The organism is Streptococcus cristatus (genome assembly GCF_008369405.1).
Lineage (GTDB): Bacteria > Bacillota > Bacilli > Lactobacillales > Streptococcaceae > Streptococcus > Streptococcus cristatus_G.
This window is the reverse complement of the sequence record NZ_VSJJ01000006.1, coordinates 57,672-115,342: the sequence shown is the minus strand read 5'-3', so window position 1 is coordinate 115,342 and position 57,671 is coordinate 57,672. Positions and strand designations below refer to the sequence as shown.

At 41.6% G+C, this 57,671-nt stretch carries 52 protein-coding genes, 1 tRNA gene and 1 CRISPR repeat array (2 of these 54 cut by a window edge); of the genes, 6 read left to right on the top strand and 47 right to left on the bottom strand.

Annotated elements, in window-relative coordinates; genetic code table 11:
- The 13 genes from FXF62_RS06775 to pcrA form a co-directional block, all read right to left on the bottom strand.
- A protein-coding gene (locus FXF62_RS06775; protein WP_149518166.1) for a rhamnan synthesis F family protein crosses the window boundary here: on the bottom strand, positions 1-536 show its 5' end (the start). 2,398 nt of this gene lie to the left of the window's left edge; 536 of the gene's 2,934 nt are visible here — the first part of the coding sequence; the start codon lies at positions 534-536; its stop codon lies beyond the left edge, outside the window.
- A 24-nt stretch (positions 537-560) separates the two neighbouring features.
- Positions 561-1,340, bottom strand: coding sequence for a glycosyltransferase family 2 protein (locus tag FXF62_RS06770; RefSeq protein ID WP_149518165.1), 780 nt, complete (start codon positions 1,338-1,340; stop codon positions 561-563).
- Positions 1,330-1,689 (bottom strand): DUF2304 domain-containing protein, encoded by a 360-nt coding sequence (locus tag FXF62_RS06765; protein WP_037616351.1) that lies wholly within the window; start codon positions 1,687-1,689, stop codon positions 1,330-1,332. The genes FXF62_RS06770 and FXF62_RS06765 overlap by 11 nt, the downstream gene beginning before the upstream one ends.
- Positions 1,689-2,405: a glycosyltransferase family 2 protein gene (locus FXF62_RS06760; protein WP_187984251.1), complete on the bottom strand. Its 717-nt coding sequence runs from the start codon at positions 2,403-2,405 to the stop codon at positions 1,689-1,691. The genes FXF62_RS06765 and FXF62_RS06760 overlap by 1 nt, the downstream gene beginning before the upstream one ends.
- Complete coding sequence (locus FXF62_RS06755; RefSeq protein ID WP_149518164.1) at positions 2,402-3,373, bottom strand: glycosyltransferase family 2 protein; 972 nt, start codon at positions 3,371-3,373, stop codon at positions 2,402-2,404. Before FXF62_RS06755 ends, FXF62_RS06760 begins: the two co-directional genes overlap by 4 nt.
- A gap of 26 nt (positions 3,374-3,399) precedes the next feature.
- A complete protein-coding gene (locus FXF62_RS06750; RefSeq protein WP_149518163.1) occupies positions 3,400-4,347 on the bottom strand; it encodes a glycosyltransferase family 2 protein in 948 nt (315 codons plus the stop codon).
- Positions 4,348-4,354: 7 nt separating this feature from the next.
- Positions 4,355-5,629, bottom strand: coding sequence for an oligosaccharide flippase family protein (locus FXF62_RS06745; RefSeq protein ID WP_149518180.1), 1,275 nt, complete (start codon positions 5,627-5,629; stop codon positions 4,355-4,357).
- Between the two features lie 71 nt (positions 5,630-5,700).
- The gene (gene rfbD, locus FXF62_RS06740; protein ID WP_148887587.1) at positions 5,701-6,555 is read right to left on the bottom strand and encodes a dTDP-4-dehydrorhamnose reductase; all 855 of its coding nucleotides are present in this window, start codon (positions 6,553-6,555) and stop codon (positions 5,701-5,703) included.
- 123 nt (positions 6,556-6,678) lie between these two features.
- Complete coding sequence (locus FXF62_RS06735; RefSeq protein ID WP_149518162.1) at positions 6,679-7,887, bottom strand: beta-carotene 15,15'-monooxygenase; 1,209 nt, start codon at positions 7,885-7,887, stop codon at positions 6,679-6,681.
- Between the two features lie 55 nt (positions 7,888-7,942).
- Complete coding sequence (locus FXF62_RS06730) at positions 7,943-8,869, bottom strand: glycosyltransferase family 2 protein (protein ID WP_149518161.1); 927 nt, start codon at positions 8,867-8,869, stop codon at positions 7,943-7,945.
- Between the two features lie 98 nt (positions 8,870-8,967).
- Positions 8,968-10,248, bottom strand: coding sequence for an O-acetylhomoserine aminocarboxypropyltransferase/cysteine synthase family protein (locus FXF62_RS06725; protein ID WP_149518160.1), 1,281 nt, complete (start codon positions 10,246-10,248; stop codon positions 8,968-8,970).
- 98 nt (positions 10,249-10,346) lie between these two features.
- The gene (locus tag FXF62_RS06720; protein ID WP_149518159.1) at positions 10,347-10,745 is read right to left on the bottom strand and encodes an NUDIX hydrolase; all 399 of its coding nucleotides are present in this window, start codon (positions 10,743-10,745) and stop codon (positions 10,347-10,349) included.
- Positions 10,742-13,030, bottom strand: coding sequence for a DNA helicase PcrA (pcrA, locus tag FXF62_RS06715; RefSeq protein ID WP_149518158.1), 2,289 nt, complete (start codon positions 13,028-13,030; stop codon positions 10,742-10,744). The genes FXF62_RS06720 and pcrA overlap by 4 nt, the downstream gene beginning before the upstream one ends.
- A 147-nt stretch (positions 13,031-13,177) precedes the next feature.
- Between pcrA and FXF62_RS06710 the strand changes: the two genes are divergently transcribed.
- Positions 13,178-14,368, top strand: coding sequence for a cation diffusion facilitator family transporter (locus tag FXF62_RS06710; protein ID WP_149518157.1), 1,191 nt, complete (start codon positions 13,178-13,180; stop codon positions 14,366-14,368).
- Between the two features lie 7 nt (positions 14,369-14,375).
- Here the strand turns inward: FXF62_RS06710 and FXF62_RS06705 are convergent, their stop codons facing one another.
- The 14 genes from FXF62_RS06705 to FXF62_RS06640 form a co-directional block, all read right to left on the bottom strand.
- On the bottom strand, positions 14,376-15,224 hold the full coding sequence (locus tag FXF62_RS06705) for an amino acid ABC transporter substrate-binding protein (protein ID WP_149518156.1): 849 nt from the start codon (positions 15,222-15,224) through the stop codon (positions 14,376-14,378).
- Between the two features lie 11 nt (positions 15,225-15,235).
- Entirely contained in the window at positions 15,236-15,865 is a 630-nt protein-coding gene (locus tag FXF62_RS06700; RefSeq protein ID WP_149518155.1) for an amino acid ABC transporter ATP-binding protein, read from the bottom strand.
- An 8-nt stretch (positions 15,866-15,873) separates the two neighbouring features.
- On the bottom strand, positions 15,874-16,515 hold the full coding sequence (locus tag FXF62_RS06695) for an amino acid ABC transporter permease (RefSeq protein WP_149518154.1): 642 nt from the start codon (positions 16,513-16,515) through the stop codon (positions 15,874-15,876).
- 163 nt (positions 16,516-16,678) lie between these two features.
- A CRISPR array of direct repeats spans positions 16,679-17,902; the repeat unit is 36 nt; unit sequence GTTTTGGAACCATTCGAAACAACACAGCTCTAAAAC.
- Positions 17,903-17,992: 90 nt separating this feature from the next.
- The gene (gene csn2, locus FXF62_RS06690; RefSeq protein WP_149518153.1) at positions 17,993-18,655 is read right to left on the bottom strand and encodes a type II-A CRISPR-associated protein Csn2; all 663 of its coding nucleotides are present in this window, start codon (positions 18,653-18,655) and stop codon (positions 17,993-17,995) included.
- Entirely contained in the window at positions 18,645-18,989 is a 345-nt protein-coding gene (gene cas2, locus FXF62_RS06685; protein WP_149518152.1) for a CRISPR-associated endonuclease Cas2, read from the bottom strand. The genes csn2 and cas2 overlap by 11 nt, the downstream gene beginning before the upstream one ends.
- Positions 18,986-19,852 carry a type II CRISPR-associated endonuclease Cas1 gene (cas1, locus tag FXF62_RS06680; protein ID WP_149518151.1) on the bottom strand — a complete coding sequence of 289 codons (867 nt, stop codon included), beginning with the start codon at positions 19,850-19,852 and terminating at the stop codon, positions 18,986-18,988. The genes cas2 and cas1 overlap by 4 nt, the downstream gene beginning before the upstream one ends.
- Positions 19,852-23,979 (bottom strand): type II CRISPR RNA-guided endonuclease Cas9, encoded by a 4,128-nt coding sequence (gene cas9 / locus FXF62_RS06675; RefSeq protein WP_149518150.1) that lies wholly within the window; start codon positions 23,977-23,979, stop codon positions 19,852-19,854. The genes cas1 and cas9 overlap by 1 nt, the downstream gene beginning before the upstream one ends.
- Before the next feature lie 633 nt (positions 23,980-24,612).
- A tRNA-Arg gene (locus FXF62_RS06670) sits at positions 24,613-24,684 on the bottom strand.
- Between the two features lie 40 nt (positions 24,685-24,724).
- Positions 24,725-25,072 carry a 50S ribosomal protein L19 gene (rplS, locus tag FXF62_RS06665; RefSeq protein ID WP_005590628.1) on the bottom strand — a complete coding sequence of 116 codons (348 nt, stop codon included), beginning with the start codon at positions 25,070-25,072 and terminating at the stop codon, positions 24,725-24,727.
- Positions 25,073-25,190: 118 nt separating this feature from the next.
- Positions 25,191-25,517 carry a fluoride efflux transporter CrcB gene (gene crcB / locus FXF62_RS06660; RefSeq protein ID WP_187984250.1) on the bottom strand — a complete coding sequence of 109 codons (327 nt, stop codon included), beginning with the start codon at positions 25,515-25,517 and terminating at the stop codon, positions 25,191-25,193.
- A complete protein-coding gene (crcB, locus tag FXF62_RS06655; protein WP_148880448.1) occupies positions 25,514-25,888 on the bottom strand; it encodes a fluoride efflux transporter CrcB in 375 nt (124 codons plus the stop codon). The genes crcB (FXF62_RS06660) and crcB (FXF62_RS06655) overlap by 4 nt, the downstream gene beginning before the upstream one ends.
- Positions 25,885-26,151 (bottom strand): chorismate mutase, encoded by a 267-nt coding sequence (locus tag FXF62_RS06650; RefSeq protein WP_149518148.1) that lies wholly within the window; start codon positions 26,149-26,151, stop codon positions 25,885-25,887. Before FXF62_RS06650 ends, crcB (FXF62_RS06655) begins: the two co-directional genes overlap by 4 nt.
- Positions 26,152-26,434: 283 nt before the next feature.
- A complete protein-coding gene (gene sufB / locus FXF62_RS06645; protein WP_002918936.1) occupies positions 26,435-27,817 on the bottom strand; it encodes a Fe-S cluster assembly protein SufB in 1,383 nt (460 codons plus the stop codon).
- Positions 27,818-27,940: 123 nt separating this feature from the next.
- Positions 27,941-28,381 carry a flavodoxin gene (locus tag FXF62_RS06640; RefSeq protein WP_149518147.1) on the bottom strand — a complete coding sequence of 147 codons (441 nt, stop codon included), beginning with the start codon at positions 28,379-28,381 and terminating at the stop codon, positions 27,941-27,943.
- A gap of 105 nt (positions 28,382-28,486) precedes the next feature.
- Between FXF62_RS06640 and FXF62_RS06635 the strand changes: the two genes are divergently transcribed.
- Positions 28,487-29,422, top strand: coding sequence for a DHH family phosphoesterase (locus FXF62_RS06635; protein WP_149518146.1), 936 nt, complete (start codon positions 28,487-28,489; stop codon positions 29,420-29,422).
- Between the two features lie 105 nt (positions 29,423-29,527).
- On the top strand, positions 29,528-29,770 hold the full coding sequence (locus FXF62_RS06630; protein WP_048763695.1) for a type B 50S ribosomal protein L31: 243 nt from the start codon (positions 29,528-29,530) through the stop codon (positions 29,768-29,770).
- 158 nt (positions 29,771-29,928) lie between these two features.
- Here the strand turns inward: FXF62_RS06630 and FXF62_RS06625 are convergent, their stop codons facing one another.
- The 6 genes from FXF62_RS06625 to cdaA all read right to left on the bottom strand — a co-directional run bounded on the left by FXF62_RS06625 (position 29,929) and on the right by cdaA (position 34,772).
- Positions 29,929-30,084 carry a hypothetical protein gene (locus tag FXF62_RS06625; protein WP_005590636.1) on the bottom strand — a complete coding sequence of 52 codons (156 nt, stop codon included), beginning with the start codon at positions 30,082-30,084 and terminating at the stop codon, positions 29,929-29,931.
- 11 nt (positions 30,085-30,095) lie between these two features.
- Positions 30,096-31,406, bottom strand: coding sequence for a GTPase ObgE (gene obgE, locus FXF62_RS06620; protein WP_149518145.1), 1,311 nt, complete (start codon positions 31,404-31,406; stop codon positions 30,096-30,098).
- A gap of 52 nt (positions 31,407-31,458) precedes the next feature.
- Positions 31,459-31,587 carry a DUF4044 domain-containing protein gene (locus FXF62_RS06615; protein WP_082757320.1) on the bottom strand — a complete coding sequence of 43 codons (129 nt, stop codon included), beginning with the start codon at positions 31,585-31,587 and terminating at the stop codon, positions 31,459-31,461.
- Between the two features lie 209 nt (positions 31,588-31,796).
- Positions 31,797-33,149, bottom strand: coding sequence for a phosphoglucosamine mutase (gene glmM, locus FXF62_RS06610; RefSeq protein ID WP_149518144.1), 1,353 nt, complete (start codon positions 33,147-33,149; stop codon positions 31,797-31,799).
- Positions 33,150-33,178: 29 nt separating this feature from the next.
- Positions 33,179-33,928 carry a CdaR family protein gene (locus tag FXF62_RS06605; RefSeq protein ID WP_149518143.1) on the bottom strand — a complete coding sequence of 250 codons (750 nt, stop codon included), beginning with the start codon at positions 33,926-33,928 and terminating at the stop codon, positions 33,179-33,181.
- Positions 33,915-34,772, bottom strand: coding sequence for a diadenylate cyclase CdaA (gene cdaA / locus FXF62_RS06600; RefSeq protein WP_149518142.1), 858 nt, complete (start codon positions 34,770-34,772; stop codon positions 33,915-33,917). The genes FXF62_RS06605 and cdaA overlap by 14 nt, the downstream gene beginning before the upstream one ends.
- A 107-nt stretch (positions 34,773-34,879) precedes the next feature.
- Here cdaA and murT point away from each other — a divergent pair, with 107 nt between their 5' ends.
- From murT to FXF62_RS06585, 3 genes are read left to right on the top strand one after another with little or no spacing between them, the layout of a single operon-like run.
- Positions 34,880-36,223, top strand: a complete 1,344-nt coding sequence (gene murT, locus FXF62_RS06595) for a lipid II isoglutaminyl synthase subunit MurT (RefSeq protein WP_149518141.1) — start codon at positions 34,880-34,882, stop codon at positions 36,221-36,223.
- Positions 36,223-37,008, top strand: coding sequence for a lipid II isoglutaminyl synthase subunit GatD (gene gatD / locus FXF62_RS06590; protein WP_149518140.1), 786 nt, complete (start codon positions 36,223-36,225; stop codon positions 37,006-37,008). Before murT ends, gatD begins: the two co-directional genes overlap by 1 nt.
- 13 nt (positions 37,009-37,021) lie before the next feature.
- Positions 37,022-37,279, top strand: coding sequence for a LapA family protein (locus FXF62_RS06585; protein ID WP_149518139.1), 258 nt, complete (start codon positions 37,022-37,024; stop codon positions 37,277-37,279).
- Between the two features lie 26 nt (positions 37,280-37,305).
- Here the strand turns inward: FXF62_RS06585 and lepB are convergent, their stop codons facing one another.
- From lepB to FXF62_RS06510, 14 genes are all read right to left on the bottom strand, one after another.
- Complete coding sequence (gene lepB / locus FXF62_RS06580; protein WP_149518138.1) at positions 37,306-37,863, bottom strand: signal peptidase I; 558 nt, start codon at positions 37,861-37,863, stop codon at positions 37,306-37,308.
- Positions 37,864-38,010: 147 nt separating this feature from the next.
- Entirely contained in the window at positions 38,011-39,960 is a 1,950-nt protein-coding gene (gene thrS / locus FXF62_RS06575) for a threonine--tRNA ligase (protein ID WP_149518137.1), read from the bottom strand.
- A gap of 103 nt (positions 39,961-40,063) precedes the next feature.
- The gene (locus tag FXF62_RS10890; protein ID WP_149518179.1) at positions 40,064-40,420 is read right to left on the bottom strand and encodes a hypothetical protein; all 357 of its coding nucleotides are present in this window, start codon (positions 40,418-40,420) and stop codon (positions 40,064-40,066) included.
- A 332-nt stretch (positions 40,421-40,752) separates the two neighbouring features.
- A complete protein-coding gene (locus tag FXF62_RS10885; protein WP_149518136.1) occupies positions 40,753-41,118 on the bottom strand; it encodes a hypothetical protein in 366 nt (121 codons plus the stop codon).
- Positions 41,119-41,154: 36 nt separating this feature from the next.
- Positions 41,155-42,468: a glycosyltransferase family 4 protein gene (locus tag FXF62_RS06555; protein WP_149518135.1), complete on the bottom strand. Its 1,314-nt coding sequence runs from the start codon at positions 42,466-42,468 to the stop codon at positions 41,155-41,157.
- Between the two features lies 1 nt (position 42,469).
- Entirely contained in the window at positions 42,470-43,468 is a 999-nt protein-coding gene (locus FXF62_RS06550; protein ID WP_149518134.1) for a glycosyltransferase family 4 protein, read from the bottom strand.
- A 140-nt stretch (positions 43,469-43,608) separates the two neighbouring features.
- Positions 43,609-47,280 carry a helicase-exonuclease AddAB subunit AddA gene (gene addA, locus FXF62_RS06545; protein WP_149518133.1) on the bottom strand — a complete coding sequence of 1,224 codons (3,672 nt, stop codon included), beginning with the start codon at positions 47,278-47,280 and terminating at the stop codon, positions 43,609-43,611.
- Positions 47,277-50,564 (bottom strand): ATP-dependent nuclease subunit B, encoded by a 3,288-nt coding sequence (gene rexB / locus FXF62_RS06540; RefSeq protein ID WP_149518132.1) that lies wholly within the window; start codon positions 50,562-50,564, stop codon positions 47,277-47,279. The genes addA and rexB overlap by 4 nt, the downstream gene beginning before the upstream one ends.
- 139 nt (positions 50,565-50,703) lie before the next feature.
- Positions 50,704-51,900, bottom strand: a complete 1,197-nt coding sequence (tuf, locus tag FXF62_RS06535) for an elongation factor Tu (protein ID WP_015605396.1) — start codon at positions 51,898-51,900, stop codon at positions 50,704-50,706.
- A 122-nt stretch (positions 51,901-52,022) separates the two neighbouring features.
- Complete coding sequence (locus tag FXF62_RS06530) at positions 52,023-53,021, bottom strand: anti sigma factor C-terminal domain-containing protein (RefSeq protein ID WP_149518131.1); 999 nt, start codon at positions 53,019-53,021, stop codon at positions 52,023-52,025.
- Complete coding sequence (locus FXF62_RS06525) at positions 53,008-53,478, bottom strand: RNA polymerase sigma factor (protein ID WP_187984253.1); 471 nt, start codon at positions 53,476-53,478, stop codon at positions 53,008-53,010. The genes FXF62_RS06530 and FXF62_RS06525 overlap by 14 nt, the downstream gene beginning before the upstream one ends.
- Before the next feature lie 360 nt (positions 53,479-53,838).
- Positions 53,839-54,765: a DUF805 domain-containing protein gene (locus tag FXF62_RS06520; protein WP_149518129.1), complete on the bottom strand. Its 927-nt coding sequence runs from the start codon at positions 54,763-54,765 to the stop codon at positions 53,839-53,841.
- 106 nt (positions 54,766-54,871) lie between these two features.
- The gene (locus FXF62_RS06515; RefSeq protein ID WP_149518128.1) at positions 54,872-57,112 is read right to left on the bottom strand and encodes a DNA internalization-related competence protein ComEC/Rec2; all 2,241 of its coding nucleotides are present in this window, start codon (positions 57,110-57,112) and stop codon (positions 54,872-54,874) included.
- Positions 57,093-57,671 carry the 3' portion of a helix-hairpin-helix domain-containing protein gene (locus tag FXF62_RS06510; RefSeq protein WP_149518127.1) on the bottom strand. The gene runs 117 nt beyond the window's last position, so the window shows 579 of its 696 coding nt (coding positions 118-696); its start codon lies beyond the right edge, outside the window — the gene reads right to left on this strand; its stop codon occupies positions 57,093-57,095. Before FXF62_RS06510 ends, FXF62_RS06515 begins: the two co-directional genes overlap by 20 nt.

Here is a 57,671-nt window from a genome sequence, read left to right as displayed (position 1 = left end):
TTTAAAAGAAAATCATAGTCTTCCAATTTTTCACGATTCAGCGCTTCGTCATAATAAATACCATCAGCAACTGAACGACGAATGAGGGAACAGTTGGAAATATAATTCTCCGTTAAGAAAGCCTGCTTGTCAAATGGTCGGGATTCAAGGTAAACTTCCTTTTTATCAGGATCATACAAATCCCCATAGACAATATCTGCTTCCTCTTGCATCATGGTTGTGTAGAAGCTCTCAATATAGTCTGAATCCAGAAAATCGTCACTATCCACAAAAATAAAATAAGTTCCTTGAATTTGCTGCAAAGCCTTATTTCTTGTCTTGACGACCCCCATATTTTCATGACTTTCAAACCTCGTCGGGAAAGGGGAATCTTGCAAAGTTTCTTGGATAATCTGGGCGGACTTGTCTGTGGAACCATCATCCAATACCAGTAACTCGATATTTTGATAGGTCTGCCCAAAAATACTGCGCAAACACTGTTCAATGTAGTCTTGATGGTTGTAACATGTTACAACAACAGATATTAAATCTTTCATATACTTTCCTTGTAAATAACTATATTAGTTCGAGTTAGCATCTTGACTCTTCATGTATGCTTTATTTATCAGATGAGCAACCCACTTAGGCCAGAAAAGCTGATACATGAACAAGTCTTCTTTGGTCCTCGTATTATCTGAAATAGTTTTGGTTGTTTCAGACTCTCCATGAATCCGGTGGCACATAAGCTTCTCAGAAATATAAGCAAAGCGACCCTTATAGGCGCTAATCTTGTACCAAGCGTACCAATCCAGACTCACGCGCATTTCCTCATCAAATCGGAAATCCCTTAATGCCTCTAAATTGTAAGTCACCGCCGGACAGGAAATGGGATTGCCGAAAGCCAGCACCCGATTTCTCCAAAAATGGCTAGATGGCATCAGGTTCAGTGTTTTGAGCATGAAAGTCTTGATTTTCAGATTGGTGTTAGCTGGAATTTTGACCCCATTTTTCTCTTCAAAATAGTCCGTATAGGCAATGAGAACGTCCTTAGACTGCTCTATCTTCTGCATTACAGCCTCTAAGTAAGCAGGCTCATAGTAATCGTCCTGGTGGGCAATAGTAGCATAAGGAGTCTCAACAAAGTAAAGGGCATTGTTCCAGTCCCTGCCAATACCACCGCCTTCTTTCGTATAAAAAGGAATACCATACTTCTGGCACAGCTGTTTGATTGAATCCAGCGGTGTTGAGCTATAGCAGATAATCTTTGATGACAAAGTTTGAGCTTGCAGAGACAAGATACAATCTTCTAAGAATTCACTTTCGCCATAGGCGCAAATCACCCAGGTATGGTTATTTTTCATCTTTTTCACTCTCTAACTTAGACATTCTTTGTTTCATGATGGACAGTTCTTGCACCAACTGCTTGATTTGCTCCTTTTGCTTGGAAATGGCAATAGTATGCAAAAACACGATAATCAGCAGGAAAAAGATAGCCAAGGACATGACAAAGTTTGAGGTCAGTTCAAAACCTAACAATTTGGCAATCGAAACTGGAATCCAATCAAAAATAGAGATAACAATCAGTACAAAGCCAATAATAATCCACATAAAGGCTTGCTCAAACAAAATATTGTTTTGATTGATATTCCGAAAGACAAAATACAGGAATAGAACTGAAGCCACTAGCATAACAATAGACAAAATGGACATTATTCACTCTCTTTCATAAAAGCAGCAATCAAGATCGAAGAGCAAACCTCAATCATGTAGCGAATGGACTTAATCGGAGTAATCGAAGATACTCCTCCTGCGCGTTCAAACATATTGGCCGGTGCTTCCACCACTGTATATTTTCGCTTCAAGAGATGGACGATTGATTCTGGCTCAGGATATTTGATAGGATAGCGCGCAGCGAATTGTCGAATAATGTCTCGATTGGCCAAACGATAGCCTGATGTGGCATCCAGAATCCTTTTGCCTGTTGTTAATTTAATAAAAGCCGAGATAATAGTAATGCCAAAACGACGCATAAAAGTGGTCTGAAATTCTGAAGCCTTGTCACCAATAAAACGAGAACCAACAACCAAATCTGCCTGCTGACGACGAATAGGCTCCAGCAAAGCATCCAGCGACTCAATATCATGCTGGCCATCTCCGTCAAACTGTACGGCCACATCATAATTCTTCTCAAGTGCATACTTATAACCGGTCTGAACAGCTCCGCCAATCCCTAAATTCATCACTAAATGAATAGCATTCAGATTATGACTGTCCAAAATCTCCTTAGTTCTGTCAACTGACCCATCATTGATGACCACATAGTCTAAGTCAAAATCAACTTTCTTCCGATATTCTATAATGCTCAAAACCGTATTTAAAATACTTTCCTCCTCATTATAAGCAGGAATTATCATTAAAACTTTCAATTATCTTTCTTCCCTTTACAATAAATTTTAGCAAATAATGGAACTAACCTTAACTTCTCTAAGCTCAAAAAAACAATAAGTGAAATTTTAGTCTGAAACCTTTCACCCTGAACCTTCTTAGACAAGGGAGAAATCGTACTGATGAGTTTATTCTCTTTTAACCATTTTTTAATCCTAATATACTGATGAATAAACTCCTGATCTGATGAGGCTCTCCCTGAAAAAAGTAAGTACCAAACGTAATACCTTTTCAAGTAATATACTACTAACTCAGATGGCTGACCCAACTCTAATATTTTTGCAAAAAGAACTAAAATATCAATTTCAGGAGAAAAACCTCTCTGAGAAGTATTAGAAATACTCTGACTATTGTAATACCAATTATATCCTTTATAGTCCAACAATCCTATTTTATCCGTTGTCTTATAGGCAGTTAGATTAAAAATAATATCTTCTCCTATACCATAGTCAAAAAATTCTAGATTGTTTTTTCTCAAGAACTCAGTCCGGTAAATTTTGGCCCAAGGAGCCATTATAATATATTTGGACCACTCTGATTGTTGTATGTCTTGACTAAAGATGATTTGGTTATCCTGATTAACGCGCTTGTAGCCACCAATAACTAAGTCTAGCCTTTTCCCATGGATAGCCTGATAAAAAGTTTCAATATAATCGCTATCAACAAAATCATCATTATCCATGAACATAATATATTCTCCCTCAGCTAGAAGAATTCCTTTATTTCTAGTTAATGCCACTCCTTCGTTTTGTTTATCAATTACTCTTATAAAACTATACTTCACTTCATAGTCTTTTAAAATATTTAAAGAGTTATCTTTCGAACCATCGTTTAGAAAAATAATTTCAAAATTCTTAAATGATTGATTCAAAAGAGAATCTACACAGCGTTTAATTCCATCTTGTGCATTATAAACTGGAACAATAACTGAAATAGCTGGTTTAGACATATTTCCCCTTTCGTAACTGGACTAATCTATTTATAAAACTTCAATAAAACAGGAAATAGTTTTATCGAAAACTTTATCCCAAATAACTTGGCTACTAGGCCTGTTAACTTAAATGCTCGGTTCTCTATATAATTTGCATACTTTAGCAAATATTTATACTGGTAAAGCAACTCCTTAATTTTCAAATTATCAATGTATTGATTTACATAAGGTAATATAGAGATATATGAGATTGCAAAATAGATATTTAAAGCTTTTTGAATTTCAACTGAATAGTTTTTCAAGTCAGAAAGTCCCGTCCTGATTCCTTCAAGAGTATCTTGAACATTTTTTTCTTTCACGACATTAGTCAAACTTCCTTTGCGGTTCTGTTGATACATGTATTGAGTACTATTAAGAATTGAAAATTTCTTTGTCATTTTTAAGATCCGAGAACAATATAAACTATCCTCAGATACCATTCCCTCTGGAAATTTTAAGCCGTTTTGAAATAATTTTTTCGATACACACTTATTCCAATTTGGACCATTAAATATTCCAAAGCAAGTAGCTTTTAAAATATTTTCCTCAAACATAGATATAGGGAAATCTATAATTCTATCATCATAAAAATAACTGTAACCAAAAACGATAACATCATCAATGCATTCTGTAGTTATTTCGTCAAGTTGATTCAAAAAGTGTTGATCACTCCAAAAGTCATCACCATCTAAAAACAATAAGTACTCTCCCCGAGCAGACTCAATACCTGTATTTCTTGCTTTTGAAGCTCCGCCGTTTGTTTGATTTAACACCCTTACTTTATTGGTATTCTCCACAGACAATTTATCAGCGACTATTGCAGTAGCGTCAGTTGACCCATCATTTATGATTAAAATTTCATAATCTTTAAATTCTTGAATTAAGACACTCTTAACACATTTTTCTAAATAATCCGCTACATTATAGGCAGGTATAATAATTGAAAATTTCATAAGTTTCTTATTTTTTCCTTCTCAAAAAAGTATATGGATTCGTCATAAAATAAATAATTAGCGAGACACTCAACCAAGCAATCATAGAGATAAGGAAAGACAAAGAGGCTCCAAAAATTCCGTATTGGGATACTAGTGGTTCAGCTGTAAGAATGGATACAAGATACCCCGCTAAGAATGAAATGACTAAATAATGATGTTTTCTAAAAACAGTTAAAATATTATCACATACTGTAGAAAACGTACTAGCAATACCACCTAACAAAAGAATGACGAAACTAATTTGATATTGATCCAACCTTGTTCCATAAATGATATTTAAAATAGGTATAGCAGCAATCGCCCCGCCAAGACAAATCAAAACACTTGTTCCCCATAAAATCTTAAACAAATTATTTTTATACGTAATAAAATGAGAAATTTTATTCTCTTCCTTGAAAATTGCTAGTTGTGTAACCATAGGGCGTAAAAAAACAATCATTAGATTCATTGCAAAAATTGGAGTGAATAAAATACTAAAGTCTCTCTGTACTCCCGCTTCAATCAATCCCCTATTAAAAATATCGTTTAATGCATACTTAGGTTGGTTATAGATTGAAACTAATAAAAAAGCATTTATAAATAAAGGTAAGCAGTCCTTTAAAATACTATAAATATCTTTGAGCTTTACTGTAGAGATATTAATACGATGAAACAACTTAGATTTTGGAAAATCAAACAAAAGAACTACTGTAAAAGAGGCTAGTGTTTGAAACACAACAGATAAAAGGAGATTTTTAGAAAACAGTAACGAAAAAGCAAATATTACAGTTGCAATTATATTTCTAAAAAATAGTGATTGACCGGCTATATCTAATCGCTCCTTCTGTTGGAACAAGCCTTGAAACACATCCGAAAGCGCCTCACTCACTCTAAAAAATGATACCCAAAATATAATCCAAAAATTTGCATGAGTAGAAGAATTTAAAATTAAATAACCTAATAAAATTAGTGTCATTAAAATATTAGTTAGAAACCTCGTAGTTAAATAGGCATCAAATGAATATTTTTCTTTAATATCTGTCGCTTGAAAATCCCTTACCTGAAACCCTGCAACAATAACTAGTAAATTCGCAATTGCATAAGCAAAACTATATAGATCGGCTGACTCACTAGATAAAGTACGAGTCACTATAAATAATAAAATAACAGATACAGCTGCTGAAGACAGGCTACCAAGAATATTCCAAAAGAAAATCTTTTGTGGCGATACCACTTTCAATATAATCAAACTCTCTTTCATTGTAAATAAAACTTTATCCAATTATACCATAAATTCCCCTTAAAAAAAGCAACCACAAGGTTGCTCGATGTTTATTTCCTTACTTCCTGCTTGTAAAACTCTTTCAAAGCATCTTGCCAAGTCGGAATGACAAAGCCTGTAGCCTTAGCCTTGGCCAGGCTCATAGTGGAGTTGAAAGGTCGCTTAGCCTTAGCCGGGAATTTGCTGGAATCAACAGGCTGGACTTCCACATCTGTATCTTTGAGAATTTCCACTGCAAAGTCATACCAAGTGGTGTCCTCAGCCGCATCATTAGACAAATGGTAATAACCAAATTCCTTTTGATTTTCAGCCAGATAGGTCATAAATTCAGCCAGCGTACGAGTCCAAGTCGGACGGCCATGCTGGTCATTAACTACGGTCAGAGTTTTGTGCGTCTTAGCAAGATTTTGCATGGTAAAGACAAAGTTTTTACCGTAGTTACCAAAGACCCAAGCAGTACGGATAATATAGAAACGGCTGGAATATTTCTCAACCAGCTCCTCACCCATGCGCTTGGTACGACCATACTCGGTCTGTGGATCTGGTCGATCGTCTACTTCCCATTCCTCGCCGACAGGCTTTTGTCCGTCAAAAACATAGTCTGTTGAGATGTAGACCATGGTCGCCCCATGTGCTTCTGCTGCTTTTGCCACATTTTCGGTACCGGTCACGTTGATGGCATAGTCCAGCTCTTTACCTTCATCTTCAGCTGCATCAACTGCAGTATAGGCTGCGCAGTGATAGACCAAGCTTGGCTTGACTTCCGCAAAGACCTTGTCCACCATTTGGGCATTGGTAATATCCATTTCAGCTACATCAACAGCCACATACTCTTCATTGCGCTCATCCAAAAGATAGCGGAGCTCTGTTCCCAGCTGTCCATTCGCACCTGTGATTAAAATCATTTGTTTGTCCTTTCAGATCATAAAAATTCGATGATTTTATTATATCAAAAAAAGCAGAAAAAATCTGCTCAATCGAATCATTATCGGAAAATCTATCCAGTAGGAGCACAAAAGAATAGTTTCTTATTCCTTTTGATACTCCGTATATAAGTAATACAACAATCTGCAAGTAATAATGAATAGACTTATCATCAGAGGCAAAAAGGTTCGAGTGCTTGAAGCGTAGAGAGTCGGAGATAATGAAATGACCATGCGGCCAATAAAGCCAATTACAAATAAATAGGTCAGCCATATTTTTTCTTTACAGTCAGAAACTACAAGCCACAAAGCGTAAAGAATCATTAATAGCAGCAAGCCATAAAAGGCTACTGCGCTCATATACGTGATATTAAAAGAAAATGTCCCTGATTCTCTGGCTGCTTTACTGATACCTGTTAAGGTACCAAAAATAGTATTCCAGCCCATTTTTTGCGAAAAAGTATTGAACATAACAAAACCGCTCAGAGCTATGGCTGTTACATTTTTCTTATGAAGAGCATAGACAAAGAGCACAAGCAAGAAGAACATCACAAAAGGAAAGGCAGTGGAAAGCAGATTATCACCCGTCTCCAGAAAGCCAAGCCCAAGCTTTTGGAAGATATTCAAGTTCGGAAAGTTAGGGAACCAACTGACAATATTCTTTTCCAAACGCAGAGCATTCCCCGGGGATAGCTTAGCTGATAATATTCCTAAAGCGCTCAGTGCCAAATAGCATAGATTACCCATTAAATGTTTTTTCTCTTTCTTCGCAAGGACAATTTCAAACAGAAGCCACAAAAAAGCGTAGACAGCTAATTGTTCTTGCATGATAGCAACTAAAAAGCACAAAAGGCTAGCCATATTAATCCAAATATTTTTAGATTCTCTGAAAAAAAGTGCGAAAAGCAACAAGGAAGCAGGGAAAATGTAATTGACATAGGTCGGAATAGAACCCGCACTTAAAAATTCCGTTGCTGGAAGGAATATAAAAATTAGTAAAGCTGGTAGCCAGGGCAAGGAAGGGGTAAGCTTCCTTAAAGCATAAATCAAAAGCAACGTTGCCAGAAAGGCTGCTGCTATAAACAGCTTTGCGTGAACGGAAAATAATAAGGTGGCTGACTCAATGAGCAGCCTACTGCTCCAAGTGAAATAACGATCAATCCCAAAGAATAAATAATTGTAATGAAATTCCTTAGCATATTCTAAAAATGCTGTTTGGTCTCCTACTGGGGTGATTTTATTATTGATGTAAAACTGTATCGCATAAATAAACGAAGTTAAGCACAAGACAATATTAATTTTTTTATTTTCCACAATCTCTCCTCAGCTAAATAAGAGTCATTTAAGCCCTAAAAACTCTCTCAAAGACTCACTTACTCTTCTCTTTAATCACATAGATTGGGCGATGCTTGGTTTCCATAAAGATTTTGCCGATGTATTTGCCCAGGATACCGATGGTCAGCAGCTGGAAGCCTCCGATAAGGAGAATGACGGTCATAAGGGACGGCCAGCCAGATGTCGGATCACCAAAAACCAAGGTACGAATAATAATCACCGCCATCAGGATAAAAGCTAAAATCCAAGACAGAATACCCCCAAAAAAGGCAATGTTGAGAGGCGCATCAGAGAAATTGACAATACCTTCCAAAGAATAGTTGAAAAGAGACCAGAAATTCCATGAAGTCTTGCCAGCCACTCGTTCAACATTTTTGTATTCCAAGTATTCGATATTGAATCCCACCCAGGCAAAAATCCCCTTAGAAAAGCGATTGTACTCTGAAACCTCCAGAATGGCTTCTACCATCTGACGGCGCATCAGTCGGAAGTCGCGCGCACCATCTACCATTTCTACTTGGCTAATCTTGTTAATCAGCTTGTAGAACAAATTAGCAAAAAAGCTTCGGATTGGAGGCTCTCCCTCGCGAGTAGTACGACGAGTTCCTACACAGTCCAGCTCAGGATTCGAGTCCAGCATGGTCTTCATCTCAATCAGGAGCTCGGGCGGATCCTGCAAATCCACATCCATGACCGTCACAAATTCCCCGCTCGCCTCTTGCAAACCAGCATAGAGGGCAGCTTCTTTTCCGAAATTACGAGAAAAGGACAGATAGTGCACGTCAGGACAGCGACTGCTGAGCTCACGCAAAACAGCCAAGGTCCGGTCCGTTGATCCGTCATTGACAAAAATATATTCAAACTGGTCACGGATTTGATATTTCACCGCTTCCATGGCTTCATGAAACAGAGGAATAGACTCTTCTTCATTGAAGCACGGAACAATCACTGAAATTGTCATTTTGATTACCTGCTATTTTTTAATATCTCTCATTATAACAAAAAACTAGGCGAAAACCTAGTTTTATTCTTATTTACTCTGTCTAGAGGTCTTGAAAATTAGATAGATTTCAAGGCGATTCTCAAATCCTCTATCAAGTCATCCACATTTTCCAGGCCGATAGAGAGACGTATTTGATTTGGTGTAATGCCTGCTGCCAGCTGATCTTCTGGCGACATCTGACCATGAGTCGTCGTAGCTGGATGAACGACCAAGGACTTAGCATCTGCTACATTAGCTAAGTCAGAAAAAATCTCCAGGCTGTCAATAACCTTACGAGCTTCTTTCTCCCCGCCATTGACATTGAAGGTGAAAATTGAGCCCACGCCTTTAGGGAAATATTTTTCTGCCAAAGCATGATAAGGACTGTCAGCAAGTTTGGGATAATTGACCTGCTCGACCTTAGGATGCCCCGCTAAAAATTCTACAATCTTCTCTGCGTTGGACACATGGCGCTCTACGCGCAAAGAGAGAGTTTCCAACCCCTGCAGGAAGAGAAAGGCATTGAAGGGGGACATGGCTGCGCCCGTATCGCGCAAGAGCTGGGTCCGGACTGCAGTGACAAAGGCTGCTGCACCAACATCGCGCGTATAACTGATATCATGATAGCTCGGGTCTGGGTCAACGAACTGCGGAAACTTGCCAGAAGCTTCCCAGTCAAATTGACCACTGTCCACAATCACACCTCCGATGCTGGTTCCGTGACCGCCGATAAACTTGGTCGCAGAATGTACTGCGATGTCCACTCCATGAGAAAAGACATTGATCAGATAAGGAGTGGCAAAGGTATTGTCGGAAATCAACGGAATTTTATGAGCATGAACCAGCTCTGCTAAAGCATCAAAGTCAGGAATATTAATCAGCGGATTGCCCAAACTTTCAATCAGAACCAACTTGGTATTGTCCTGAATGGCTGCTTCTACTTCAGCCAGATTTTCAATATCCACAAAAGTCGTGGTAATGCCATAGCGAGGCAGGGTTTCTTTGAGCAGATTAAAGGTACCACCGTAGATGGTGGAAGCTGCTACTACATGGTCGCCAGCATGGGCCAAAGCTAGAATGGTGTAGGTAACAGCTGCCATACCAGAAGCTGTTGCTAGTGCTCCGACTCCACCCTCCAAAGCCGCAATCCGATCCTCAAAAGCTGACAGGGTCGGATTGGTAATCCGAGTGTAGATATTGCCAGGCTTGCGTAGGGCAAAGAGATCTTCTCCCTCCTGAGTATCGTCAAACACATAGGAAGTTGTCTGGTAAATAGGCAGAGCCCGCGACTTAGTTGTCGGGTCAACTGTCTGTCCAGCATGAAGCTGCAGGGTTTCAAATTTAAATTCACGTGTCATAAGGTCACCTCACTATAGTTATGTGATAAGTCTACCATTAAACGCCCTGCTTGACCAATAGAATTTCTTTATCAAAAGAAATAAAGAGAAGCTATATCTTATAGCTTCTCAGTTATAATCTCAAAAGTCGCTTGATTGCTGGGCCAGTACAACTGCGACGAAACTTTTTCTAAAGCTACCCACTGAGCTCCTACATGCTCATCAGAAATCTGGATTTCCTTCTGTTCTGTCAGAACTAGAAAGAGATTTTTGTGAATGGACAAATTTTCATCAATCTTTACCGTAAAATCTCCAAGACCCGTCAGGTTTGAACAAGCTAAGACCAAGCCAGTCTCCTCTTTTATTTCACGAAGGCAGGCCTCTTCTGGACTCTCGCCACTCTCAATCCCACCAGTAATGGGTTGCCAAAAGGAAACTTTCTCAGCTTCCACTTTCAATAGCAAGATTTCTCGATCCTCTGGATGGTAGATCCAGGCTTCAATCGACTGCCTCATCATGATTTTTTCTCAATCGGTGCTATGCTGGCCAGCACTTTCTTCAAACCGACTTCTGGGAAATTAATCTTGAGCTCTTGACTATTTCCGCTGCCAGATACTGCCAGAACTGTCCCATCGCCCCATTTCTTATGGTGGGCGATATCTCCGATAGCCCAAGCAACTTCTGGCTTAGATGACTGGTTTTGACCGCTCTTTCCAAAAGGGAGACTGCCTGTAGAAATGGAACTTGGTGCCGCCTGACGCTTCCGTTCTTGCAGGGCCTGGGCCAGACTCATGCCTTGACCGAATTGACTGGTATCACTATTGGTATAACTAACCTTAAAGGAGCTATTTGACGGTCGAGCCAGTCCCTGATAGTCTAGCAAGTCTGAGCTGATTTCTCTCAAAAAGCGTGTAGGATGATTATAGTTGGTTTTACCATAAAGCATACGGGAATTAGCATTGGTCAGATAGAGAATCTTCTCTGCTCGGGTGATGCCGACGTAGGCCAGGCGCCGCTCTTCTTCTAGCTCATCCTCATCTTCAGAAGCCCGGCTCAGAGGAAAGACATTTTCCTCCATACCAACCAGAAAGACGACTGGAAATTCCAATCCCTTGGCCGCGTGGAGGGTCATCAAAGTCACTTCAGAACTCTCCGTATCTCCGTCATCTGTATCTGCGATCAAGGCTAAGTCATTGAGAAAACGGCTGAGTTTATCAAGACCGGATTCATCAGCAGGATTATCTGGACTTTCATCAAAGTTCTTGGTTACAGACAGGAATTCTTCAATATTTTCAATCCGTGCTTGGCTTTCCAAGGTTGACTGGGCAGCCAAGGATGCAGTATAACCTGTCTTTTCTAAAACTGCTTCTACCAGCTCCGTCACTGTAAAGTCGTCCAAGCGCTCCCTCAAATCGAGAAGCATATTAACAAAATCATAGACCGCCTGAGCCGCCTTGCCTTTAACTGAGGACAACATGATATTGGCCGATGCATCTAACATGGAGATTTCCTGACTGGACGCAAAATTCCGAATTTTCTCCACCGTTCCTGGTCCAACACCACGCTTGGGCTCATTGACCACGCGCTCATAGCTGATATTGTCGCTAGGATTGGCGATGAGATTGAGGTAAGAAATAACATCACGGATTTCTTTACGGCTGTAGAACTTAGTGCCGCCCACCATAGTATAAGGAATATTGGCCTTGAGTAGGGCTTCTTCCACCGTCCGTGACTGGGCATTGGTTCGGTAAAGAACTGCAAAATCCTTATGACTGTATCCTTCTCGGCCCAGCTGATCAATAGTTCGGGCGACAAAGAGAGCCTCGTCCTGCTCGTCATTAGCCCGATAGTAGACAATTTCCTCACCGTCTTCGTTTTGAGTCCAGAGATTTTTAGGGCGACGGTTGCGGTTGTTTCGGATGACTTCATTAGCCGCCTGAAGAATGGTCTTAGTCGAGCGATAATTTTCCTCAAGCAGAACTACCTTAGCTTCTGGATAATCCTTTTCAAAGTCTAGGATATTCTGCATATCGGCTCCTCGCCAGCCATAGATAGACTGGTCAGCGTCTCCGACTACGCAGATATTCTTGAAGCGAGAAGCCAAGAGTTTGACCAGCTGGTACTGAGCATGGTTGGTATCCTGATACTCGTCTACATGGATGTACTGGTAACGTTGCTGATAGTAGGTCAGGACATCAGGATTTTGGTCAAAAAGCCGCAGGGTCAGCATAATCAAATCGTCAAAATCCATGGCCTCAGACTGACGCAGTTCTTTTTGATAGGCTGTGTAGCACTTAGCCACAATCTCCGTGTACATATCACCAGCTAGATTGGCATAGGCCACCTCGTCAATCAGGTCGTTCTTAGCATTGGAAATCGTACCCAGAATGGCGCGCTCATTCCACTTTTTAGGATCCAGATTGAGATTTTTAAGAATTCGTTTCATCAGAGTCCGCTGTTCGCCCGGATCAACGATGGTGAAGTTACGGTTATAGCCAATATGATCTGCTTCTCGCCGCAGGATGCGCACGCACATGGAGTGGAAGGTAGCGATTAAGCAATCTTGGGTAGCTGGGTTGAGTGCTGCTGCCCGTTCCTTCATCTCCCGCGCTGCCTTATTGGTAAAGGTAATGGCTAGGATATTCCATGGATTGACCATCTTCTCGTCAATCAAATAGGCAATGCGGTGGGTCAAGACACGAGTCTTTCCCGAACCAGCCCCCGCCATAATCAACAAGGGACCTTCTGTCGTCTGGACCGCTTCGGCCTGACGGTCATTCATACCGTTTAATAAGGGATTCATCTTCTATCCTTTCAATGTAAAATCAAACTGAAAATCAATGCTTCCATTATATCAAAATTCGAGTGAATTTGTTATCGAAAAGGCAACTGTCCTCAATTGAAATTCAAGTGTGAAAAAGCTATAATAGTAGTCTAGAAAGGAGCAGCCATGAACAATCATCCAAGTGACAATCTCAAACTTGCCGAACGAGGTGCCCTCCTAGCCATTGCCACCTACATTGGCCTATCCGTTACAAAAATCATTGCAGGTGCGGCACTGACATCCTCCAGTTTGACGGCGGATGGTTTCAACAACGTCTCCGATATCGTTGCCAATATAGCAGTCTTAATCGGCCTGCGTATGGCAAGAAAACCAGCGGATAAGGACCACCGCTTCGGCCATTGGAAGATTGAAGATCTGGCCAGCCTGATTACTTCTTTCATCATGTTTTTTGTCGGTTTCAATGTCCTTATTGATACGGCTCAAAAAATCATTAACAAGGAAGAAACCTTGATTGATCCTGTGGGTGCTGTTGTTGGAATTGTATCGGCCATCATCATGTTTGGTGTTTATCTTTACAATAAAAACCTAGCCAAAAGGGTAAAATCCAAAGCTCTGGATGCGGCTGCCAAGGACAATCTCTCGGATGCCATCACTTCTCTGGGCACATCGGTTGCTATTATTGCCAGCTCCCTGAAGTTTCCTATCGTTGATAAGCTAGCAGCCATTATTATTACTTTTTTCATTCTGAAAACAGCCTATGATATTTTTATGGAATCCTCCTTCAGCCTGTCAGATGGCTTTGATCAGGACCTTTTAGACGATTACAAGCGTGCTATTCTGGAAATCTCTAAAATCACACGCGTCAAGTCCCAGCGTGGTCGAACCTATGGTAGTAATATCTATCTGGATATTATACTGGAAATGAACCCTGACCTCTCTGTCTTTGAAAGCCACGAAATCGCTGACCAGGTAGAGGATATGCTCAAGGAAGACTTTGGCGTCTTCGACATTGATATTCATATTGAGCCAGCACCTATTCCTGAAGATGAGATTCTGGATAATGTCTATCAAAAACTCCTGATGCGCGAGCAATTAGTCGACCAAGGCAGTCAATTGGATGCACTCTTATCTTCCGATTTTGTCTACATTTCCCAAGATGGTCACCAGCTGAACAAAGAGGAATTTCAACTAGAGAGAGCCCAAACTTCTCCTATCAAAAATTTAGAAATTACATCCGTCAGCCAAAAAACCAAGCTGATTCGCTATCAAATCGGAGATGTCATCCATACTAGCCTCTGGCGCCGCCACGAAGTCTGGCAAAACATCTTCCACCAAGAAACACGAAAAAACAACTAGCAGAAAACTAGTTGTTTTTATATGCTTTCACTTGTTCTGTTGCAATATCTTCTCCAAACCACTTTTCAGCAATTTTCTGGAATTCTCCCTCTTGGTATAATTTACCGAAAGCAGCATTTACTTTTTCCACTAAAGTACGGTCCGCCTTTCTAGCCCCGGCCGCAAAGGCCTCGCTCTCAAATCCAACTGAAAAGACTGAATATTGATCTAAAATTCCTTCTTCTGTCAGATAATAATTGGCATAAACGCGGTCAATCAAGAGACCATCAATTCGGTCGTTTTGCAAGTCAATCAAAGCCTCGTTGAAGCTTTGGTACTGAGTCGCTGTATGATTTTTGACAAAGGTTTTCAATATTTCAGGATTGCTTTCAAATGCTACATAGCCAGAAGATCCCGTTTGGGCACCCAATACTTTTCCTGCCATATCACTGGCCTGTGAGATATGAGAGGACTTTTTGCTGACCAAAACCTGCTCATTTTTCATATAAGGAATGGTAAATTGTACCTTTTCCATTCGCTCATCCGTCGCGGAATAGCCATTCCAGATAAGGTCAATCGTGCCGTTGGTCAACTCTGTTTCTTTCATATCCCAATCAATCGGCTGCCACTTCACCTCAATCCCATATTCCTTAAAGACAGCATTGGCCAAATCAATGTCAAACCCTGCATAAGTGCCATCTTTTTGCTCAAATCCCATGGGGACAAAGGTATTATCAAAGCCGATTGTAATCTGTTTTTTCTCCTCGTACTTGCTCCAGTTATCCAAGCTGGGATCACTGACATTGGAACTACAAGCACTGAGCAGGAAGGTTAGGATCAGGGTCAGACAGGTCAAAAGAATATTCTTTACTTTCATTCGGACCTCCCTTATTTTGGTATGACTTTGAGAATAGAATCCGCAATGTTTTCCGCAAATTGCAAATCATGTGTGACCACAATCTGCGTCATTCCCATTTCACGATTTTGAAGGATGAGTTTTTCTACTTCCAAGCGTAAGGCAGGATCCAAGGCAGAAGTTGGCTCATCATATCCGATAATCTCTGGATTGATCATCATAGCACGAGCAAAAGCGACCCGCTGTTTTTGCCCACCTGACAGCGAATAAGGGTAGGCCTTGGCATGCTCGGACAAGCCTAAGCGAGCCAATAGATCCTGCGCCTTCTCTTCAGCTTCTTCTTTGGAAACATTCATTGTATGTATTGGTGATAAGGTCAAATTTTCCAAAACAGACAAATGAGGAAAGAGCTGAAAATCTTGAAAGACAAAGCCTAGAAGATTACGCTTTTCAAGCTCTGCGACATCCAAAATCTCTCCATTATAAATTACTTGTCCCGAATCAATTGTCTCCAAACCTGCCAGCATACGCAGAAGGGTCGTCTTCCCTCCGCCAGAAGGTCCAACAATGGCCAATACTTGTTTTTCAGGCACAATCAAATTAAAATCCTTTAGAATCTGCTTATCACCAAATTTTTTACTAATATTTCGTAATTCTAACATAATAGCACCTACTTATAATAACTAAATTTCTTTTCGACCTGTTTTGCAACCAGCGTAGCCAGACCGATTAAGAGTAAATAAATCAAGCCTGCAACAAACATCGGTGCCAGACTTGCATCTCGGTTGGCCGCTGTACGACTGGCCAAAATCAAGTCTGAAATGCCTAAAGCATACACCAAAGAGGTATCTTTCACCAAAGTCATGACTTCATTAAATACGCTTGGTAGCACAATTTTTACGACCTGCGGCAAAATAATCAAGCGAATCGTCTGAACAGGAGTAAATTTCAAAACCTTCGCAGCTTCGTACTGTCCAGTCGGAATGGAAGAAATACCGCCACGGAAGATCTCCGCAAAATAAGCCGCGTAGTTTAGTGTAAAGGCAATAATCGCTGCAGGAATCCGATCCAGCCGAATGCCGATACTTGGCAAAACATAGTAAATAAAGATTAACTGCAATAAAAGCGGCGTCCCGCGCATGATCCAAATGTAAATATTAAGCAGCCATTGCAGGGGCTTCAAGCGAATTTGCATCGAAAAAGCCAGCATAATTCCCAAAGGAATCGAAAAAACCAAGACCAAAGCAAACACCTGCAAGGTAGTTGCCGCTCCACTTAGAAGACTAGGTAAAATTTCCAAAATATAGTTCATTCTCTTCCTCCTAAATAAATATTTTACCATTATAACAGAATCTCAGGAAAATACAAGCAGATGTTGCAAAAAAGTTATAGTAAGAAAATCGAAATCAAACAAAACTAAAATCCGACCCTCTTTTTAAGAATCGGATTTATTTGACTATGGGGAGCTTCGTGTCGTTTTGGAACCATTCGAAACAACACAGCTCTAAAACTTTGCATATCTTGTTAATGGTCAGACCTAGGTTTTGGAACCATTCGAAACAACACAGCTCTAAAACTGCTTCTGCAGAGGTCATTTCCGCAATGATGTTTTGGAACCATTCGAAACAACACAGCTCTAAAACTACCGTTAGTTGTGGATGTAAAAAAAGTATGTTTTGGAACCATTCGAAACAACACAGCTCTAAAACGAGATGTGTAAATGATTTCTTGATGATTGAGTTTTGGAACCATTCGAAACAACACAGCTCTAAAACTTATACCATGGCTGAATTTGCCAGAAAAATGTTTTGGAACCATTCGAAACAACACAGCTCTAAAACTTTAGCCCCTTACCCTTGTCAGCTTTTACTGTTTTGGAACCATTCGAAACAACACAGCTCTAAAACGCTCTTTGTTTTAGGCACGTGACAAATTCAGTTTTGGAACCATTCGAAACAACACAGCTCTAAAACTGGCTTCTAGCAGTCTTCTCACTATATCCAGTTTTGGAACCATTCGAAACAACACAGCTCTAAAACTGTTGCTTTAAGTAATATTCTAAAGCATTGGTTTTGGAACCATTCGAAACAACACAGCTCTAAAACAAGTAATGAGGGTGTAAATGATCTACTCTCGTTTTGGAACCATTCGAAACAACACAGCTCTAAAACTTTTGTAGTACCTCATAGCTTGTCTGAAATGTTTTGGAACCATTCGAAACAACACAGCTCTAAAACCATTGACACAATGGTTCAAACTGGAATAAGGTTTTGGAACCATTCGAAACAACACAGCTCTAAAACGGAAGGTAGTTCTTCCAATTGTTTCAAATCGTTTTGGAACCATTCGAAACAACACAGCTCTAAAACTTTACGAAGCTAGACAAGGCATATCCTGCAGTTTTGGAACCATTCGAAACAACACAGCTCTAAAACAGCATATAACTATGGTGAGTGGTTAGCAGAGTTTTGGAACCATTCGAAACAACACAGCTCTAAAACATTAGTGAAGAGCGTGCTAGTCTCAGTGCGGTTTTGGAACCATTCGAAACAACACAGCTCTAAAACTTATGCGGCAGAAACATCCACGCGCCAAGTGTTTTGGAACCATTCGAAACAACACAGCTCTAAAACCCGTAACCGCTCCAAGCGCTGAGTACATACGTTTTGGAACCATTCGAAACAACACAGCTCTAAAACCTCGTAGAAAAATTTTTCTCACGAAATTTCGTAATCGCGCCATTCGTCTCAGCCAGACTTCAGCTCGTCCGATTCCAATTGTTACTCTTATTATACCATATTTTCAGGATTCAAGAAATAGTCTTGATCCAGCACATACTGCGGAAAATCATAGACTTTTCGAGGTTCGACAAACAAGACTCTTAGTTGATTGAGTTGGATATATTCTATCAGATTTACTAACTCATCCTTTGATAGATAAGCGGTCGCATTGATGAAGATAAGGAGTTTCTTTTTGGAAAGATATTTAAAAACTTGGATAATTTCTAGCATCTTTTCAAAAGGTGTATCGCTCAGAGTTTCAACTTTGACCCCTAGCGCATCGATTAACTCTAGAATGGTGATTTCATCGTATTCCAAGTCCAATTCGTTTTCCAAACACTCAAATGCCAATAATTCTGTAATCGTAGCAACCAGTTTTTCAATCATGGATTTGACTTCGGGTTTGTCATTGAGTTGATTTTCAAGATCCGCATGTATCAGCTTGAGCATGGCGGGTGAGTTGAGATTATATCCTAAGACATCCGTTATCAGTAATAACTCGGACTCTTTTAGAGCTTTTAAATTTCTATCAAATAACTTCAACTCACCTTCATCAGTGTACTGGTAGAACTGCTTCACGATAGTCGAAAAGATAATTTGGTCTTCCAGCACTAAAAAGGTCGCATTTTCAATAGCTAATGGTTCATCCAATAGCGGAAAGTTAATCTTCATCACCAGGCTCCTCTCCCAGAAAGACCAAACGAGCGTCGGAGTTTGCTACACTGGTATTTCGCTCACCATTTAAGTAAATCATGCGAGAAAACTGCTTTTCCGTGACGGTTAAGAGAGTAATGTTTCCTTTTTTAGGATTATGAGTCTTGAGTCGCTCAATCATGGCGTTATTAGCAGAGTTATTGAGCAAGAGCTTGCTATAGATGGAGAATTGGTGCATGATAAATCCTTCATCTATGAGGAACTTCCGAAACTTCCGATAGGCCTTGCGTTCCTCTACGGTATCAATCGGCATATCAAACATTAAAATCATACGCATATATCGATAACTCATATCCTAAACTCAGGAACTCCTTTCTCAGGGTGATTGAGAGCTTGAATGACCTTCTTAGTATAGTCACTGACGATATTGGACAGGTACATATCTTTGCCATTGTAGTGGAAGGTATCTGAGAAAATAGTGAAAAGTTCTCGTTTGATTTTGACAAAAGAACTGTTCCGATTTTCATAGACAATTCTGTCAATAATCGGACGAAAAGGTTCCATAATATCGCTAGCGAGGTTGAATTGATTGAACTGATTGGCATGTTTCAAGCCAAACTGAGTCATGCAGCCAGACAACACAATCTCACGCGCAAACATACTCAAAATCAAGGTGTAACCGTAGTCCAAGGCGGCATTGACATCATTATCCTGCTCACGACTAAAATCATTTCCAAACAAGGTGTTGAAATAAATGCGAGCTGCATGCCCCTCACGGTTACTAGGATCAAATAAATCCAACCCATGATAGAGATCGATGACGGACTGAGATTTTTCTAGAAAACCACAACTCCCCAGATAAAAAGCCTGATTGAGAATTTTTTGTGCAATAATAGTCGTCCAAACTTGAGCTTGAGTCTCCTCGCCCCATGTGATTTGCCGAGAGAGTTGCAGACTGGAATCGTGCCGACCGTAGTAAGGCATTAAGCATGCAGTTGGCAAGCGTTTATCATCACAAAAAATGACCAGAATATTTTCATCCACCAAGCGTTTAATCAGCATGGTGGAGAGAACAATATCCGTCGTCTCCAAAAGTAAGATATCCACCTCGGACAGGTGAATCAACTCTGTCCGAGAGGCATCTTTAAAAATTAAGTGATTGTTCTTGTAGGAAAGTTTAGAGTGCGTATTGACAACAACGGTTCTCCATCCCATTAGTCTTCTCCTAGTTTGCTTAAATCAATTCGAGTCTCGTAGAGACCAGTGATGGACTGGTGGATGAGGGTGGCGTTGAGGATTTCAGAGACAGTTGTGTATCGTTTCCGATCAATATCTTTGCCAAAAAATTTAAAGGTAGCAGGAGCACCTAAAGCAGTAAAGGTCAACAAATTGATAAATGAATTTGCTAGGATTTCTATATCCGCCTGCTCATTATCTGTATATAAATTCTTGATTTTCTCTAGATTTGCATCTGCGAGGACATATTTTTGAGAGAACTCAGATACAAGATTTAATAAATCTTTAAATTTATTTTGGTGTTTTTGAATATATTCCAAATGTTCTGGTTCGTCTAGTTTATGGACGTTTTTAGAATGGTAGAGCAAGGTTGTTAAACATACTGGAAGCACTATTTCATTGCCTTTTTGAAGTTCTTTCGCACTTGCAAGTAGTCGTCTGCGACCATTTTCTAGTTCAAACAAACTATACTTAGGTAGGCAGAGGATGTTTTCTTTACGGACATTATGATAGCCTTTATTTTCAAGGAAGGCTATTGGATTCTTCTCAAAAGCGGCTTTTTCCATAATCGTGATACCAACTAAAGTTTTGACAGTCTTCAGTTTTTTCGCTTTTCCTTTTTCGATATCGGCAATGAGCAAGATCGAATAGGCGATAACAGGGCTATCAAATCCCCCGTATTTAGTAGTTTCCCAAAGAATATCCTTTGTTTTTCGAGGGATTAACTTATCAGAATTTCCTTTAGGAAGAATGGATTCTTTAGAGAAGCCGCCTGTTTGCACCTCTCTCTTCTTCACAATATTCACCTGCGGAAGTGATAGAACTTTTTTGATTGTAGCAAAATCTTTTTCCTTATTCCAAGCGATTTCTCCGGTATCCTTAGAGTATTCGATATTTTCTCTTTTTACGATGGTTCCGTCTGCGTAATGCACCTCTTCTTTAAAGAAATTCAACAAGTTTGAGTAGAAGAAATACTTTTCAGTTGCTTTTTCGATGTCTTTAGGATCTTTGGATCTGGAGATGTATCTCTTAAGATCGTACTTTTGATAGTCACCATAGACGAATTCAGGCTCTAGTTTAGGATATTTCTTAAGAATAGCCTTAGCAACCACTGCATTTAAATAGGCGTCATGCGCGTGGTGGTAGTCATTGATTTCCCGCACCTTGTATAACCTAAATTCTTTACGGAAATTGGAAACTAGATTGGATTTCAAAGTAATAATTTTGACGCTACGAATCTTTTGGTTTTTCTCATTCACTTCTGTATTAAAGCGGGCATCCAAAATTTGTGCGACATGTTTTGTAATTTGCCGTGTTTCAACTAGTTGGCGTTTGATAAAACCAACTTTATCCCGCTCATCTAGTCCGCCGCGTTCAGCTTTGGTTAAATTATTAAATTTACGGTAAGAAATCAATTTGGAATCCAACAATTGTTGCCAAAAAGTTTTCATCTTTTCAACTACTTCAAGACTTGGGACATTATCAGATTTGCCACGATTATCCTTTAAACTCGTCAAGACACGATTATCAAGAGAATCATCCTTGATAAAGGTTTGTGGGATTATGTGGTCAATGTCATAGCTGCTCAGTTGGTTGATATCAAGAGGTTTCCCAGTATACATATCCTTTCCATTTTGGAGATAGTAGAGATAAAGTCGGTCGTTTTGGAGATCAGCGTTATCTGTTGGATGTTCTTTTAGAATGTTACTTCCGAGTTCAGAAATAGCATTTGAAAGTCTCTTGAAACGTTGTTGTGAATTACTGTTTCCCCTAGCAGTTGTCTGATTTTCTCGTGCCATCTCAATCACAATGGACTCGGGAACATGGCCCATAACCTTGACAAGTTCATCAATAATCTTGATACTTTGTAAAATTCCCTTTTTAATGGCAGGGCTTCCTGGGAGTTCTTGGACGACTTGCTTCACATCATCTGTCTTGCCAACTACTTGTGCTTTTTGAATAATTTCTTTGAAGAAAAGTCCGTCATCGTTGATTAACTGCATAAAGTTGCGATTGATCTTACCGTCATCAATCAAGTAGTCAAGAATCGTATTCCCTGTTTGCTTATCACAGATACCGTTAATCAGCTTGGCAGAGAGTTTTCCCCAACCAGTATAATGTCGACGAGTTAGTGCCTTGATTACTTTTTCATCAAAGAGAGAGTCATACTGAGCAAGGCGTTGCTTAATCATCTCACGATCTTCAAAGATCGTTAAAGTGTGGACGATATTTTCAAGAACCTCTTCATTTTTAGGATCATCCATAAACTCTTTATCTTTGATAATCTTGAGCAAATCATGATAAGTAGAAAGACTTGCGTTAAATTGCTTTTCAATTCCTTTTAGTTCGATTCCATCGTAGCCATCAACATTATGTAGATAATGAATGATATCTTTTTCAGTTACTTTTCTTTTCTCTTTGAATAATTGTTTGACAATTTGCTTCTTCTGCCCACTATCAAGGAATTGATAGTCTCTCAATCCTTCTGCAATAAATTTTACTTTTGTTAATTCATTATAGACAGCAAATGTTTCATACAACAGGCTGTGCTTAGGCAAAACTTTTTCCTCTGGCAGATACAAGTCATAGTTAGTCATCTTATTGATGAAGTCTTCCGCAGAGCTTGCTTTATCAACAATTTCTTCAAAATTCCAAGGTCGGATTGCTTGGTCAGAATTTCGAGTCAGCCAAGCAAAATCACGATTGCCACGAGCCAATGGGCCGACGTAGTAAGGGATACGGAAAGTTAACAGCTGTTGAATTTTTTCAGAATCTTCTTTTAAGAATGGATAATAATCACCTTGACGATGTAGAATTGCCCTCATTTCAGTCAGATGAACTTGGTATGGAATTGTACCATTATCAAAAGTACGTTGTTTTCTTAGAAAATCCTCGCGCTTAATTTTCTCAAGGAAATAATCTGCCCCTTTAACATTATTTAAAATATTCTTGAGATATTTATAAAATTCTTCCTCAGTTGCTAATTTACCATTTCTTTTTCGTACTTTTGAATCAACTCCTACATATCCTGCATAACCATTTTTGCTATCGTCAGAAAAAACTTCAACATATTTTTCTGGAAGATTGGCCTTAATGAAGTGTTTTAAGGCAGCTAAGTCTTCTTCATGTTCTTTGAATCGTATGACCATTTTTGTTGATAAAGGCGCATGTGGTGATTCGTCTGAAACGATACCTGCTAATAAGATACCATCGCTTAGATTTTTCACTACAGAAAAGAGTTCGATGAAACTTTCTCCGATTAGTGCGAGGAGATTTCCAAGATCTTCTTCATAGCTCTCCGATGATATTTGTAATTTAGCATCGTTTTCTAAACTAAAGTTTGTTTTAAAATTAGGTGTCAATCCTAGAGCTAGTCCGATTAAATTCCCGAATAAGGTATTCTTCTTTTCACTTGGGTATTTCTTAAGAAGTTGTTCCTGTTTTTCAGACTTAGGGATTTTAGCGGTTAAGATTTCTGTGACATTCAGTTTGATTTTGGAAAGGGAAGTTTCTTGAACATTATCGTATTCTTCAACGAATTTTTCAAACAGTCCTTGGATGTCATTATTTTGAACTTTAAACTTGGGATCGTCAATCAAAAAATGCCCGCGGTATTTAATCATGTGAGCAAGAGCTAGATAAATCAAACGCAAATCTGCTTTTTCATTTGACTCTGCTAGTTGCTTTCTCAAATGATAAATTGTTGGAAATTGCTTATGGTATTCCTTCTCTTCTTGTAGGGTAGCAAAAATAGGATATTTACTTCCTCTTTTATCCTCAGGAACTAAAAAGGAGTCATCTAATCGATGAAAGAAACTACTATCCACATTGCTCATTTCCTCGGCAAAGATTTCTTGAAGATAACGAAGACGATTTTTCCGACGAGTATAGCGACGGCGTGCTGTCCGTTTTAGACGTCTATCTTCAGCAGTAGTCCCTTCATCAAATAATAAAGCTCCAATTAGATTTTTCTTGATAAAGTTTTTATCAGTATTGCCCAGAACTTTCATCTTTTTCGATGGCACCTTATAGTCATCCGTAATGACGGCCCATCCGACACTGTTAGTTCCGATATCGAGTCCGATAGAGTAATTTTTGTTTTCCATGTATAAAAACCTCCTTTGTATTAAGTTATAATTTACAAATTAAGAAATGAGAGTTTTGATTAAGTCAATGCACTCCTTCATAAACTTTATTAACTCAGTTAGAATAGCTAAATGATCTTTAGTAAATTTAAACTTTCTCAAAACTATTTCCTTAAAATACAACTATATTTAAATTGTAACATTTCTAATGAAAATTTCAATAAAATGAATGCTATATTTGTAGAAATCTGTTAGAATTAGTAATGAGTTGTATTTTAGTTTTAGAACTGTATTGTTTCGAATAATACTAAACTAGATTTTTTCAAAAATTTCCAGCAAGGTTTTAGAGCTGTGTTGTTTACAGCTTTAAAATAGCTTTTTATCGTATCTGTAAAATAATTTACATTTCACTTGATAATCTTTGATAAGTATAGTACAATAAAGTTGTTGGAACTATTCGAAACAACACAGCAAGTTAAAATAAGGCTTTTGTCCGTACACAACTTGAAAAAGTGCGCACCGATTCGGTGCTTTTTTATTTACTATAATAACTATATTTTACTCTTATTTCTATAAAAAGGCAACGAAATTCAAAGCGTTTTCAACAAATTCACTAAAAAAACTACGTTCAAATGAACGTAGTTTTAATATTTATGTCCCCTGCCGGAATCGAACCAGCAACTACTCCTTAGGAGGGAGTTGTTATATCCATTGAACTAAGGGGACTAGAGAAAAACTCTGCCAAGTGACAGAGTCATTTCTGATATTAACGACGGATTTCTTTGATACGCGCTGCCTTACCTTGCAATGCACGAAGGTAGTACAATTTAGCACGACGAACTTTACCGTAACGAACGACTTCAATCTTGTCAACACGTGGAGTGTGGATTGGGAAAGTACGTTCAACACCTACACCGTTAGAGATTTTACGAACTGTGTAGTTTTCTGAAATTCCAGCACCTTTGCGAGCGATAACGACACCTTCAAAGATCTGGATACGTTCGCGAGTTCCTTCGACAACTTTCGCGTGAACGCGGACAGTGTCACCAGGACGGAATGCAGGGATATCTGAGCGAAGTTGACCTTCAGTCAAGCTTTGAATTAATGGATTCATTTTTTCTCCTATCTTGCTAATCTTGTAGCTCTAGACAACAGCGGATTAGCCGTTTTTTTAGTGCATCCATTTATGCACAAAGTATATTATATCAAAATTCTAGTAAAAGTAAAGATTTTTAGATAAAAATTCCTAAAAGAATCGCTAAAAATCCTAAAAGGTAGGTCAACATCAGATAGAAGCTAAACTTCTTCTTATCTGAGAACAGCTCTGCTAATTCAGCATTAAAGGTGGAAAGAGTTGTTAAACCGCCACAGAAACCTGTTGCCAAAATGCTATACAGTTGCTTATCTTGGATATGATTATAAAAATATCCAATCAAAAAAGCTCCCAGTACATTAGCCATCAAGGTGCCTACTGGCAGAGCAGCTCTGCTATTGACCTTAGAAAAAAAGTAACGGACAAGAGCTCCTAGACCGCAAGCAACGAGCAAAAACCAAATCATGCGGCCACCTTCCTTCCAGCCCATAAAGCAATGCAAAGGCTGCCGCCGATACTCAAGGATAAATACACGAATAATTCCGGATAACGGCCTAAATCCAGCAATTTGAGTGAGTCTAAAAGAAGACCCGAAAAAGTCGTCAAGCCGCCACAAAATCCTGTCGACAAAGCTAGGAGCAAACGTTTGGTAACCTGCTTGCTTGTTAAATAACCTTTAATCAAATAGATTAGTAGGAAGGTTCCTAAATAGTTGACTAAAAGTGTGGCCAGTGGAAAATGCCCTGTAAATGTAATCAATAAAGAAGCCTGATATCGAAGCCAGCCGCCTAGCATGGCTGCCAAGAAAATAGCCAGTGAGTTTTTTATCTCCTTCATCTGATTTGCTGCTTCTGAAAGGTACGAGAATGTTTCAGAATATCTGAAAAGGTCGCAACGATGGCTGCTTGGTAGTCCTTGTTTTCCACTTTATCCGCAACCCTAGAAACAATCACTTCTTCGCGCTTATTATCCAAAACAGCCTTTCCAGTCGATTTTTTAAAATCCACTACTTGTCCAACTAGATTCATGCGCTTTTCCAGCAAGGCAACTAGGGCATCGTCCACTCGGTCAATTTCCTGTCTAATTTTTTCTAAATTCATCAGCTTCCTCCTTGTGTTCTATCTATCATATCAAAAATTAGGAAAATGTTCTAGCATTACTCCAAATAAACAGCAAGGTCAAATAATTGAAAATCCCTATTATCTCACTTGACTTTGCCTCCCATACGCAACCTAAAACAGGCTCACAGAACTTAGATTAAAGGGAACTTCGCAGAAGCGAGTTTTTATCCACAACCTAAAACAGTCCCCTGGACCTTGGATTAAGGAGAACTCGCAAAAGCGAGTTTTTATCTGCAACCTAAAAATACCCGTTAGGGTATTTTTAGCCAACTGAGCCTTCCATACTCATGTTGATGAGTTGGTTGAGTTCAACGGCATATTCCATTGGTAGTTCTTTGGTAATGGGTTCCATAAATCCGTTGATAATCATAGCTGTGGCTTCTTCTTCGCTGATTCCTCGACTCATCAGGTAGTAGAGCTGATCCTCAGACACTTTGGAAACCTTAGCTTCATGTTCTAGCGCGACATTGGAATTATGGATTTCATTAAAAGGAATGGTGTCGGAACTGGACTCGCCATCCATCAGAATAGTATCGCACTCGATATGAGATTTGGAACCTGCACTATTCTTGCCAAAGCGAACCTGACCACGATAGTCTGTCTTACCACCATCCTTGGCCACTGATTTAGAAATTAAGGTACTGGAAGTCTTAGGAGCATTATGAAATACCTTACAACCCGCATCCAAATGCTGGCCATAGTTGGCAAAGGACATGGATAGAACAGAAGTTCTCGCGTTACGGCCATTAAGAATGCTACAAGGATATTTCATATTGACCTTACTGCCTAAGTTCCCATCAATCCATTCTAAGGTGCCGCCTTCTTCAACAATCCCCCGCTCCGTTACGAGGTTATAGACATTGTCCGACCAGTTTTGAATGGTTGTGTAGCGGAAAAAGGCATCTTTTTTGACAATGATTTCGACATTTGCCGCATGAAGACTATTGCTTGTATAAGTCGGTGCTGTGCAGCCCTCAATATACTGGATAGAACCACCCTCCTCGATAATCATCAAGGAGCGCTCAAACTGGCCGGCATTTTCACCATTGATACGGAAATAAGTCTGAACAGGAACTTGGCACTGGACATTCTTGGGCACATAGATAAAAGTTCCGCCGGACCAAACCGCACTATTAAGAGCAGAGAATTTATGCTCAGCATTTGAAATCACAGTACCAAAATACTGCTTGACCAAGTCCGGATATTCCTGAACAGCCGTATCCGTATCAGTAAAGATAATCCCCAACTTGGCAAACTCTTCCTTCATATTGTGGTAAACCACTTCAGATTCATACTGAGCCACAGCTCCAGATAGAAAGCGCTTCTCGGCTTCTGGAATTCCCAAGCGGTCGAAGGTTTTCTTAATCTCTTCTGGAACTTCATCCCAACTGCGAGCCCGATCTCCGCTTAGCTTCTGATAATAGATAACATCATCAAAGCGAATCCCTGACAAATCAGGGCCAAAGTCGGGCATAGGTAACTTATGAAATAGTTCCAAAGAGCGGAGGCGATAATCCAACATCCACTGGGGCTCATTCTTGATTTCTGAGATTTCTCGAACAACTTCTTCAGTCAGGCCCTTACCAGTTGAAAAGAGTGGCTTAACATCATCATGAAAGCCAAAGGCATAGTCGCGTTCTTTCATAGGAACTCCTCCTTTATCTAAGGGATAACGCTTACCTATATTATACTCCTAATCATGAGAATTGTCAGAAAATAATACTTTAACAAAAGAAAAACGGCTACAGCCGCTTCCCATATTGTCATTTTAAACTTTACTTACCAACTCTTCCGCAAATGCTTCCAAGCGCTCAATATCATCTTCTTCAGCAGAAAGATCTACTTTGACACATTCTGAACCTTTCACTGCTCCTGTAGCCGTAAAAACAGCATCAAAATCATCAACAGCCTTGCAGAATTCATCGTAAAAAGTATCGCCTGAACCGACCACTCCGTAGACCTTGCCAGACAAATCCAATCCAGACAAGTCTTCGTAAAAGTCCATCATTTCATCAGGTAGCTCACCGTCACCATAGGTATAGGTCGCTACAATCGCAATATCTGCTTCCAAGAAATCTTCTGCATCGACAGTGGTGCACTCGTCCACTTCAACTTCTACATCTAGTTCTCTTAGCTTATCCGCCACAATATCGGCAATTTCCTCGGTGTTTCCAGTCATACTGGCAAATACAATTTTCGCTAAGGTCATAGTTCCCTCCAAATTATAATCTTCATTCATTATAACACATCTTTTTTATTTTAAAAATAAAAATTCTTGTGCTACAATAACTAGAGAAAGTTTAAGAGGTTCACAATGAGTATCTATAGCAAAATTCTGAAAAAAATTAAGGAATACGATAAAATTATCATCCACCGCCACATGCGCCCTGATCCAGATGCGATTGGCAGTCAAGTCGGTTTACAAAAGCTTCTCCAGCTCAACTTTCCTGAAAAATCTATCAAAGTCACAGGTTACGACGAGCCTAGTCTTACTTGGCTAGCAAAGATGGATGAGGTGACAGATGCGGACTATGAGCAGGCCTTGGTAGTCGTATGCGATACAGCCAACACTCCTCGCATTGATGATCAGCGCTACAGTACAGGCGACTTTTTGATTAAAATCGACCATCATCCCAACGATGATGCCTACGGAGATTTGCTGCTGGTTGATACAGATGCTAGTAGCACGAGCGAAATTATCGCTCTTTTTGCCTTCGAAAATCACTTAGAAGTTAATGACTATATCGCTAAACTCCTCTATGCTGGCATTGTCGGGGATACAGGTCGTTTCCTCTATCCAGCGACTACTGCACGCACATTTGAGGTTGCTGGAAAACTTCGCCAATACGCCTTTAATTTTTCAGAGCTTTCTCGAAAAATGGACTCCATCACGCATCAAGTTGCCAAGCTGCAAGGTTATGTTTACGATAATCTAGAAATTGATGAGAATGGTGCTGCGCGCGTTATCCTATCTCAGCAGTTATTGAAAGAAAATCAGCTGACGGATGCTGATACTTCAGCTATTGTAGCTGCACCCGGACGGATCGAAGATGTCCAGATATGGGCCATCTTTGTCGAACAGCCTGACGGCCATTATCGTGTGCGGATGCGCAGTAAATATACTCCAATCAATGAAATTGCCAAGCAACATGATGGAGGTGGCCATCCGCTTGCCAGCGGTGCCAATGCTTATTCCAAAGATGAAGTGGACTTAATTTATCAAAAATTAAAAGAAAGAGCAAAAAAGTAAGAAAATCATCCAAAAGACTTGTCAAATCATTTAGAATTTGATAAACTATCAAAGTAACTAATCTATGGCTCGCAAAGAGTCCATGGCAGAAAGGATTTTTTTAAAATGAGAAAAGACATTCACCCAGAATACCGTCAAGTTGTATTTATGGACACTACTACTGGCTACAAGTTCCTTAGCGGTTCAACTAAACGTTCAAACGAAACTGTTGAATTCGAAGGCGAAACTTACCCATTGATCCGTGTCGAAATTTCATCAGACTCACACCCATTCTACACTGGACGTCAAAAGTTCACTCAAGCAGATGGACGTGTGGATCGTTTCAACAAGAAATACGGTCTCAAATAAGAACCGTATTGACATTAAAAAGAATGTTGATACAAAGCCATTTCCGAAAAATCGGATTTGGCTTTTTTTGTTTTTTCCAATAGAAAATCCTTTGAAATCTGGAATGAAGCAGCATGACTACTGTCACTCATTCCTTCATCTCAAAGGATTGGTTTCAACTATTGATTTTCTTTCAATTTTTCTCGCTCAAGGCGAAGTTTGCGATTTGGATTTAGCCGGTTGAAGAGTTCTTCCAGCTTTTCTGCATTCCAAACATCTGCTGCTGAGACAAAGTTGCCATTTTCATCTCGGAAAGATATTGGTTTATCACCCATTACATATCTCCTTAGTCAACAAATTCAAACTCAAACTTACCGATGCGCACCAAATCTCCGTCCTTGGCACCACGCGCACGAAGTGCTTCGTCAACGCCCATACCACGCAACTGACGAGAGAATTTCATGATGGACTCATCGCGGTCAAAGTTGGTCATTGTAAAGAGTTTTTCTAGCTTATCACCTGAAAGTACCCATGTAGCATCATCATCACGGGAGATTTCGAAGGCTGGCGCTTCTTCATCAAAGCCATAATAAGCCTCGTCTTCCATATCGGATTCTTCATAAAGCAGAAACTCAGGTGTCTTATCCAGCAGCTCAGCCGTCACATCCAAGAGTGTGGCAAGCCCCTGCTTGGTCAGGCTAGAAATAGGGAAAATCTGTGGCAACTCTTCAAATTCATCATAGTTGGCAGCCAATTTTTTCTTAAATTCTTTCAAGTTTTCTGCGCTATCAGGCATATCCATCTTATTAGCTACAATAATCTGTGGCCGCTCCATCAAGCGCAAATTATAGGACTCCAACTCTTTGTTGATCGCAAGGTAATCTTCATAAGGATCGCGTCCCTCACTAGCAGACATATCAATAACGTGCAAAATGACCCGTGTCCGCTCGATATGACGAAGAAACTGGGTGCCTAGGCCTACTCCCTGACTGGCTCCTTCGATCAATCCTGGCAGATCGGCTACCGCAAAAGATTCTCCAGACTGAGTCCGAACCATACCCAGATTAGGAACAATCGTGGTAAAGTGATAGGCCCCGATTTTTGGCTTGGCTGATGTAATTACACTCAGAAGGGTTGACTTACCAACCGAAGGAAAACCGACCAGACCAACATCGGCCAGCACTTTTAGCTCCAGCAGTAATTCTCTTTCCTGACCCGGCTCCCCATTTTCAGAAATTTCCGGAGCAGGATTTTTAGGTGTAGCAAAGCGGATATTACCACGACCGCCACGGCCACCATGCGCCACGATAAATCGTTGACCGTGCTCGATCAAATCCGTAATTACCTTGCCAGTTTCAGCATCACGCACGGTCGTTCCTTGTGGTACACGGACAATCAAATCCTCCGCTCCTCGGCCGTGCATTCCCTTGGTCATTCCTTTTTCGCCCGATTGAGCCTTGAAATGACGATTGTAACGGAAGTCCATCAAGGTACGGAGACCTTCATCCACGACAAAAATCACATCGCCACCACGGCCGCCATCGCCGCCCCAAGGTCCGCCATTGGGTACATATTTTTCTCGACGAAAGGCCACCATGCCATCGCCGCCCTTGCCAGCCTTGACCTGAATCTTGGCTGTATCTAAAAACATACTCATATAAATTCTCGCTTCTTTTTTACTCTAAAAAAACGCCTTGCAGCGTTTAGGATTAGAAGATTGCGCCGATAGCTGATGCAAAAATTGCACCGACTGTTACAAGTAACATGATTACTACAACCAGCATTGTCAATTTTTCAAATCCAGTTTTTTTACGTTGTCCGTTATCTCCAAAAGCCACTTTATTACCTCAATTCCAAGATTACTCCCTATATTTTAACACGATTAGCACACTTTTTCAAATATTTACGAAAGGAAAAGGAAAAAGAGAGTTTTCACCTTGGCAGCAAAAAAACTTCCAAAAATATTTATGAAAATAATTCAAAAAAGATTGAAGAACTTGCCTCAAATAAAGGCTTTCTCCAATCTTTTGAATTTTCTCTTGCTCTTTTAGTCGATGCCAATCTCAGCACGGACAACATCCGCAATTGTGTCCACATAATAGTCCACTTCTTCGTGAGTTGGCGCTTCCGCCATGACGCGCAAAAGAGGCTCTGTTCCACTTGGACGGACAAGGATACGGCCGTATCCTGCCATTTCAGTTTCCATTTTTTCAATAATGTCTCTGATAGCTGGTACTTCCATTGACTTATCTTTCATAGCATTTTCGACACGAATATTGACCAATTTTTGTGGGTAAATGGTCACTTCTGCTGCAAGTTCAGACAAGCTCTTGCCAGTTTCTTTCATCACTTTGGTTAATTGCACCGCTGACAACTGACCATCACCAGTAGTATTATAATCCATGATAATGACATGTCCAGATTGCTCACCGCCTAGATTATAACCGTTCTTGCGCATTTCTTCTACCACATAGCGGTCGCCGACAGCAGTCACTACTTTATTGATGCCTTCACGATCTAAGGCTTTGTGGAAACCAAGGTTGGACATAACGGTGGTCACAATTGTATTTTGAGCCAATTGGCCTTTCTCAGAAAGATACTTGCCGATGATATACATAATCTTGTCACCATCTACAATATCGCCATTTTCATCAACGGCAATCAAACGGTCACTGTCGCCATCAAAAGCGAGACCAATCGCTGCTCCTGACTCACGGACCGTTTCTTGTAAGCCTTCTGGATGAGTAGAGCCTACATTTAAGTTAATGTTGAGACCATCTGGATTTTCTCCGATAACAGTCAGTTGGGCACCCAAATCAGCAAAAATTTGACGGGCACTGGTTGAAGCAGCACCATTTGCCGTATCAAGGGCAACGTGCATTCCTTCAAGATCTAAACCAGTTGAAACGATGTATTGTTGGTACTTACGCAAGCCTTCTGGATAATCCATGACTTTTCCTAAGCCCTCAGCACTTGGACGTGGTAACGTATCTTCTGCTGCGTCCAGCAAAGCTTCGATTTCGAGTTCGCGTTCATCATCCAGTTTATAACCATCGCCACCAAAGAATTTGATGCCATTATCGAGAGCAGGATTGTGGCTAGCTGAAATCATGACACCTGCACTGGCTTTTTCGGATTTGACCAAGTAAGCAACACCTGGAGTCGCGATCACACCTAGTTTGTAGACGTGAATCCCGACAGAAAGCAGACCTGCAATCAAGGCGCTCTCCAACATTTCTCCCGAAATGCGCGTATCACGGCCAACAAATACCCGAGGAACTTCACTTTCGTGTTGGCTCAGAACATATCCACCAAAACGACCTAGTTTAAAGGCCAATTCCGGCGTTAATTCCACATTAGCTTCTCCACGAACACCATCGGTTCCAAAATATTTACCCATTTTTAAAATTTTCCTTTCAAATCTTGCATTTATTTACTAGATGAATTCGAACTTGAGCTCGATTTGGAGCTTGACGAATTCGAATGTGTGGTTTTGGTCGTAACTTTCATCGTTGTTTCAAACGGTGTCACAACACTTGGCAAAACATTCCCATTGGCATCCATGGCCTGCAAGGAAGCTGCCCCACTATAATTTCCTGAAATAGTGACATTGCTTGGTAAAACTGCTGCGACATGATTAACTTTTTCCAAAGTTTCTTCATCGCTTGTCACTGTAACTTCTTCGTGCTCCAAACTCACATTTGTGATAGAAATATCTTCTGCAACCTGACTGGCTGTGATGAGATACTTCACTGGCACTTTCTTGCTTGCTTTTTTACCTATCTTGACTGAAATTTTTTGCGGATTGACCGTAGCAGACAGGCCGCTAGGTAGATTTTCGACTTTCAGCTGCACTTCGACTGTTCCTTCTGATGCATTAGATAAATCCGCTACCACATGGAACTTCCGTGTACTCTCCTGCATTTCGCTACTTAAAGCCACTCTATTAGAACCCGTCAAAACAACACTAGCCTCGGAAGTAAAGCCGCTAATGAAGTACCGCTCACTATCGTACTTGATGTCAATCGGAACATTAGAAATCGTATTGCTATAAGTTTCCGAGGTCACTTGACGAATGCTGATACTATTTTGAAAATTACTAGACGTCGCATAAATAAACAAAACCAAAGCAAAAAATAAGGAGGAGATAATATAGAGAATTTTTTTACTTTGTTTCATTCTTCCATCCTCCCAGGATACGATTCTTTAGGCTCAATTTCTCATGCTTGTCTGATAGCAGGACTTCCCGCAGTTGTGATTCGAACTCGCTCAAACTCAAGTCATGCTTGAAGACTCCATTATGTGTCGTAGAAATACCGCCTGTCTCCTCAGACACGACAAAAGTAAAGGCATCTGAAACTTCCGAAAGGCCTATCGCAGCCCGGTGCCGAGTCCCAAATTCCTTGGAAATACCTGTACTCTCTGTTAGCGGCAAATAGGCACAAGAAGCAGCGATCTTATTATCTTTGATAATAACTGCCCCATCATGCAGAGGCGTATTAGGAATGAAAATATTGATCAACAATTCCCCAGAGATATCCGCATCCAGTGGGATTCCCGTTGCAATGTATTCCTGCAACGTTCGAGCGCCCTGAATAGCCACCAAGGCACCGATCTTACGCGGACTCATGTAAGCTACTGCCTTAACAAAGGCTTGAATCAATTTCTCCTCACTGCTGACTGGAGCAGCAGAAAAAATCTCAGTTGCTCTACCCAGCTTTTCAAGACCAGTCCGAATCTCAGGCGAGAAAATCACCACTGCCGCAATGACCCCGTAGGTAATAACCTGATTGATCAACCATGAAATGGTCGTTAAACCAATGATATTCGCTAAAAACTGTGCCAAGATGAAGAAGAGCACTCCCCGAACCAGAATCATAATTTTGGTCCCGGCAATTGCTTTAGTAAAATGATATAAAATCCAGGTAACCAAAGCAATATCAATAATGTTGATTAAAATATTCCAAGGATTACTGAATACATTAGACCAGTATTGGAGATTGGTTAGTTGTTGAAAATTCATTGCATAGTAGCCCTCCCAGTCAAAAACAAACAGTTCTCAACCATTATATCACTTTTAAGGATATTTTTCTGTAACCTTCTTTACTTTTTTATGATAAAATATTTCTTATGAAGATAAATACAGCATTGGGCCTCCTAGCAGGCAAGTCCTCCCACTTTGTTCTCAGCAAAATGGGACGCGGCTCGACTCTGCCAGGGAAAGTTGCCCTCACATTTGACAAAAACATTCTGCAAAACTTGGCCAAGAACTACGAAGTTGTGGTTATTACCGGAACCAACGGAAAAACTCTGACTACAGCTTTGACTGTGGGCATTCTCAAGGAAGCTTTTGGCGAAGTGGTGACCAATCCTAGCGGTGCTAATATGATTACAGGGATTACCACAACCTTCCTGACAGCTAAAAAAGGCAAATCTGGCAAAAATATCGCTGTGCTGGAAATCGATGAAGCCAGCCTGTCTCGGATTTGTGATTATATCAAGCCTAGCCTCTTCGTCTTGACCAACATTTTCCGTGACCAAATGGACCGCTATGGTGAGATCTACACGACCTACCAGATGATCTTGGATGCTGCAGCTAAAGTGCCTGAAGCGACTGTTCTGATGAATGGTGACAGCCCGCTCTTTAATTCGGTCAGCTTAAAAAATCCAATCCGCTACTATGGATTTGATACTGAGAAAGGTCAAGCTAAACTAGCCCACTACAACACTGAAGGCATCCTCTGTCCCAAGTGCGAGCATATCCTCAAGTACGAGCTTAACACCTATGCTAATCTAGGAGCTTATATCTGTGAGGACTGTGGCTTCAAGCGTCCTAAGCTAGACTACAGCTTGACTGCTCTCAAGACGCTTGAGCATAACCGCTCTGCCTTTACCATTGATGGTCAAGACTATCAAATCAATATCGGCGGTCTTTATAATATCTACAATGCCTTGACCGCTGTATCAGTGGCTCAGTTCTTTGGTGTTGAGCCGGCTACTATTAAGGCTGGCTTTGACAAGAGCCGAGCTGTCTTTGGCCGTCAGGAAACTTTCAAAATTGGCGATAAGGAATGTACCTTGATCTTGATCAAAAATCCAGTCGGTGCGACCCAAGCCTTGGAAATGATTGAGCTGGTACCTTTTGACTTTAGCCTATCTGTCCTGCTTAATGCCAACTATGCGGACGGTATTGATACTAGCTGGATCTGGGATGCTGATTTTGAGAAAATTTTAGAGATGGATATCCCTCAGGTCCTTGCAGGCGGAGTTCGCCACTCAGAGATTGCTCGTCGACTGCGGGTAACAGGCTATCCAGCAGATCAGATTACCGAAGTCAAAGATTTGGAAGCAGTCTTTAAGTTGATTGAAGAGCAAGAAACCAAGCACGCCTATATCCTAGCTACTTATACCGCTATGCTGGAATTCCGCGAGTTGCTGGCAGAACGACAAGTCATCAGAAAGGAGATGAACTAATGGTTTATAGATCCCTCGTTTCTCCTGAAAACCAGGATTATCACTATGACTTAAAAATTGCTCATCTCTACGGCGACCTTATGAATACCTATGGCGACAACGGCAATGTCCTCATGCTCAAGTATGTGGCCGAAAAGCTAGGCGCTAGGGTTGAGGTCGATATTGTCTCCCTAGAGGATGACTTTGATAAGGATAACTATGACATCGTCTTCTTTGGCGGAGGTCAAGACTATGAGCAAACGATCGTGGCTCGTGACTTGCCAGCTAAAAAGGAAGCTTTGGAAAATTTCATCAATGACAACGGCGTTGTTCTAGCTATCTGCGGCGGTTTCCAACTTCTAGGCCAATACTATATCGAAGCGTCTGGCCGTCGAATCGAAGGTCTGGGAATCATGGGACACTACACCCTCAACCAAGTCAAGAATCGCTATATCGGTGACATCAAGATTTATAACGAAGAATTTGATGAAACCTACTACGGCTTTGAAAACCACCAAGGGCGTACTTTTCTCTCCGACGACGAAAAACCTCTGGGCAAAGTCGTCTATGGAAATGGCAACAACCAAGAGGATGGTTGCGAAGGTGTTCATTATAAGAATGTCTTTGGCTCCTACTTCCATGGCCCCATCTTGTCCCGTAATGCGAACTTGGCCTACCGTCTGGTAACCACTGCTCTGAAAAATAAGTATGGCTCTGCCATTGAACTGGCGGCTTATGAGGATATCCTAGCCCAAGAAACTCAAGAAGAATATGGCGATATCAAGAGCAAGGCTGAATTTGAATAATTGGGAGATCGTTATGAAAGAAAAATTACACTATATCCTTCTATTGATTACCATCCTATTGCTTGCTAGCATTTCCTTAGCAAATATGCAGAGCGTCAATGTTAGCTTTATCCTCTTCAGCTTTAAACTTCCCTTAATCATTTTGATTTTGGTCTCTGTCCTCCTGGGCTCGGTCACGACCTTTCTCATCAGCATGTCAAAAAATTTCTCGCTGAAAAAAGAGCTTAAAAAAACCAAAGAAAGTCTTAAAACATCTCAAAAAGAAAACTAGGTTGGAATTTCCAGCCTAGTTTTTTGCTACTTCGTTTCAATAAAACCAAATTTATTTAAGGGAGAAATACGGAATTCTACAATTCCCTTAATCTGCTCCTTTTTGATCAGACCAAATTCTCGACTGTCTTTCGTATTTTCCCGTCGATCATTCAAGATGAGAAAAGAATTTTTAGGGATAGTATCAGAAGTCGCACTTTTTAAATCCATGACAGAAAAATCATGGGTGTAATATCCCGTGCTGGCAGCCGAAGCCAGATATTTTTCCCGCATCTTTTCGATATATTCCTCTGACTGCACCTGATCGTTCAGGTAGAGCAAGTTATCCATATAGGTCACCTTGTCATTTTCCATAGCAATAACACGGCCGACATATTCTTTCCCATCGACCTCATAGAGGGCAAATTCCCCACGAGCAAGCTTGGCTGTCTTATCCGCCAAGACCAAATCATTCTCCGCTAAGAAAGAATTGGCATCCTGCTTGGTGATGCGATAAGGTGTATAGACAAACAAACGTAAGCCTACCAAAATGGCAATAAATACCGTAACAATGATAATATTCCTCAGTAAATCTCTCTTTAACATCTCTCTCCCCTGTCCTTTTATTCTATTATATCATTTTTCATGGGATTAGACAAAACACAGAGACGAGAAAGGATTTTCTTTAATAAAATTGTAAAAAAGGCAAAGCCTGTTGAGGAACTCCCCCAGTCGGATTTGCCTTTCTTATTTTTAATCTTCTTTAGCCACACGAGATTTGTTGGCAATATCAGCTAGGATAGCTTCTACAAAGTCATCAACTGAGACAGTTTGTGTTTCTTTTTGGCCGTAGCGGCGGACATTAACAGTACCGTCTTCCATTTCCTTGTCACCAACGATCAATTGGTAAGGAATTTTGCTAGTTTGAGAAGCACGGATCTTGAACTGCATTTTTTCATTGCGTTCATCCACATCAGCACGAACTCCACGGTCACGGAGTTTCTTCGCCACTTCCCATGCGTAGTCCACGTGTTTTTCGTTAGAAACTGGGATGAGGGTTACTTGGTGTGGTGCAAGCCATGTTGGGAAGGCACCCTTGTAGTTTTCAATCAAGATAGCTGTGAAGCGTTCCATGGTTGAGATAACACCACGGTGAATCATAACTGGACGGTGCTCTTCGCCATCAGCTCCGATGTATTTGAGGTCGAAGCGTTCTGGAAGCAAGAAGTCAAGCTGGATAGTTGAAAGTGTTTCTTCTTTACCAAGGGCAGTTTTAACCTGGATATCCAATTTTGGTCCGTAGAAGGCTGCTTCACCTTCGGCTTCAAAGTAGTCCACACCCATTTCATCAAGGGCAGCACGAAGCATGGTTTGGGCATTTTCCCACATCTCATCGTTATCAAAGTACTTGTGAGTATCTTGAGGGTCGCGAAGAGAGAGACGGAAGCGGTATTCAGTCAAGTTGAAGTCTTCATAAACATCGATAATCAACTGAAGAGCACGCTGGAATTCTTCTTGGATTTGTTCTGGGGTAACGAAAAGGTGACCGTCGTTGAGGGACATCTCACGCACACGTTGAAGACCAGTCAGAGCACCCGATTTTTCATAGCGGTGCATCATTCCGATCTCAGCAATACGGATTGGCAACTCACGGTAAGAGTGAACATGGTGTTTGAAGACTTGGATGTGGTGTGGGCAGTTCATTGGACGAAGGACAAACTCTTCCCCGTCACCCATGTCCATGGTTGGGAACATATCTTCACGGTAGTGATCCCAGTGACCAGAAGTCTTATAAAGTTCCACAGAGGCAAGTGGTGGAGTGTAAACGTGTTGGTAGCCTGCAGCTATTTCCTTATCGACAATGTAGCGTTCCAATTCACGACGGATAGTCGCACCATTTGGCAACCAGAATGGCAAACCTTGTCCAACTTCTTGAGAAATCATGAAGAGGTCAAGCTCTTTACCAAGTTTACGGTGGTCACGTTCTTTGGCTTCTTCACGCATTTGAAGGTAGTTCTTCAAGTCTTTCTTGTCAAACCAAGCTGTACCGTAGATCCGTTGCATCATGGCGTTATCGCTATTCCCACGCCAGTAAGCACCAGCTACATGGAGAAGGTGGAAGATTTGGATTCGACCTGTTGAAGGAACGTGCGGACCACGGCAGAGGTCTACATATTCGCCCTGACGGTAGATGGTCAAACCACCCTCATCTTCCGAGTGCTCTTCAATCAATTCTAACTTGTACGGATCGTTTTTGAAAATTTCACGTGCCTCATCCTTGGTCACTTCCTCACGGATGGATGGTAAGTTTTCTTTGACGATCTTCTTCATTTCTTCTTCGATACGAGGCAGGTCTTCGTTGGAGATTTGGCCAGCTTGATTGTCCGTATCGTAGTAGAAACCATCTTCAATAGCTGGACCGACACCCAAGTGAATGTCTGGGAAGAGACGACGTGCTGCTTGGGCAAACAAGTGAGCAGCTGAGTGACGCAAGATTGGAAGAGCATCTTCGTGATCAGGTGTCACGATTTCGATGCTACCATCCTCGGTGATAGCACGAGTTGTGTCGATGAGTTTGCCGTTGAATTTACCAGCTAAAGCTTTTTTAGCCAAGGAATTGCTGATAGATTGGGCAATTTCAAAAGTAGTAATGCCAGATTCGAATTCACGAACGGCGCCATCTGGGAAAGTAATCTTAATCATGGTTTTCTCCTTAAAAATTTATCATATTTTATAACTGAGGTTTGAAGAACTGGGAAACTGGCTATCAACAAAGAATGATAACAATCGATTGGCTAAATCAATTTCATTTTAGCTTTTTCATTCTGAAAATAAAGAAAAGCGTAGAAATACATAGATAGCATATCAAGGAAAGAATGAGAGACAGGTATTCCTCCTGAGTCATCTCACCTCTCATGTATATCCTTATAGGATAGCTTTTTATCGCATTGACCAAATAGATAATAGCTGTCAAACTTAAAAGATATCCTGTTATAATGAGTTTCTTGTTGTTGAAAAACATTAAGATACCAAGAAAGGGAGCAAGGAATGGCAAGAGAGGAATGAATAGAAAAAATGAAAAGACGACAATATTTTCCGTTCCCCATAGACTGAGCGTATTCATTAGCCAGACATAGACTAATAGGAAGCTACAAGTCATCATCCAAGATAATATTTTCTTCAAATCTATCACCTCATTTAACTCTTGGCTAAATTCATTTTAACTTTGTCGTAACTATTCTCCATACAAAAAACGACATCCTCAAAAGGACGTCGCAACGTGGTTCCACCTTCATTTATGTTCCTCAAAAAAGAGGAACACCTCTGATTGGCTCTAACGTAGCCACCGTTTTATGTTTTCATAAAAACCAGTAGAGTAGTCCCAACTGCATCCTCTGCGCGATTTCCAGCTCCACGCGCTCTCTAAAAGATTTCCTGCAGGTGATATGTCTCTAAAAATTATTATAGCACGATTGAAAAAATTTGCAAGAACTTTTATTGGTTTCCAGCTCTGCTATTTTTCCTAGTAAATCTATAAATCACATACCCCAAGCCATTTCCAGCTAGTGAGAAAAGGAAATAAGCGGCATGATAAAGAGGAATCCACTCCCCAAAGGTGAAAATAGTCAGGAAAAATAAGAGGGCAACCAAGAAAGAAAAGCGCAAAGAAAATCCATGAAAAGCTGCATAGAGCAGGGACACCAACAAGGTTGCCAGAGGGGAGTAGATGAGAACATTTCCAACTACTAGCCCCTTACTTAAGATGGAACCTATGGGCAAATATCGTAACAGTATATAAAAGACAAAATAGAAAAAGAAAAGGGGGAGCAAAAAGAAAATTTCTTTTTTATGGACTTTCATAAGAGCACCTCCGTTCATTAGGTCTTATAAGGAAGTTTATTCCCAATATTTCCGAATATTCTTAATCTGCTTCTTAGATGCTTTTATCATCCTAGTTGAGCTGTTTACCGGCAGTGACATGATTTTTCCTGGCAAATAGACAATGGTCTTAGCTAAGCGTTTGGCCATCGTTTCTTCAGGATTGAGATCATTATGAAAATCCTTGCTAATGGTCAAATCCAAATAGAATTCATAGACACGGCGACCAAAATTCTCAGCGGAAATCTCGTATAATTTATCGGCTAGCTTTTTCTCGTCCATATCTGGTGTTGCCAAAATGGCTTCTAAAATAGCCCCTGCTAAATCCCGATTTTCATAATAGAGTGTACCGAAAGTTTTATCGCTGATGACATTGTCTAGATAAGGATTGCCATGGGCGATGATTGGCGTACCGCTGGCTAAGCTTTCCAGATAGGTTAGTCCCTGCGTCTCACTGGTTGAGGCTGAGATAAAGAAATCTGCCGCTTTATAATAGAGGGCTGTATCGCTTGGCGCAATCATTCCTGTGAAAATGACTGCATCCTCAATATGGAGCTGGACTACCAAAGCTTTTAAGTCCTCTGCATACGGTCCATCTCCGACAATGACCAACTTCACCTTGGCATTTTCTTCCAGAACCATTGGCAGTGCTTCAACAATCGCCTGAATATTTTTCTCGTAAGAAATTCTTGATAAACTGAGCAGCATGATTTCGTCTTCTGCTATGCCCAGCTTAAAGCGCAGTTTCATGATATCTTCCCGTGAGAGTTCTGGGCGGTCAAACTTGGCCAAGTCGATTCCTGTTGGAATGACCCGTTTTTCTGCCTTGATTTTATAGCCGACCAAAAGATCGTAAACAATCTCAGAAGGACAAACGACACCATCCAAATCGCTCATAAAGCCACGCACGATGTACTTGACCATACTTGGACGAATCACCATTCCTTTGGCAAGATAGTGCACATAGTCCTCATACTGGGTATGGTAGGTGTGAACCACTGGAATCCGCAATTCCTTGGCAATCCAGATTCCCAAAAGGCCCAGAGAAAACTCTGTCTGGGTATGGATGATATCCAGCTGGTACTGGCGGGCAATTTCCAAAGCATTGGAAAAACCACGATAAGCTACACGCCGATCCTTAAAAGCGAAGAAAGGCACGCTGGGAATACGGATAATTTGCCAATCCTCATAGCGGTTGACATCCTTGTCCGTCGTAGTAAAAATAAAGACTGTGTGACCTAGTTTCTCTAGCTCAGTCTTGAGGGTACGAATGCTCGTCGCAACCCCGGAAACCTGAGGAAAATAGGTATCTGTAAAAAGACCAATCCGCATATCACATCTCCAAAACTGTTTGGTAAGCCTTGACTAACTGAAGTGCGACATCATCAATAGAGCGACTCTCCGCAACGCGATAACCTGCTTCACGTTTGTCCACTTTTCCGTCAAGAACCTTACGAAGCGATTCAACAAACTCATCTACATTATGACAAAGCTCCGCCGACTCTTCATTAATCCAGCCATTATAAACAGGAATATCACGCAGGACCACATGTTGACCACTGGCCAGCGCTTCTAGAACCACAATCCCTTCTGTCTCTTCATAAGATGGGAAAAAGAAAGCGTCACTGCCTGACATGGCTCCTTGGAAGACTGCACCTTTGAAATAACCTGGAAATTCTACGTTTTCTGGATGATTAAAGAGGACAAGCTCTCGGATCTTGCGCGGAATAAGCCAAAGATTGATAGAACCCAGCCAGATAAAGCGGACATCTGGCATTCTACGAGCTACTTCGACAAAGTCTTCGATTCCTTTTCGTCTGAAATAAAGGCCTGCACAGATTACGACTTTCTGTCCCTCAGCAATCTGAAAATGTTTTTTAAAGACTTCTTCCTTACGTTTGTCTTTCTTGTATTTAGACAGCTCAATGCCATTTGACACAGCTATGATGGGCGTCGTTACACCGTAGGATTGAATCAATTTCTTTGAATACTCAGACGGAGTAATGATAAAGTCCGCCATTTTATACATGTGAGCTAAATATTTGCCAAATAAAGGCGCAAAAAGATTAGAGCCAATAAAAGAGTTTTCAAAGTCTTCTTTGGTCGAATGTCCGTGCATGATCACTTTTTTGCCTCCCCGCTTAGCCGCGTGAAGAAGAAGCAAACTACGAGGTCCGTAAGTGTTGATGTGCACGACATCATAATCTCCTAAAACATCTGTTGTATAAGGAATTCCTGCCAGATCCAATGCATGCATTTGATGCTGCAAGGCACGGCCGATGCCTGACTTTTCTAAAACAGACTTTCCTTCTAGATATAGTAATACTTTCATATCTTCTATTATACCCAAAAGAAGCAAAAAAAGAAACGCCAAGGGAAGATTGGCAATTAAATAATGCACTCAACCTTCCCACAAGCATTTCCTGTAGCAATATCCTTTCTTAGTGGAACTCTAATAAGTTGCCAATCAGACTAGTCCACCTTGACCACTTGCAGCTCAGCTCCTCCTAGTAGAATCAAATACTTATCTACTTGGCTAAGACCATAGGAACGACTGAGGGCTTCGGCATAGAGATCCAGTTGAGATCGGTAGCGCTCCACCAAGTCTGCCGGATCATGATAGCGGTCAGTCTTATAGTCAAAGAGGACAATGCGATCATCAAAGAGCAGGTAGCCGTCTAAGATTCCCCGAACTACAAAGTCTTGACCGCTGGCTGGATCCTGCTTGAGCATAGCAAAAGGTGCTTCCCGATGGAGATGATTGGCCTCCTGCTGGATTAGCTGACCTAGTTCTGTAGCGAAAAAGGCTTCAATCTTAGCTAAGTCAATCTCTTTCTTAACTGCTGCATCTGCCTGAACCTGAGCCAAGGCTTGGCGAATGCTAGTCTTAGTGACAGGCTGATCCAGTGGAATCCGCTGCATGAGCTCATGGACAGCAGAACCGATTTGGGCTCCTGTGATTTGCTTCTTCTTGCCAAAATCAGGCAAGTCAAAAGTCAGCTGGGGCTGATAGCTTCGAGGCGCATCCATAATGTCCAGCCCTTCTGACTCCATCACTGGCTCATAGAACTTCTTGATTTGACTAGGTGTGCGGACATTAGGCAGTTCAATAGCCGCTTGATAAAGACTGTTGAGCCGGTCTACATTCTCCAAGATATCTAGAGCTCGGCGAATATCCTCTGACTGACGGTTGCCCGTCAAATCATCTACTGGAATGGAAACAGTCTGCTTCACTACGCCAATCTGCTCGTCTATCAGCTCCTGATCAGTCACAAAGCGGGTCTGATAAGCCAGATTTTCCCCATCAAACACAGACTGGATGGCATAGAGCCAATCCTGAAAATTGGTCAGCTGGCTTCGAAGACTGCTAGATAAGCGGCCATTTTGACTGCCTCCCCACTTGCGCTCTTGGAGCTTGGCTTGATTTCCCTTGCCGACCAAATAAAGCTTGGTCTCAGCCCGAGTCATGGCCACATAGAGCAGACGCATCTGTTCAGACAGACTAGCCAGCTTGAGTTCTTCGGCATTCTGCTGATAGGGTAAGGTCTCCATGGAAATCCGCAGCTGCTTGGGAGCATAAGGATCCTGAGCCTCAACGGCCACATCGGCCACATATTTGATTCCGATGCCTTTTTTCCGACTGAGGATAATAGCAGAGCTGCTATCCTGACGATTGAAGGCCTTGTCCATATTGAGCAAAAAGACATACTTAAACTCCAGGCCCTTACTCTTATGGATGGTCATTAGCTGGACAGCATTTTTCGGAGCAGCCAGAGGGACACTGGCCAAATCGTGCTCATTTTTCAAAATTCTGTCAATCATGCTGATAAAGCGGGATAGCCCCTTGAAACTCGACTTTTCATAGTCGTTGGCCCGCAAGGACAGGGCATAGAGATTAGCCTGACGCTGCTCACCGTTTGGCAGAGCCCCTACCATATCATAGTAAAAACGATCCTGATAAATCTTCCAGATTAAATCATAGAGAGAATGAGTCTTGGAATAGCTGCGCCAGTCATCCAGCGTTGTCTGGAAATGCTGCAGTTTCTTGCGCAATTCACCATGGATGAGCTGAGGTTCCAGACCTTGATCGGTCAGAGCATTCCTCAGCTTTTCGTAGAGATTTTCCATAGACTTAGGACTGGAGGCTTGCAAGGCTAAGCGAGCCAATTCATCCTCATCAAAGTCAAACATTGGTGACTTGAGAAGGGCAGTCAGAGCATAGTCATTGAGAGGATTGTTAATGGTTCGCAAGGTATCCAGCATCACCATAACCTCTACTGACTGGAGATAATTAGTCTCCCCATCATCAGGCACAATCGGGATATGATGCCGGTCAAACTCTGCCAAAATCAGATCATTGCGGGTCCGCGAAGCTGTCAGCAAGGTCATGTCCTTGAAATCCACTCCTTCTTGATTATGAAGGCGGATGATTTCCTTGATTACCAAGGCTACCTCACCCGCTGAAATGCTGGGCAGACCTTGGTCAGAATCCTCTTCTTCGCTATCAGCGCTACCGTCATAAAGCAGAAATTCCGCCTGATTGGCTGGGTTAGGCTCCCGTTTGGCTGGATTTCCCGCCACCAAATAGTGGGTCTCATTGTAGTCAATCTCGCCGACTTCCTCGTCCATGAGTCGTTTAAAAACATCATTGGTCGCTTCCAGCACCTCGATGTGACTGCGGAAATTTTCCTTGAGGATAATCAGCTTGCCCTGACTAGGATCGGCCTGATAGAGTTTAAATTTATCGTTAAAAATCTGCGGATCAGCCTGACGAAATCGATAGATGGACTGCTTAATGTCGCCGACCATAAAGCGATTATTTCCTCGAGCCAGCAATTCCAGCATTCGCTCCTGAGTATGGTTGGTGTCTTGGTACTCATCGACCATCACCTCATAGTACTTATCCTGATAAAAACGCCGCACTTCTGGATAATTTTCTAAAATTTCAATAGCAAAATGGCTTATATCACCAAATTCAAAGGCATTTTCCGCTACTTTGCGCTCCAGATAAGCGTATGAAAAATCTCGGACAAAATCTCGCAACAAATCCAGTAGGGGAAGAGCTTCCACCTGATGCTGCTCCATAAAGTTCAGATGATAGAGGCGGACATCCAGCTCTTTAATTCTCTCTATCAAGGGCTTGCGGGCTTCATTATAGGTCTGAGCTAGCTCTTTTTTGAGCTCGTCCGCATTCTTGCCAACTCGGGCAGTAAAAGCCTGATGGTTAGAGGTCTTGGCTAATTCTAAAAAGCGCTGAATTAGGTCTAGCAACTGCTCAGATCCAGTCTGCTCTGTCAGCTCAGCCAAGATATCTAAGGCCGCCTGAACATTTTCCTGATATTTAGCGCCAGCAAAGGCTTGGCCTTCATGAGCCAGATGGCTCTGGAAAAAGTCTTCTAAATCCAGCAGAGACTGTCTAGCTCCAGCCAGCATTCGCTCCCGCTCTGCTCCAAAATCACTGGTTTCATAACCTAGAAGAAAGGTTTCCTCCAACCATTTCCGCGGATTGCTGGTAGACTGGAGAAAACTATAAATACTATAAATCTGCTGGCGGAAACCAGCAATGTCCTTGCGCTTGCCAGTGAAATTTTTGACCAAGCGGCTGAATAATTCCTGCCGATCACTATCATAATAGGCATCAAACAGCTGAGCAAAGACTTCATTTTGCAGCATAAGCTGCTCACTGGCCGATTGTAAAATCCGAAAATGCGGTGCCAGCCCCAGCAAATAGCCGTACTTATTGACCACTTTCTGGGTAAAGGCATCCATGGTGCCAATATCCGCATTAGCAATTTCAGCCAACTGCTGGGCCAAGTGCTGGCGGAGTTCCTGATCTTGAGTCTCCTTGAGTACCAGACTCAGCTCCTTCTCCAGCCGTTCCTTGAGCTCACCTGCTGCCTTGACAGTAAAGGTGGAGATGAAGAGTTGGCTCACTTCCACACCTCTGAGAATCTGGTCAATAATCCGCTGAACCATAACATAGGTCTTACCAGAGCCAGCCGAAGCCGAAACAAGAATATTCTGACCAGAGGAGTAGATGGCCTGGATCTGCTCTGGTGTGCGCTTTTGCTGCTTGTCAGAGGCAGCTTCCTCAGCCTGCTTGACTAGGATATCCTGCTCGTTTAAAAAGGGAATCCGTCTCATTTTTCCAACTCCTCCTTGATTTTTTCTAGCCAGGCTTGACGCAGCTTCTCACCTGTCGGCCGTTTATCATACTGGTCCAGATTTAACTTGGTCAGCTGCCTAGCCTGCCCCAGATGAAGATTGGCCTCAAAGCCTGTAATGGCCTTAAACTGGTCCACGTAAGGGGCAATACTGCGCCCATTTTCTGTATAAGGATTGATGGAAAAACGGCCAGCTAAAATGCCTTCTGCGGCTTGCTGATAGAGGTAGGCATTGTAGGCCAAAATCACTTCTAATTCTTCCTTAGTCAGCAGATTAACCTTGCTTTTCTCATAGTTAGCTCCCAAGTTCTTGGTCTGGTCAGCCAGAAAGAGGCCTTTGTAAACCTGACTTTTCATGACTTGTTTCACAGCCTCGTCCAGTACCTTGGTCTCCTTGAGGCTGGCTAGAGGCTCCGTCATCTGTAGGTACATGGCTCCGAAAAGTCCCTTGTCCTCGTAGTATTCTGGCATTTCTCGGATAGCTGCTAGGTAGGTCGGCAGCTGGGAATTAAGCCCATTAAAGAACTTCTCAAAGCTGAATTTGGTATCGCCAGACTTGTAATCCACAACTCCCAGACTCCCCGTCTCAGTCAGACGATCAATCCGATCCACCTTGCCGCTCACTTGAAGAACTCTGCCATTATCCAAAAGCAAGAAAGGCCGATCATCATGACCAAAGTCAGTCTCCTCACCAATGATCTCCAGCCCCTCAGACTGAGCCAAGATACGTCCAGTAGCCTGAGCGGCATCCAATAGCAAACGGCGGGCAAACTGGGTCTCACCATTTTCACCATAGACCGCTTCAAACTCAGCCTCCCAGCTAGTCTCCTCCATAGCCCGTTGTAAGCGAGTGTCGAAGTCCTGCTCCAAGTGCTCCTGCATAACCTTTTCAAAGATTCGGTGGAGGAAAATCCCATGGCTACGAGCATCCGGCTGAATCGTCCACTCCTCCTGCAGTCGCAGAACATACTTAAGGAAATAGGCATACTGGTTTTTAAAGTATTCATTGAGGGCAGAGGCTGACAGTTTCAAAGGCTGTTCTTTAGGATAAAGAGCTTGGAGTGTTTCCTCATTGAGAGTCTCCGTCTTCAACTCCTTGCTAATCTGGGGAATAGAGATTCCCTCAGCCGCCAACTTCTTACGCAAGACTCGGATTGACACTGCCCAGAAAGTCTGCTCCTCCGGCGTCCATTCACGGTCAATGTCATCCTGATAGAGGTCAATCACGCGCGCCAACAAAGCCCGATAAGTCCCAATATCGTCGCTACTAGCCTGTGGCCGCTTGCTGATAATGGGCAGGGAAATAGGCGCTATTTCCAGCTCCGTCAAATAGGAAGACATGGCATCCTCTACTTCATTGATTAAGACAGGAGCAGACAGAACCAAATCTTCTGTCGCTGAATTAAGTAAAGATAACGCTGCAAATCGGTTTTTCTTGAGATTTTCCCTGCTGGCTACCTGCAACTCAGACTCGTCCCCAGTCGCTTGATTTAATCTCTGCCGTTCTTCGTCACTGAGCAGACTTTTATTTTGCGCTAACTTGGGCAAGCGTTCCTGAGTCAGCCCGATGGCATAGACATAAGGAGCAGCCATGGGCTCAATCAAGTCATAGGACTGAACTATCACCACATCCACTGTCGCCGGCACCATTCGGTACTTGGCCAGAAGCATGCCAGACAGAATTAGAGCCAAGAAATCATCCAGCTTGAGCTTACTGCCGTCAAACACCTGTGCAAGCTGCTCCAAGACATGGCAAAAAGTTTTCCAGACTTCATCCTGCCGTTCTAGTTCCTGCTGACTTACTCCTTCCAGCAGATCAGTCAGATTGGCATCCAAGCGAACTTCTTTGATAAAGTTGGTAAATTTAGCCAAGAGACCAGTTGCTGTCTGACTACGAGATTTGAAAAAGTCTAACAGAGGCGTGATAAGACTGCGACGCATGGTATTGAGGCGCTTCAGGTCAAATTTCCCCTGACGATTAATGGTAAAATCTCTCCCTAGCTTGGCTACCCCTTTAATCTCAGCAAATCGAAGGTACTGTTCAAAGTTATCCAGCTCCTCCTGACTCAAGCCACCATAAAGGCCAGTTTTTAGAAGATTGAGCAAATCTTCCGTCTGAAAATTATAGCGTTTCAGCCGTTCCAGTGACTCTAAAAATTGGACTAAAGGATGCTGAGCCATAGACTCAGACCGCCCCAAATAAAAGGGAATCTGATATTGGTCAAAGATGGTCTTCAGCTGGAGCTGGTAGGCCTCCACATCACCCAAAAGCAGACGGATATCCTTGTAGCGGGCACCATCATGAAGCCGCTGGCGGATGGACTTGGCCACATATTCCAGTTCTTCTTTTTGATTGCGCACCGACCAAATCTCTACGTGAGAGCGATCCTCCTCAGTCAATTCCACATGGGTTTCAGAAAAATCATAGCGACTCTCTAGAATCTTGGAAATCTTGCCAAAGGTATCATCAACCTGACCTAGATCGTCTGATAAATACTCTGGCTTGACCTGATAGGTTTGAGCCAACTTGAGCAAAAAGTCCACGCTGGCTTGGTAAAGATTACCCTCACGAAAAGCGGAGCGATAGGCTTTTTGACTGGCATAAACGCCGATGACAATCTCCACTCCCTTGCGATGCAACAAATCTACTAGATATTCTTCTTCTGCCGATAAGCGGGTAAAGCCGTCAATAACCAGCGCGAGATTAGCCAATTCCCCATCCAAATCTCCAGCTAGAATTTGCTGGGCAAAAATCGTGAGTTTAGAGGTCGCATCATAATTTCCTGCCTGCAGGGCAACTGAAAAGGCCGTGAAAATTTTGAGCAAATCCTCGCGCTTCTCTGGCTCTTCTAGATAGTTTAAATCCGCAAAAGTCATCTGAGCCGTCTGAAGCTCATGATAAAGGTCTAGCAGTTGCTGGATAAATTGTGCATCCTTCTTAATCCGCCCATAAACCTTGAGCTCTCTGTCATCCATTTCCGATAAAATCCGATAAAATAGCATGCCTAGACCAATATCATCCAAGGGCTGTCCTTCTTGAACATCATTGAGGACAAAATAACGAGCCATCTGGGCAAACCGCGTCACCGTAATAGCAAAGGAAGCCTGATTTTCCAATTCCTCCAAAACTGCTCGCTCCTTTTCAAAAGAAAGGGAGTTGGGCGCTATATAAAAGACCCGCTTGCCAACCGCTGCTAAGTCCTGAGCTTGCTTAGCTAAGTGTGCCGTCAAAGGACTGCGGATGTCCGTATAAAGTAATTTCATACCGTCTCTTTTCAACAACAAAATATAGAATTATTATATCATGTTTGCGAGAAAAAGGCTTTGTCTAAAAGAAAAAGCCCCGCCGAAGCGAGACTTTTCGTGTCTGATTTTATAATTGTTATCTGGGAACGAAATCGAATTAAGCTTCGATTTCAGTAACCATACCTGAACCAACAGTACGTCCACCTTCACGGATAGAGAAAGTAGTACCTTGTTCAACGGCGATTGGGTGGATCAACTCAACGTCGATAGTTACGTTATCACCAGGCATTACCATTTCAGTACCTGCTGGAAGTTCGATTGAACCTGTAACGTCAGTTGTACGGAAGTAGAACTGTGGACGGTAGTTGTTGAAGAATGGAGTATGACGTCCACCTTCTTCTTTAGTAAGGATGTAAACTTCACCCTTGAATTTAGTGTGTGGGTTGATTGAACCTGGTTTAGCGATAACTTGACCACGTTCGATTTCATCACGTTGGATACCACGAAGAAGCACACCTACGTTGTCCCCTGCAAGACCTTCGTCAAGTTGTTTACGGAACATTTCAACACCAGTAACAACTGCTTTTTGGATTTCTTCTTTGATACCAACGATTTCGATTTCATCGTTGACACGAACAGTACCACGGTCGATACGTCCTGAAGCAACTGTACCACGACCAGTGATTGAGAATACGTCTTCGACTGGAAGAAGGAGTGGTTTGTCAGTATCACGTTCTGGTTCTGGGATGTACTCATCAACAGTGTTCATCAATTCCATGATGATATCTTCGTATTTAGAGTCACCTTCAAGAGCTTTAAGAGCTGAACCTTGGATAACTGGAAGATCGTCACCTGGGAAGTCGTATTCTGACAAGAGGTCACGGATTTCCATTTCAACCAATTCAAGCAATTCTTCGTCATCTACCAAGTCAATTTTGTTCATGAAGACGATAAGGTGTTTAACACCAACCTGACGTGAAAGAAGGATGTGCTCACGAGTTTGTGGCATTGGTCCATCAGTTGAAGCTACTACAAGGATAGCTCCGTCCATTTGAGCGGCACCAGTGATCATGTTTTTAACGTAGTCCGCGTGTCCTGGAGCGTCGATGTGAGCATAGTGACGTTTTTCAGTTTCGTACTCAACGTGCGCAGTGTTGATAGTGATACCGCGCTCGCGTTCTTCTGGAGCAGCATCGATAGACGCATAGTCTTTAGGTTGGTTAACTGATGAAGGCAAGCGACGTGCCAATACAGTTGTGATAGCTGCTGTCAAAGTAGTTTTACCGTGGTCAACGTGTCCGATAGTACCAATGTTAACGTGTGGTTTACTACGATCGTATTTTTCTTTTGCCATTTGAGTAAAAGCCTCCAATAAAATATATTTTATAGATAGACAGTAGGCAATACAGTCTAACTTTCCTTACTATTTTATCAAATTTCACTGAAAATGCAAGCCTTTTACACATTTTTTGTCAATTATTCCTTATCTAGCTTGTAGTAAGGCTGATTAGGAACGGAAGCACCAATACTGGAAGCATAAATCCATTCTTTCTCTTCTAATTGAGCGAAATTTTCAGCTTTTCCTGTCAAGATGACACCGGAAAAAGTTAATTGATCCCGATTTTCTGCTTCACGAATATCTAGCTGACCAAATTTCTTTAGATAGGCATCAACATCATTATACATGTTGTACCCACTAAGACTTGGGAAAAGATTTTTATCTGCCTTTCTTAGATAATCCAAGAAAGTCTGCTGCTCTTTCTTAGCCTCTTTTGCCTTCTTCCTAAAATCTAAGTCATAAGTAAAGAGAAGACTAGCGTTAGCTCCATAGGTGAACTGGGGATCGGAAAACAGTTCAATACCTTTTTCACCATCTTCTGACTGGCTGCCAATCCAGTACCAGTTAATCTTGAGGTTGTTCGGTATCATCTTCTGTATTTCCTTATAGGTATAAGCTTTATCAAAAGTCAAAGCTACTTCCACCAATTGATTTGGCATTTCTTTGACAGAAGCCAACTCCTTAGGCATAGAATTACTATCCTTTGTCCCCTTGGCATTGATATTATAGAAGACCGGATATTTTTGACGCAGGGTTCGCGTATAGGTCCCTGAGAGAGACAGATAAGTCCCTTCCGTAGTCGTATCTTTAAAAGCACCTATGAGAGAATAGTTTCCCTCATAGGAAGGATAAGCCACCTTCACTCCATCTAAATCTTTGAAACGATCAGAATGTAAGGTTCCTGAAAACAAAGAATTTTGAGTGTAGTAAAGACTGTCATAGTCAACATTAGGGTAGGCGATTTCCGACATAACTTCGTACTCTTTCTGCAAATTTCGACCATTACTCGAGGCTAATTCTATCAATCCCTTTCCTAGTAAAAGCAATAGAGCTAAGGAGACAAGGCTACTGATGGCGACTGTCTTCCAAAGTCGTTTCCGTTTACTTTTCTTCGCTAAAATTTCAAATGTTTCCATTTTTATATCCTTTCTTTTCCAATTTATGGCGGAGCTTGATTCGGCTACGCATGAGTTGTACTTTCACTTTACTTACAGAATACGACATAATTTGAGCGATTTCCTTTACTGTAAAATTTTGAAAATAATAAAGATCTAAAAGCATTGCTTCCTTAGTCGGAAGCTCTTCTATCGTCGTCCTTAACAGCTCATAATAGTCGTTTTCAAATGGTTGAATCACATCTTGTTTAAAAAATTCCTTTTGCAAAATTTCTAGATAATGCCGATCGCGCCTATAGCGATCGATGTAGCGGCGGATGGAAACCCGATACATCCATGCTCGCATCTTCTCTGCCGGGATGACCAGATCAGTCTCTAACATTTTGACAAAAACATCCTGCACCACATCCTCTGCCTCGGCCTTAGAAGCTCCTGACTTTTGCAGGTAGAAAACAATCTCTCGGGCAAAGCCAATCAAGATGTTTTCGTATTCATCCAGTTTGATAATCTCACCTCCCCACAACTTCTCCTCAAATCTCTCTTTATTTGCACTTCTTTAAAAAGAATAACAAAATAGCCTTTCTAATCCAAAGCTCGCAGCTGCTACTTCTCATTTGAAACTACTTTTCTCTATTTAATACTTTTCTATTCATCCCCCTTTCTACTAGTATAACGAATATAAAGTTATTTTGGTTACAAAAATTTTAAACATGACAAAGAAACCCTAGATAGGTGTAAACTATCTAGGGTTGATACATTATAGATTTTCTTGAGAGTTTGACTCTGAGTTAGTGATTTGTTCAGAAGCCTTTACTTCATCAGAAGCAGTTGCAAGAGTTTATTCTACTGTTTCAGTCTGAGACTGCTGAGTTTCTACTGAAGAAACTGGTTCAGCAGATTGTGAAACTGAAGTTGAGAATGCTGATTGAGTTGGCTCTTGGCTTTGGGCTTGGCTAGCAACAAACGGTTGAGTTGGCTGGTTCACTGAATTTTGCCCAAAAGGTTGTTGAGGCTGACCAAACTCTGGGGTCTGAGCTGGTGCTTCTTGCTGAGCAACTGGTTGACTTTGGCTAGTAGGCTGACCGAATGGTTGGTTTTGAACTGGTTGTTGTGCTTGGCCAAATGGTTGTCCTTGGTTAACAGGCTGAGCAAATGATTGGTTTTGAACTGGTTGTTGTGCTTGACCAAATTGCTGACCTTGGTTAACAGGCTGACTAATTTGTTGATTCTGAGCTGGTTGTTGTGCTTGGCCAAACTGCTGACCTTGGAATCCTTGTTGACCATAAGGAGCCCCATTAACTGACTGAGCTGGTTTGCTAGCTTGGCAAAGGAGGACTATCAAGGCAATACCACATGGCAAGCTGACTAAAGCAGCTAGGATATTCAACACTGGAATGAAGGAAGCTATTGATGGTCCTACAGTGAGAAAAATAAATGCCCAATGGAAACCAGCATCACGAAGACGACGAACAGTGATAGCAAGATTAGGAACGATAGTTGCAAATCCATAGATAGCAAGCAAGAACATTATGAACGCAGCAAAACCAGCGCCAGCCATAGCTCCAGAAAAATCTGGTTCATAATCGTATAGCCCTGCATAATAAACTTCACTAAAAAGCGGAATGAGAAAACCAAAAAGGGCAATCAACGAAAATGGTAGGGTAATCAAAAAATTACATAGGACAACCCACCAGAAATCAGAACGGCTTGAACGACCACTAAAGTCTGCATAACGAGTCCAAAATTTTTTATAAGCAGAAAACATAGAAATCTCCTTTAAATTTTTATTAACAGGGTCATTGTATCATAATTTTAGCTCGAAATCAAGGTAAGCTAACCCTATCTCGCTATCAGAGCAAGGAAACAGAGCCTTACTTTACAGTCTCAATCTGCCAAGAATCCCAGCCACTAAAGCGAATGGCTCCCTGCTCATCTGTTCGGAAAATCTGTGTCTGAATGTTCTTAAATCTGTCCAGAGTTTCCTGATGAGGATGCTTGTAGCGGTTATTCTTACCCGCAGAGATGAGGGCAATTTGGGGCTGAAGCTGATGTAAAAATTCTGGGCTAGAGGATCCTTTAGAACCGTGGTGTCCTGCTTTTAAAACATCCACCTTGAGTTGCGGAAAACGCCGCATCAATGTAGCTTCGCCATTTTCCTCTAAGTCTCCCGTAAACAAAAAGCTGGTTCCAAAAAATTGCCCGTACAAGACGACAGAGTCATCATTACTGCCGTTGCCTGTCTCCTCAGGATAGAGAACTTGCAAAGCTCCATCAAAAATTGGAAGGCTATCTCCTACTTCTACCGCATGGACTCTCGTCTGCATTCGCTCCAATTTCTCCACAAAATCCGGCTGAGTTAAGCTTCCTTTAGATACGTAAATTTCCTTTATAGAGAAATGCTTGGCCACCTCCAACATATCGCCCATATGGTCCGTGTCGGTGTGGGTCAAAACTAGCACATCCAAGCGGCTTACTCCCCGACTTTTCAGATAAGGAATCAAAGTCTTTTCTGCATTTGTCGAAGAAACCCGCTTCTGCCATGCTTCTTTCTTGCCAATCTCCACTCGCCCCCCCACATCAATCAGAACAGATTTCCCCCGCCAATCGCGCAAGAAAATGCTATCCCCCTGCCCAATATCAATGACGGTGATTTCATTTTGCAAAGGATGCTTAGTGAGGAAAAAGAGCAGAGCAAGAACCAAGCTAAGTAAGGTCACAACTTTTTTCTGTCTGCGAAAATCATAGAGCAAGCAAAGAGTGATAAGCAGGACTAGCATCATCCAGATAGATGGCTGACCGAAAATCACTGGCCGTGAGGAAATAGACGCCGTCCAACGAATTAGCCCTTCCAACAGTTCAAATAAGACATTGACCTGAGTGATTTTCAAAAGAGGTGATAGGGCAAAAATAAAGGTCAGGGCTGGAAGCATAAAAAGATCAAAAACAACTGAAAATAGAAAAGTCAGCAGAATAGACCAAGGTTGAAATTCAGAAAAATAGAAAATCAGAATCGGCAAAATCCCCAGTGAAATGGTCAGACTTTCTGCCAGTACCTTTCGCACGGGAGGTAAATGCTCAAAATCCATGACCGAAATGACAAAAGCATAGGCACAGGAAAGAACGCCACCCGTCGTCAAGAGAAAATTTGGCATGAAAATGGCTAAGAGCATGATTGTCAAAGCAAAGTTGTCCAGCTTAGTCACACCAAACTGCGAGAGCAGCTTTTGTACTAAACTCCTCACGACTGATACTGAAAAGCCCGTCAAACCCGCATAGATAAAGGAAAAGGGTAGTTGTATCCAATCGACGGTTTCTCTTTTCAAACCAGATTTCAGGAGAATCCTGCGAAAACCATCCATGAAATAGCCAACCTGCATCCCAGATAGGGCAAAGAGATGGATAATTCCCAGACTGGAATAAAGCTCATTCATCTCAGCAAAATCTGTGTCCAAATCACCAAACAAGAGTCCAGTCATATAGTGGCTCATGGGGCTAGGAAAATTTTCCTTGATATAAACCAAGGCCTTTCTGCGCCAGATCGACAGCCAATCCCAAGGATTAAGACTGCTAAAATGCTGACTGGACTTGATTTGATTGATTTTCAAAATCCTGTAAATCCCTTGCGTTTTCAGATAAGCCCGATAGTCAAATCCTGAAAAATTACGCTGGTTTTCTGCTAAACTAAGCTCTCCATCAATCTTCAAAACCAGCTGATCGCTCAGCTTTTGAAAAGCTTGTTTTTCCTTTTCTGACTGGATTTTATAAAAGGCCTGATAAGTTCGACCATTGGAATAGCCGCGAAAAGAAAGCGAGTCGCCATTGACTTTGATTGTATCTGGCTTCATCACAATGGCAGAAATGGTTTCCGGTTCATCTTGAAAGGCTTGATTAGCCATTTCTCTCCGAAATAGGAAAAATCCAGCAAAAAGATTCAAAAGCATCAAAACAAGCAGACTATTCTTCGTCGAATAAAGGCAAAATAGCCGAACAAGGAGAGCTGCCAAACCCAGATAAGCTGGCAGACTGCCTGTGTAAACAGCAAAGTAGGTCAGCACCAGCAAAAGACAAAAATAGATTGGTTTAATAGGAAATTTATTTATCCACTGTGACATAGTCTTTTAACTTTTCTAAGGTTTTTGCACCAATTCCTGAAACATTTTTCAGCTCATCTACTGACTTAAACTTGCCATTGGCTTCCCGATAAGCGATGATGTCTTGCGCTTTCTTTTGACCGATGCCTGAAACTGTCTGAAGTTCAGCTTCGGTCGCCGTATTGAGATTGACCAAGCCAGACTTCCCTTTTGCCGTTTCTCCATTTCCAGCGGGCGTCTGACTAGCTTGCGTCACATCTGCTCCTTCCTCACCTACTCTAGCTACATAAACAACCGCCTCATCTGTTAATTTTTGAGCTTGGTTTATGGATTTTGACTCGGCATCTGGCAGTAGACCACCTGCTTTTTGTAGAGCATCATGCACACGCGCTCCTGCCCGCAACTGATAAACTCCTGGATTTTTGACAGCTCCTTTAACATCAACGGTGACTTCTTCCTCAGATTCCTCTGAATCCATATCCTTTTCTGAGTCGATTTTTTCCTGATTCGCAATTCTTTTTTCTGTATTGCTTTCAGATGAAGCTGATGTGACTACTTCCTGAGCCAGTGCGCTGACCTG

Coding starts and splice junctions, on each gene's coding strand:
- FXF62_RS06770 (WP_149518165.1), bottom strand. CDS start 1,340: ATGAAAAATAACCATACCTGGGTGATTTGCGCCTATGGCGAAAGTGAA.
- FXF62_RS06765 (WP_037616351.1), bottom strand. CDS start 1,689: ATGTCCATTTTGTCTATTGTTATGCTAGTGGCTTCAGTTCTATTCCTG.
- FXF62_RS06755 (WP_149518164.1), bottom strand. CDS start 3,373: ATGTCTAAACCAGCTATTTCAGTTATTGTTCCAGTTTATAATGCACAA.
- FXF62_RS06750 (WP_149518163.1), bottom strand. CDS start 4,347: ATGAAATTTTCAATTATTATACCTGCCTATAATGTAGCGGATTATTTA.
- FXF62_RS06745 (WP_149518180.1), bottom strand. CDS start 5,629: ATGAAAGAGAGTTTGATTATATTGAAAGTGGTATCGCCACAAAAGATT.
- rfbD (WP_148887587.1), bottom strand. CDS start 6,555: ATGATTTTAATCACAGGTGCGAATGGACAGCTGGGAACAGAGCTCCGC.
- FXF62_RS06730 (WP_149518161.1), bottom strand. CDS start 8,869: ATGACAATTTCAGTGATTGTTCCGTGCTTCAATGAAGAAGAGTCTATT.
- FXF62_RS06725 (WP_149518160.1), bottom strand. CDS start 10,248: ATGACACGTGAATTTAAATTTGAAACCCTGCAGCTTCATGCTGGACAG.
- FXF62_RS06720 (WP_149518159.1), bottom strand. CDS start 10,745: ATGATGAGGCAGTCGATTGAAGCCTGGATCTACCATCCAGAGGATCGA.
- pcrA (WP_149518158.1), bottom strand. CDS start 13,030: ATGAATCCCTTATTAAACGGTATGAATGACCGTCAGGCCGAAGCGGTC.
- FXF62_RS06710 (WP_149518157.1), top strand. CDS start 13,178: ATGAACAATCATCCAAGTGACAATCTCAAACTTGCCGAACGAGGTGCC.
- FXF62_RS06705 (WP_149518156.1), bottom strand. CDS start 15,224: ATGAAAGTAAAGAATATTCTTTTGACCTGTCTGACCCTGATCCTAACC.
- FXF62_RS06700 (WP_149518155.1), bottom strand. CDS start 15,865: ATGTTAGAATTACGAAATATTAGTAAAAAATTTGGTGATAAGCAGATT.
- FXF62_RS06695 (WP_149518154.1), bottom strand. CDS start 16,515: ATGAACTATATTTTGGAAATTTTACCTAGTCTTCTAAGTGGAGCGGCA.
- csn2 (WP_149518153.1), bottom strand. CDS start 18,655: ATGAAGATTAACTTTCCGCTATTGGATGAACCATTAGCTATTGAAAAT.
- cas2 (WP_149518152.1), bottom strand. CDS start 18,989: ATGAGTTATCGATATATGCGTATGATTTTAATGTTTGATATGCCGATT.
- cas1 (WP_149518151.1), bottom strand. CDS start 19,852: ATGGGATGGAGAACCGTTGTTGTCAATACGCACTCTAAACTTTCCTAC.
- cas9 (WP_149518150.1), bottom strand. CDS start 23,979: ATGGAAAACAAAAATTACTCTATCGGACTCGATATCGGAACTAACAGT.
- rplS (WP_005590628.1), bottom strand. CDS start 25,072: ATGAATCCATTAATTCAAAGCTTGACTGAAGGTCAACTTCGCTCAGAT.
- crcB (WP_187984250.1), bottom strand. CDS start 25,517: ATGATTTGGTTTTTGCTCGTTGCTTGCGGTCTAGGAGCTCTTGTCCGT.
- crcB (WP_148880448.1), bottom strand. CDS start 25,888: ATGAAGGAGATAAAAAACTCACTGGCTATTTTCTTGGCAGCCATGCTA.
- FXF62_RS06650 (WP_149518148.1), bottom strand. CDS start 26,151: ATGAATTTAGAAAAAATTAGACAGGAAATTGACCGAGTGGACGATGCC.
- sufB (WP_002918936.1), bottom strand. CDS start 27,817: ATGAAAGAACGCGACTATGCCTTTGGCTTTCATGATGATGTTAAGCCA.
- FXF62_RS06640 (WP_149518147.1), bottom strand. CDS start 28,381: ATGACCTTAGCGAAAATTGTATTTGCCAGTATGACTGGAAACACCGAG.
- FXF62_RS06635 (WP_149518146.1), top strand. CDS start 28,487: ATGAGTATCTATAGCAAAATTCTGAAAAAAATTAAGGAATACGATAAA.
- FXF62_RS06630 (WP_048763695.1), top strand. CDS start 29,528: ATGAGAAAAGACATTCACCCAGAATACCGTCAAGTTGTATTTATGGAC.
- FXF62_RS06625 (WP_005590636.1), bottom strand. CDS start 30,084: ATGGGTGATAAACCAATATCTTTCCGAGATGAAAATGGCAACTTTGTC.
- obgE (WP_149518145.1), bottom strand. CDS start 31,406: ATGAGTATGTTTTTAGATACAGCCAAGATTCAGGTCAAGGCTGGCAAG.
- glmM (WP_149518144.1), bottom strand. CDS start 33,149: ATGGGTAAATATTTTGGAACCGATGGTGTTCGTGGAGAAGCTAATGTG.
- FXF62_RS06605 (WP_149518143.1), bottom strand. CDS start 33,928: ATGAAACAAAGTAAAAAAATTCTCTATATTATCTCCTCCTTATTTTTT.
- cdaA (WP_149518142.1), bottom strand. CDS start 34,772: ATGAATTTTCAACAACTAACCAATCTCCAATACTGGTCTAATGTATTC.
- murT (WP_149518141.1), top strand. CDS start 34,880: ATGAAGATAAATACAGCATTGGGCCTCCTAGCAGGCAAGTCCTCCCAC.
- gatD (WP_149518140.1), top strand. CDS start 36,223: ATGGTTTATAGATCCCTCGTTTCTCCTGAAAACCAGGATTATCACTAT.
- FXF62_RS06585 (WP_149518139.1), top strand. CDS start 37,022: ATGAAAGAAAAATTACACTATATCCTTCTATTGATTACCATCCTATTG.
- lepB (WP_149518138.1), bottom strand. CDS start 37,863: ATGTTAAAGAGAGATTTACTGAGGAATATTATCATTGTTACGGTATTT.
- thrS (WP_149518137.1), bottom strand. CDS start 39,960: ATGATTAAGATTACTTTCCCAGATGGCGCCGTTCGTGAATTCGAATCT.
- FXF62_RS10890 (WP_149518179.1), bottom strand. CDS start 40,420: ATGATGACTTGTAGCTTCCTATTAGTCTATGTCTGGCTAATGAATACG.
- FXF62_RS10885 (WP_149518136.1), bottom strand. CDS start 41,118: ATGAAAGTCCATAAAAAAGAAATTTTCTTTTTGCTCCCCCTTTTCTTT.
- FXF62_RS06555 (WP_149518135.1), bottom strand. CDS start 42,468: ATGCGGATTGGTCTTTTTACAGATACCTATTTTCCTCAGGTTTCCGGG.
- FXF62_RS06550 (WP_149518134.1), bottom strand. CDS start 43,468: ATGAAAGTATTACTATATCTAGAAGGAAAGTCTGTTTTAGAAAAGTCA.
- addA (WP_149518133.1), bottom strand. CDS start 47,280: ATGAGACGGATTCCCTTTTTAAACGAGCAGGATATCCTAGTCAAGCAG.
- rexB (WP_149518132.1), bottom strand. CDS start 50,564: ATGAAATTACTTTATACGGACATCCGCAGTCCTTTGACGGCACACTTA.
- tuf (WP_015605396.1), bottom strand. CDS start 51,900: ATGGCAAAAGAAAAATACGATCGTAGTAAACCACACGTTAACATTGGT.
- FXF62_RS06530 (WP_149518131.1), bottom strand. CDS start 53,021: ATGGAAACATTTGAAATTTTAGCGAAGAAAAGTAAACGGAAACGACTT.
- FXF62_RS06520 (WP_149518129.1), bottom strand. CDS start 54,765: ATGTTTTCTGCTTATAAAAAATTTTGGACTCGTTATGCAGACTTTAGT.
- FXF62_RS06515 (WP_149518128.1), bottom strand. CDS start 57,112: ATGTCACAGTGGATAAATAAATTTCCTATTAAACCAATCTATTTTTGT.